Genomic DNA, 57,671 nt, shown 5'->3' with positions numbered 1-57,671 from the left:
CTGGGAGATGGACGTCGCCGACCGCCCCGGCAAGCTGGTGCCCGGGCTCGCCACCGAATGGAAGGTGGATGATGCCGACAAGACCAAATGGCGGTTTGCTTTGCGCAAGGGCGTGAAGTTTCACGACGGCAGCGAGTTCAACGCCGATGCGGTGATCTGGAATCTGGACAAGGTGCTCAACGACAAGGCGCCGCAATTCGACAAGCGGCAGAGCGCGCAGGTGAAGACCCGTCTGCCTTCGGTCGCTAGCTACGCCAAGATCGACGATTTCACGGTGGAGATCACGACCAAGACGGTCGATTCCTTCTTTCCCTACCAGATGCTGTGGTTCCTGGTCTCGAGCCCGGCGCAGTACGAGAAGCTCGGCAAGGATTGGGACAAGTTCGCGAGCCAGCCCTCCGGCACCGGTCCGTTCAAATTGACCAAGCTCGTGCCGCGCGAGCTTGCGGAGCTCACGAAGAATCCGGACTACTGGAACAAGAAGCGCATTCCAAAGGCCGACAAGATCGTGCTGGTGCCGATGCCGGAAGCGCTGACGCGCACCAATGCGCTGCTCGCAGGGCAAGTGGACCTGATCGAGACGCCGGCGCCGGACGCCGTGCCGCAGCTGAAAGCCGCCGGCATGAAGATCGTCGACAATGTCACGCCACATGTCTGGAACTATCACCTCAGCGTGCTGCCGGGCTCGCCCTGGACCGACATCCGCCTGCGCAAGGCGTTGAACCTCGCGATCAATCGTGACGAAGTCGTCGGCCTGATGAATGGCCTCGCAAAACCGGCCAAGGGCCAGGTCGACCCGTCGAGCCCGTGGTTCGGCAAACCGAGCTTTGAGCTGAAATATGATCTGGCTGCGGCCAAGAAACTGGTCGAAGAGGCAGGCTACTCCAAGGCAAAACCGCTGAAGGCCACCTTCATCATCGCCCAGGGCGGCACCGGCCAGATGCTGTCGCTGCCGATGAACGAATTTTTGCAGCAAAGCTTCAAGGAGATCGGCATCGACATCGACTTCAAGGTGGTCGAGCTCGAGACATTATATACGCATTGGCGCAAGGGCGCGGCCGACGAGATGAACGCCGGCATCACCGCCAACAACATCGCCTATGTCACCTCCGACCCGCTCTACGCCATCGTCCGCTTCTTCGCCTCCGATCAGATCGCGCCGGTCGGCGTCAACTGGGGCGGCTACAAGAACCCTGAGGTCGATGCGCTGATCAACAAGGCCAAGCAGACGTTCGACACCGCCAAGCAGGACGATCTGATCGCGCAGGCGCATGCGCTGATCGTCGATGATGCCGTGCTGGTCTGGGTCGTCCACGACACCAACCCGCACGCGCTGTCGCCGAAGATCAAGCAGTTCGTGCAGGCGCAGCACTGGTTCCAGGATCTGACGACAATCGGGACGGAGTGAAGGCGGCAAACGCCGGTGTCGTAGGGTGGGCAAAGCGTAAGCGTGCCCACCACCTCTATACGCGGAGTAAGATGGTGGGCACAGCGCTAGCGCGCCTTTGCCCACCCTACGGGAGTTGATGTTGGCGGCGAAGAGCAGACGGACGCTACCGCGTCAAACACCGCTGTCGTCCCGGGGCGCGACGTAGTCGCGAGCCCGGGACCCATAACCACAGGAGTGGTTTGGCGAAGACTCGGAGTTACCGAGTCGCGCGATAACCGCTCCCTGTGGTTATGGGTCCCTGCGTGCACAGGGACGACAGCGAGTGTGAGGCCCCGAGCGGGGGCCTCAAGCACCCCCTACTTCGTCAGCAGCGCATACGCCCCGGTCCATCCCTCCGCCGGCGGATTGATCTGGAATTCCTTGATGCGCGCCTCGTACAGCTTGAACAGCTTTTCCAGCGTGTCGGCATCCTCGCTGTTGCGGCCGCGCTCGATCGCATCCAGCGCGCCCTGCCAGTCGCGGCCGCGGTAGCAGCCGAGCATCTCGATGGTGACGTTGCGCAGACGCTGGAAGGCGCCCGAATGCATCACGTCCTCGCGGCCGGCGATGGCGTAGATCACCTCGGGTTCGGTCTTGCCCTTGACCATGATGAAGTCGAGCTCGAGGATCGCGAACTTGTCCTTGGCGGCGAGCGCGGTCCTGGAGCCGACGATGATGGGAAAGCCGTATTCCTTCGACTGGCCTTCCAGGCGCGAGGCGAGGTTCACGCTGTCGCCGAGCACCGAATAGTTCTTCTTCAGATCGGAGCCCATGTTGCCGACGACGCCGATGCCGGTGTTGAGGCCGATGCCGACATTGAGCGGGATGTAGACATGACCGCCATCGGCGGCCTCCTGCTCGCGCTCCTTGTTGACCGCGTCGATCTGCTCCAGCATCTGGATCGCGGCCTCGCAGGCGTTGACCTCGTGCTCGGCATCGTCGAGCGGCGCGTTCCAGAACGCCATGATGGCGTCGCCCATGTACTTGTCGATATAGCCCTTCTGATCGATGATGACGTCTGTCAACGGCGTCAGGAAGCGGTTCATCAGCGCGATCAGGCCTTGCGGATCCTGCTTGTAGCTCTCCGAGATCGTGGTGAAGCCGCGCACATCGGAAAACATGATCGTCATCTCGCGCTCCTCGCCGCCGAGCACCAGCTTTTCGGGCGACTGCGCGAGCTGCTCGACCAGGACGGGCGACATGTATTGCGCGAACATGCCGCGGATCTGCACGCGCTGACGCTGCTCGCGCACGAAGCTCGCGAAGATCAGTGTCAGATAGATCGCGGTGGTCGAGAGCAATGGGTAGGTGAAGTCGATGAGATAGCGATACTGCGCATAGAAGAACCAGGATACGCCGACCAGGATGGCGGCGAACATGGCACCCGCGAGCCCAAGGCGCACCGGTCCGAGATTCGGCGTGAAGATGATGACGAGCAGGCCGATCACGAGCGCGGCGATCAGCTCGACGCCGAGCGCATAGTTCGGCTGGGAGATCACCGCGCCGCTGAGCACGCTCTCCAGCACCTGGGCATGAATCTCGACACCCGGCATGGTCGATGACACCGGCGTGGTCTTGATGTCGTTCAGCCCGACCGCCGAGGTGCCGACCAGCACCAGCTTGCCGGCGATCCTGTTCGGCGGCACGGTGTTGTCGAGCACATCAGCGGCGGAGACGTAGATCGAGGGATCCTGGCGGGCATAGTGCACCCAGAGCTGGCCGTTCTTGTCGGTCGGAATCTCCACGCCCTTGAGGCGCACGGCCCTGATGCCGGTCTTGTCGGTCCGGACCAACAGCGTCGGCGTTCCCGTGACGACGCGTAAAATCTCGAGGCTGAGCGAGGGCATGATGTTGCCCTGGGCGCGCATGATCAACGGCACGCGGCGGATCAGGCCGTCGCGCTCGGTCTTGATCGAGAACAGGCCGCGGCCGGCCGCGACCTTCTCGATGACAGGCACGTTGCGCAAGAGGCCGGGGAATTCGAACAGGAAACGTTCGGCATCCGCTTCGCCGACCGTCGCGACGCCGGTGAAGGGCAGCGACTTGTCGATCTCGGACGAGATCGCCGGCTGCCCGGTTTCGCCCAGCACCACGTGCGAGCGCTTGATCGCGTCGGCGAGGACCTGGTCATTGGTCGGCAGTTCGCGCAGCCTGGCGCGGGTGGCGTCGTCGAGATCGCGCATCTGGCTCGCGACCAGATCCGGGTTGAGCCGGTCGGCTTCGGAGAACACCATGTCGAAGCCGATCGTCACCGCGCCGTTACCGGTGAGGTTCTGGATCAGGTCCGCGATCCGCGTGCGCGGCCATGGCCACTGGCCGAGCTTGGCGAGGCTCTTGTCGTCGATGTCGACGATGGTGACCGGCCGCGCCGCCTTGTGGCGCGGATCGATCAGCTGGAACATGTCGAAGGTGCGCAGCCGCAATTCCTGGATCGGCGGCGGATCCCAGACACGAGCGCCGGCGAACAAGACCAGCAGCGCAAGGCACATCAGCCGCGCGAAGCCGAGCTTCCGCGCAAACCACCGCCGCAGGATCTTCAGACGTTTCATTTTAGTCGGACTTCCTGACCTGTATCGCGCCCGGCGCCGATCATGCAGCTGCGGCGCGTAATTGGCTATTCCCCGGCGGTTCAGGATTATGGATTTTTTGCCGCGGTCAAGCTGCGAGCCGGCCGCCAGGAGGCCCCGGCGGCGATCAGGTGATGTGGAAGATGAAATCGCTGGCCTTCAGATTTGCCGCGATCACGTTCTTCAGCAGGATCGTCTCGTGGTTGTCCAGCGTGATCTGGGCGCCGCCCGATTGCGGAGCGATATTGACGTCGTCCAGCGAGCTGATGCTGCCGAACTGCCGCAGGTCGATCTTGTCGAGGCCAATCTCGAAATCGTCGACGCTGTGCTGGACCGTGGACTGCGACGACGTCGGCGCGAACACGAACTGGTCCTTGGCGCCGCCGCCGATGAGCGTGTCGCTCGACTCGGTGGCGAAGATCACGTCCTTGCCGTCGGTGCCCTCCAGGCGGACGCCCTGGCTGTTGGCGCCCTCGACGAAGATGAAGTTCACGGTGTCGGAATGGCCGGTCGAGTCGGCAACGGTCACCGTGATCTTGTCCGTTGCGGGCGGCTGCGGATACTGCTCGGTGCTGGCGCCTGTCGGGTCGTAGGTGATGCCGGCACTTTCTGCGAGGCCGGTGTTGATCTGCTCGAGCGAGCCCGTCGTCGGATATGCACTGACGCTGCTGGTATCCGGATGCGAGGTCGACACCGTGACGGTGAAAATGTCCGTCGCCGCGCCAGAATCGGTATCGGTGACCACCAGATCGGTGATGATATCGTTGCTGTTCTCGCGGATGTGCTCGACGTGGAAGCTCTCGGTGTTGATGACTGGGCCGATGGCAGGCGTCACGCTCATGCCGATGGTGGTGATGTCGTGCGAGATCGGCGTGGTGCCGCCGGTGCCCGTCGCCGTGAGATCGATCGTCGCCGTCGAGCCAGCGGTGGTGATGGCGCCTGTATAGGTGTCGTCGAGAGCGTGGACGCCCAGCGCGCCAGGCTCGCCGCTGAATCCGTCGGCAGGCACGAACCGGATCAGCGTAGCGGAGCTCAGCACGAGCGCATTCGCATCACCGACCGAGTCGACATCGACCCAGCAGCCGCCAACCTTGTACTGCCAGACGCCCTGGTCGGCGGTCGCGGCGTCCGACGTCACCGCGATGGCCTTGAAGGTCGCGCCAGTGTCGGCGTCATGGAACTTGTTCGTGAAGAGATCGCGGATCTTGCTGCCAGCCGGATCGCTGTCGTTGCCGGCGACGGCGGCCAGCGTCGCGCTGTCGAGCGTCGGCGCGTCGTTCTTGCCGGTGATCGTGATGGTGACGTCGGTCGTGGTGGTCTCGCCCCGGCCATCATCGAGCGTGATGGTGGACACGACCTTCGCCGTCTGGTCCTGGCCGAGGAAATCGAGCGCGTTGTCGGCGATCGAATAGTGCCAGGTGACGGTACCGTTGTTCTTGCCGGTCAGCTGATACGTCAGCGCGTTCTTCAACGCGGCGGTCTCGTCGGGCGTGAGCGACGCGGTGAGGTCGGTGGCGCCGTCGAGCCAGGTCACGTCCTGGTCGACCTTCGTCACCGTCGGCCGGTCGGTCAGGTCGATGTCCTTGAAGTCGATCGAGCCGGTCGCGGCCGGCGACGGGTCGATCGTCGAGGACGAACCGGTGGTATCAGGCTGCTCGGAGAAGCTTGCGGTCAGCTGCGCCACGTCCGTGGTGGTGAATGCCGGCGCATCGTCGTCCGCATGGATCGTGATCAGCGTGTGGCCACCCTCATCACTGCCCGCGAAGTGCGCGTCGCGATAGTCTCCGACCAGGGTCAGGCTGATGCTCTTGCCATCGTCGCCGGTGACCGTCAGCACGCCGCCGCTCGCGGGGTGGTCGGCATCCGGGACATAAACCGCGCTGGTGCCAGGCCCCCACTTGATCATCGTCAGGTCGATCTTGTCGTTCGCGGACAGCTCCGCGATCGAGCCGCCGAAATCCTTCGTATCGATCTCCAGCTCGGCGCCGTCACCGGCAAGCGTGATCGTTTGCGATACCGCACCCTTGACCTCGAGCGTCGCGCCGGCATCGACGACGACCGCGCCCGTGGCCGAGCCCGACAGCGAGCCAAACAGCGTCAGCGTCCCGGTGTGAACCTCGATCGAGCCAGTGCCGGTGTTGGTGATGTCGCCCGTGATCGACGCAGTGCCCCAGCTGTCGATGTCGCCATAATTTTCGATGGTCAGATCGGCCCCGGAAATGGAGGCCGCGTGCAGATCGATGTCGCCGTGGTTGACGATCGAGGACGCATCACCGAACACGCCGCTGCCGGCGACCGTCCAGGTGCCGCCTGCGTTGTTATTGAACGTGGCGGTGGCGACCGAGATGTTGCCGTTGATGTGGCCGGCGTTGTTGATCGTGATCTCGCCACCAGTCTCGACGATCGCGTAGGTCGATGAGGTCACGCTGCCGGCATCGGTTGGCCCGATGGTGCCGGAGTTGATGATAGTCGCAGTGCCGGTACCGTTCTCCTGGATGGAGATCGCAGCGACGCCATCGGCGCCGACCACGGAGCCGGTATTGGTGATGTGCGTCGAGCCGGTCGCCCCCGCATCGTCCTGGTCGACATTGATGCCGGACGAGGTCGTGCCGGTGATGTGCCCGTTGTTGGTGACGGTGACTGCGCCGTTGCCATGGGAGACGATGTCGAGACCGACCGCGCCGGAAACGCCGCCGCCGATCGTCGCCGTGATATTGCCCGCGCCGTTCGCACCGTCATGCAGCACGATGCCGTTGCCAGTCTGGCCGGTGATGTCGCCTGATGTCGTCAGCGAGATGTCGCCGATGCCGTTCTGAGTGACGACAATGCCGTTGGTCGCGCCGGTCAGCGTACCGCTCGGGGTCAGTACGATATTGCCGCGATGGCCGATCGTCCCGCCCGAAGCGGTGAAGTCGAGCGCGTCGCCCTTGCCCGAATTGATGTCGGCATCGCCGGTGACCGTGAAAGTACCGCCGGTCGTCGCCTGACCGGCGATAGTGCCGGTAAAGGCATGGCTCGTCTTGTCGAGCTCGAGCGTATTGGTGCCACCGGCGAAGGTGACGGTCTGCGCGTCCGCGCCACCAAGCTCCAGCGTCGTGTCATCGTCGATGATCAGCGTGCCCGTGCCGGTGATGCCGCCGGACAGGTTGAGCGTACCGCTCTGGACTTCGATGGTGCCGGTGTTGGTGACGCCGCCCGTGATCGTATTGAGGCCGGCGACGCTGTACAGGTTGCCGGCATTGGTCAGGCTGCCGCCGTTGATCGAGACGTCGGTCAGATAGAGCTTTGACGCGCCGTCGACCGAGATGATGCCGCCGGCGTTGGCGATGGTGGAGGCCGTGAGCTTCAGCGTGCCGCCGGTCACTGCCTCGATCAGACCGTGATTGGTGATGGCGTGAAGGATGCCGGGATCGATCGTCAGGGCGCCGCTGGTGACCGAGATCGTGCCGGTGTTGCCGACGTCGGCGTTGTCGATGGCGCTCGCGCCGGTCGATTCCAGCGTGCCGGCGATGGTGAGCGTGCCACCGGCCAGGCTCGCACCGTTCAACGTCAGCGTCTTGCTCGCATCGACATTGACAGTGCCGTGATTGACGATCGCGGTGCCCACAACGGTCGCGTTGTCCAGCGTCAGCGTGACGCCGCTCTCGACCGTCACCGCACTGACGCTGAGCGTGGCGGCGCTGTCGATCTTGCTGGCACCGGTGACGTCGATCGTGCCGGCACCCTTGATGGCGCCGCCGCTGATCGTGGCATTGTCCAGCGTCAGGACCGCATTGCCGTCGACGATGACGTCGCCGCTCGAATTGTCGACGGTCGAGCCCTGCTCGATCGCGAGCGCGCCGTTGGCGAGCACTTCGATGATGCCGGCATTGGTGACGGTCTCACCGCTGAGCGCATTGCGCGCACCGCTCACCTTGAAGACGGTATTGTTTTTCAGAATGCCGCCGCTCAGGACGGCATCGCCGGTCAGATCGATCTCACCGTTGTTGGTAATCGTGCCTGCGCCGCGAATGCCGACGTTGAGGACGGGGCCTCCCTCGTCATCACCGCCGCCGGTGTCGATCACCGCACCAGCTCCGCCGATGGTCGCATTGTTGACGATCAGCTTGCCGCTGGCATCGACCGTGATCTGACCGTCATTGATAACGCTGGAGCCCTGATGGATCGTCAGCCAGCCATTGGCCAGCACCTCGATCACACCGGCCGCGGTGTTGGACACGGTCTCGTGGGCGAACTCGACCGTGCCCTTGACGTTGACGGTGCCGGAATTGTTCAGCGTGCCGTTCTCGATCAGGCTGGTGCCGTCGAGCTCCAGCGTGCCCAAAATGCTGACGGTGCCACCATCGACCGTCGCGGTATCGACGATCAGCGTCGAGCCGGCATCGGCCCTCAGCAAGCCGCCGGCGTTGTGGATCGTGGCGAGCGTCTTCAGCGTGCCGCCGGACAGCTCGATCGTGCCGGAATTGGTGATCTTGGTGCCGCTGGCGAAATCGCCGCCGCCCGCGAGCGTCAGATAGCCGGCATTGGTGAGCACGCTCGTGCCCAGAATCTCGGCCTTGCCGCCGACCGACATCGTTCCGGTCGCGGCGGTCGTGAGGATCGAATCGGCACCCATGTTGAGCGCGCCTGATATCGTCAGCGAGCTCTGGACGATCACCTTCGGCGGCGGGCCACCGAAATCGTTCATCGTCAGCGACTTGGCGTAGGCCGCGGTGTCGATCGTCACCGGATAGGACGGCGTCAGGCCGTGCAGCTGATCGGTGATGACGATGACGTCGTCATTGATGGTCGGGACCGTACCGGTTGCCCAGTTCGCCGCGTCCTTCCAGAAGCCGCCGGAGGGAGCGCCGGCCTTGTCGGTCGCGATCCACACCACCGCGGGCGCGTCGGTGCCGGTGATCGTGACGGTGATGGTCTGCTGTGAGGTCGCGCCGTGCGAATCCGTCAGCGTCACGGTGTAGACCAGCGTCAGCACCTCACCCTTCGGGATGAAGTCGGCGAGATAGACCGGCAGATCGGCCAGCGACCAGTTGATGGTGCCGGTGCCGTCTCCGGTGCTGTCGGCGCCCGCCGCGATCGCGACCGACATCGCGCTCTGGAACGCCGCGAGCGGGCCCGGCGGAACGGTGCCATCAGGCAGGGTCGCGCTGGTCAGCGCCACCGACACCGTATGCTTGTCGGTGAGATCCACGTCGTCGAAGTTCAGCGTGCCCGTCGTCGGCACATCGCTGGTGAGCGGGCCACCCGGCACGCTGGTGCCGCCTTCAAAGATGATGACCGGAACGCTGGTGGTGATCACCGGCTTGTCGTTGGTGCCGGTGATCGTGATCGTGATGGGGATGAAGGCGGTCTCGGGGCTGACCGAGAAATTGTTGTCGACGCGGACCATGTAGGTCAGCGTCAGCGTTTCGCCGGCCGCGAGGAAGTCGAAGACGTGGTCGGGGATCGTGTAGGTCCAGACCGCCGAGCCGTTGTTGTTGTTGCCACCGTCGGCGGCGACGCTGATCTGGATCTGCGTCGCCGCGATGTCCTGCTTCTGAAGTGCAGAGAGCGTGCCGGTGACGTCCTGGCCGGCACTCTTGTAGACGTAGTTCGGCGCATCGGCGAGATTCACGCTCACCGTCGGCCTGTCGCCCAGGTTCTGGTCGACGAAGGTGATCCGGCCGGAGATCGTGTCGGAATGCGTCGTGTCGCCGGTCGTGTCCGCGCGCTCGGTCAGCGCAAACGCCGTCTTCACATTGCCGTTGAGATCAAGGCTTTGAGACAGAGGCTTGCCGGGGTAACGGTTGAAAGGCGTCGTGTGATCGCTGGGCCCCTGCGGTCCCTGCTGACCGAGGTTGGTGAAGAGCGCGGTCGCGATGTAGCCGGCCGGCGTCTTGATCACCAGGCCGTCGCTGGTCTGCGTGATCGTGTCGGTGAAGTTCGTGGTCAGCTTGGTGTTGGTGTTGTTGTCGGTGAACTTCAGCGTGAACACGTCCGTGATCAGCTTCTGCACGTCCGGCGACAGCAGCCCGTTGGTGATCGAGACATTGCCGCCGCTGATCTGGATCATCTGGCCGGCCTGGTTGACCGTCGCGATCGGCAGCAGCGTGACCTTGTCGAACAGGATGTAGGAGCCCGTCGTGCCGTTCGGCTCGACCAGCACCTGGAAGCTCGCCTGCGGCTGCGGATCGCCGCCGCCGGCAGGAACGACGAAGTTGATCTGGGTCAGAACCGCCGTGCCGCGGATGCCCATGGTGGCGACCGGCGTGTCGATCTTCATGTCGCCGTGCTTGGCGGTCTCGCCCGCGACGAAGGTGATGGTGCCCGCAACCAGGCTCAGCAGCGAGGAATTGCTCGACCCGTTGGGGTCGTAGACCATCTCGTTCAGCACCATCCGCGCATTGGAGGACAGGCCGAACACGGTGCCGTCGATGAAGGTGATGCCGAGCGTCGAATCCGCGCCGGTCGAGACCACATCGCCCTTCTCGACATTGTCGCCGTTGTTCAGCGTGACCGAGACGCCGTTGCGAACCGCGGTCGCGCTGCCGGAGAGTTTTGTGACGTGGCCGATGACCTGCGCGGCGGCGATGCCGGGCGCGGCCTGCGCAACCTGCACATGGCCCGTGAGCGCGTTGACGACGTCGCCGGTGAGATGGGCGCCATCGGGCGAGGCGATCGCTGCGCGCTTGTCGCCCTTGAAATAATCGTGAACGACGAACTCATGCCCCTCGTGGGACAGCACGAGGTCGAGACCTGCGCGCTTGAACTCGCCATTGAAGATCAGGTTAGCATCGGGAACAACGAACGTGCCGTCGGGCACGTGACCGTGCGCCTTCGCGACAAAAGGCTTGGCGATAAAAGTCTTGGCCGCAAAGGAATCGACATGAACGTCCGCGGCCGAGCGGGAACCCTCGCCATCAAGGGGAATCGTGGCGTCAAATTTGCCAGCGTAATTCAACCGGGGGGCACCGCAAAAAGAGTTAAAATCTAAGTAAGTAACGACCGCCTAAGCTTGAATAGCATTACCAAGTCCTTAGCGAAACCATCTATTGCTTGTGTGATTCCCATCACTTGGCTGGAGGAGTCTCCAATAGCGGCGCCTTCACAGAGAAGTCGAAGTAATTCTTTAAATATTCCGAGGTCGGTTTTCGGCTTATTTTCACGCATTCCCAGTCATCCAAAGTAACCAGTCGCCCATATCGAACGACGGATACTTGTGTCATCTTTTGTTCGTAGTTCCCCGCAGCATCCTGCGGCAAATACGGGGCAGAATCTGTGACCCAACTAACAGAACCCGTGAAATAGCGGGCTGTTAGCCATAAGCGGTAGAATCAGCCCTCCCGCAGCTTCAGCCCGCAATTGGTTCCATTTCGCGGCGACGGAGCCCTCCTAGCCGGCGAATCGTAAAATTTTACGCAATTTGCACAGGCCCGTTTCAGCCTGTCCCACGGTTTTGGGAGCCCTGCCGGGCGCATTAAGCAGAACAAAACGGCCCGTCTCGCACTATCTCCGCGAAAGCAACAAAGCCCGGCACGACCAGGTCGAGGGGGACCTGGCGAAGCTGGAAGGGGATGTCAGATGGAGACCGCTGCTCGCTCGCGCGCTTGGCGCGCTGTCATTGTGCTGTGCGGATTGATCCTGCTTGGATCGGCCGCCGAGCTCCGCGCCGGCACGCTGCTGTCGCCTGGGGCCGGCGTCCTCGTGCGCAAATCCGCCGAGCCGTTCGGCGTGTTCGCCTTCGCTATCTCCTCCGGCAGCCTCCAGCAGAAATGGTTCGCGCTGAAGCAGAAGCTCGACGACGACATGGTGCAGCTCGCGCTGTGCGACGGCGACCGGGACAATTGCGCGTCGCCCGCGGCGCTCAAACTGATCGCCATCGTCGACCAGGCCCGCAGCCGCGACGGCCGCGCGAAGCTGGGCGAGACCAATCGCGCCATCAATCTTGCCATCCGGGCCGCCAATGACGGCGCCGACGACGTCTGGAGCTCGCCGCTCGCGACCTTTGCGCGGGGCGCTGGCGATTGCGAAGACTATGCCATCGCCAAGCTGGCCGCGCTGCGGCTCGCCGGCGTTGCCAATGAGGACCTCCGCATCGTCGTGGTGCGTGACGTCAGGGCCGGCGAAGAGCATGCGGTCGCCGCAGCAAGGCTCGACGGCCACTGGCTGATGCTCGACAACCGCCGCATGGCGATGGTCGAGGACGACGCGGCCCAGACCTACCAGCCGCTGTTCGTGCTCTACCAGTCCGCCGTGATGAAATATGTCGACGAACCCGTGCGGTTGTCGATGGCCGCGCCCGAGGCGCACTGACGAAGAAGATGTTCACCGCGTGCGTCGCCGCCAACCGCTCGGGGTCTCGCCGGTCAGCTTCCTGAATGCCGCAGCGAAGGCGGTCTGCGAGGAATAACCAAGCGCGGCTGCGATCGACACGATCGAGTCGTCGGTGTCGCGCAGCATGTTCATGGCCTGCTCGAGCTGGTGCTGGCGTAGCCAGGCATACGGCGACAGCCCGGTGCTTCCCTTGAAGGCGCGGCAGAAATGGAAGCGCGAAAGGCCGGCATCGGATGCCAGCGCCGCGAGCGAGACGTCCGCATTGCTGTCCGAACGCAAGCGTTCGATGGCGCGACACAGCACCTTGGGCGACAACCCGCCGGTGACCGGCTGGACCGTTACAGGCGAACCTGCGTGGGCAACCAGCAGGCGCGTCGCCAGAAGATCAGTCATCTGATGCCTGAACAGGGCATCCAAGGCCGCGCTGCCTTCCAGCACATCCGCAGCACTCAGGAGCAATCGGGATGTAACGGGGTCGGGATGGACCGTTCGCTCCACGAGATCACCAGGAGCGGCCACGTCGGCTTCGTGGGCAACGCGCTGGAGCGTTGCGTGCGGCAGGTAGAGCTGAACGACATTCAGAGGCTGGTAAATGTCCCATCGTGAGCTCGAACCGGCCGGAATGACTGTCACGGTCCCGGGACGCGTCATTCCATTCACAAATGCTTTCCCGTTACGGCGCTCGAACCGCACCGACCCGGCGGGGAACGTCATGATGACGTGATCGTCCATGGGCTTGACGACGTCGTGGAGGGGATCATGCTTCCAAAGTGTGATCGCGCCGCAGGATGATGACGCCATGTGAACGGGCTTCGTCTTGAGTACGCGCGTCATTTCCGCATCGGGACACTCGCCGATCGGCAACTGGGAAGTGTCTGGATTCTGCGAAATATCTCGCAAGCGAGGTTTGCTCATGGACCTGTTCTCGCCGTTGAGAGGGTCTGGTTTGAGCGTTCGAGGCGTTCTCAGGAATACGGATCTGGGGTCTCTTCCCAAAGTGACCCTGCTGCAAGTTTAGACGAAACGCGCGTTCAGATCGACCTGCATTCTCGGATAGTGCGGGACCATGGTGCCGCAGGGCAAGGTTTCGCAGGTTCCGCGGCAGCTCGGCCAATGACCAGCTGGTTTGTGTTCTTCCGCTTTTGGCCCGAAGGCGAAGTGCCGCGATGTCCGCTCCCGCGCCGCCGTTGGGGGAGAAGCAGACATCAGGTGGCCGACTCGCAGCAACCGACTTTATGAGTACGCACCCTAACCACTAGCACCGGCCCCGGATTACGCGGAGCCTGTCATCGGGCGGCGCTTTGCGCCGACCCGTTGGCTCCATCCGGGCTACGGGTCTCGCGTAAACCGTCACGCCACAAAGCCGTTTCGCCGCGCGATCCGGGGCGCTAGCATGGCGCCTTTGCGGGGGCGTCTGGAATGCGGTTCATCTTGCTGTCTGTGCTTGCGCTGCTGGTATTGCCGGCGGCACCAGGCTCCGCGCAATCGGGCCCGTCTGACCGCTCCATCGCCGACAGGCTGCCGCTATTTGCCCGAAACAACTGCCAGCAGATCCGCGATCCCGGCAATCAATTGTTCTGCGGTGACGCCGAGCTGGCCGCCGCCGCCGAGAAGCTCGGCACGGCGATCGAGGCGCGGCTCGCCCGCCTGCCCGATCGCCTCCCCGCGATCGAGGAGAATGCGATCTGGATCCGACAGCGCAACCTCGGCTGCGGCATCGTTGGCCAGACCGCGATCCGCGCCGACGATTTCGACCGCGTGAAGGCGTGCCTTCTCAAGGTCACCGAAGAGCGCGCCGCAATAGTGCGTGATCCGGATTTCGATTGTCTCGCGGCCAACACGGCCGCGGGCGCGCTGATCTGCGCGGACCCGTCGCTGGCGCTCGCCGAAACCGAGCTCAACAGCCAGGTACTGGGCCTGATCGGCAGGCTGGACCCGACCGCGGCCCGCTTTGCCTTCGCCGAATACGGCCGATGGACGAGAGAGCGCGATCGCAAGTGCAATCTCGTCGGCAAGGAGAACGTGCCGCTTGCCGAGCTTTCGTCCGCGGAAGATTGTCTCGCCGAGCATCTGAAGCGCAAGACCGAGGAGATCGCCGCCGCCAAGGGCGATCCGAAGAAAGTGTTCGGCCGGCAGGTCGCGGCGCGCTCGCCCGACACCGACGCCGTCGATTTCTGCGCCGCACGGATTCACGCCGCCAATTCGTGCGGCAATTTCCTCCGCATCAACCGCGTCTACGCGCTCGACAGCCAGGTGACCGACCAGGAGGCGCAGGTCACGGGCGAGATCGAGATGGTCGTGCTGGCGCCCTTCACCATGTGCAGCAAGGTCGCTTCCACCTGCACCGGCACCTGCTGGGACCCCAGGACGGGCCGTCCGCAGCCCGGCCTCGGCAGCAAGGAGCGATCCGGCGAAGCCTTCAACGTCACGCGCCGCCTGAGAATCCAGCGGACCTTCGCCTTCGTCAAAGCCGCCGACGGCTGGCGCTGCCGGGAAGACGAGCTCGCGCCGGTGAATTCGGGCACGGCGGGTGGGGGATCGTAGGTTCTCCCCGTGGCGTGCTTTCTTCCTTCTCCCCTTGTGGGAGAAGGTGGCGCGCACATCGTGCGCGCCGGATGAGGGGTTCTCTCCACTCGCACGACCATTCATGAGGATAGAGACCCCTCACCCGGCTTCGCTCACGCGAAGCCACCCTCTCCCGCAAGGGGAGAGGGTGCACCGTCAGCGCCGCAAGAGCGAAGCCATCAAAACATCAGATTGTCCTTCACCAGCACCCAGCGGCCGTTCTTCACCTGCTGCACCTGGGTGACGGTGGTGGCGAGATGGTTGGTCTTCGAGAACACCGTCGGCGGCGAATTAAAGATATCCTGGAACTTGTCGCCGGACTCCAGCGCGTCGAGCATCTTCTGGCCAGTGAGATCCTTGCCGGCCTTGTTGGCATAATGCGCGAACGTCATCACCGCATTGTAGCCGATGATCGCCTGGGTGTTGGCGTCGGCGTTGAACATCTTCTTGTAATTGACGAGCCAGTCCTTCACCTTTCCCTTCGCGGTGTCTTCGTAGGGAATTTCGAAGTTCGAGGCGGAATACAAGCCTTCCACCACTTCCTTGCCGAGCGCCGGCACTTCGAGCACGTTAACGGGCGTGGCGCCGAGGAAGGTGACGTCCCATCCGAGCTTCTTCGCTTCACCCATCGTGCCGATCGGCTCACGGAGGACCGCGCCGAGCACGACGAGGTCGCAACCGTCGGACTTCATCTTGGCGACCTGCGCGCTGAAATCGGAGGCGCCGCGCTTGTAGCTCGTGATCGAGGCCGGCTGCAGCTTCATGGCGGTGAGCTGCTGGTTGAAGCCGTCGAGCACGTTTTTGCCGTACTCGTCGTCCTGATGCAGGATGCACGGCTTCTTGAAATTCTTTGCCTCTATCATGTATTTGAGCGCTGCGCGTGTGCTCTCGACATAGGGCAGGAGGTTGTTGAACTTCAGCCGCTCCTGCGGCTTGGCCGGATCGAACTTGAAGGTGAACTCGGCCGCCGTCAGCGGGAAGAGCTGAAGCACGCCGGCGTCGAGCAGGATATCCTGCGCAGCGAGCACGGTCGGCGATCCCATTGGTCCCACCATCGCGAAAATCTTGTCGCGCTCGATCAGCTTTTGCGAAGCCAGCACCGCTTTCTTCGGATCGTAGCCCGAGTCCTCGACAACCAGCTTGATCTTGCGGCCCTGGACACCGCCGGCCGCGTTGATCTCCTCGACCGCCATCTTCATGCCGTTGGAGACCGGGACGCCCCAGCCCTTGATCGGCCCCGACAGGTCCTGATGGGTGCCGATGACGATCTCGGATGCCGAGATGCCATCGTTGGTGACCTTGGTTTGCGCCGCGGCCGGCAGACAGGTGAGCACCACGGCGCTCACAGCAAGGCCGAGCGTGCTGAACGATTTCGACATTGACGTCTCCTCTCCTTTGGGCCCGTATGGTGCGAAGGGCGGGGGCCACAGCTCCTTCGCTTTCTCGAACTGGCAGGCTCGTCACGCCACCGCGCGCTGGCGATACATCGCCTCGATCTCGGCAGCGTAACGCTTGTTCACGAAGCCGCGCTTCAGCTTCATGGTCGGCGTCAGCTCCTCGTCCTCCGGGGTCAGCTGGCGCTCGATCAGGTAAAATCTCTTGATGGTCTCGACGCGGGCGAAATTGCCGTTGACGCCTTCGATCTCGCGCCAGATCAGGTCCTGGATCTCCGCCGCGCGGCACAGGCTCGCATAATTGGTGAAGGGGATGTCGTGGTCCTGGGCGAATTTCTCGACATTCTCCTGGTCGATCATCACGAGGCAGGTGAGATAAGGCCGCTTGTCGCCGATCACCACGGCATCCGAGATGTAGGGCGAGAATTTGAGCTGGTTCTCGATCTCGGACGGCGTGACGTTCTTTCCGCCGGAGGTGATGATGATGTCCTTCATCCGGTCGGTGACGCGGACAAAGCCTTCGTTATCGATGGTGCCGACGTCGCCGGTGTGCAGCCAGCCGCGATGGTCGATGGTCTCGGCGGTCTTCTCGGGCTGATTCAGATAGCCCATGAACAGGAAGTCGCCCTTGATCAGGATCTCGCCATCGGGCGACAGCGCGACCTCGCCCCAGGACACGGCAGTGCCGACCGAGCCGAACTTGATGCGTTCCGCCGGCATCATAGTCGCGACGCCGCAGTTCTCGGTCTGGCCATAGACCTCGTGCATGTCGATGCCGAGCGCGAGATACCAGCGGATCAGCTCTGGTGCGATCGGCGCAGCGCCGGTGAACGCGATGCGGCAGCGGTCGAGCCCCATCATGCGGCGGATGTTGCGGAACGCGAGCCGGTAGGCGATGCCGTTGGCGATGCGCAGCGAGAGCGGGGGCGCCCTGCCCTCGATCCGGCAATCGACCATGCGATAGCCGACCTTGATGGCGCGGCGATAGACCCATTGCTGGAGCGGCGTCGCGTCCTTCAGCGCGATCGTGACGGAGGAATAGAACTTCTCCCAGATGCGAGGCACCGCAAAGAAGACGGTCGGCTGCACCTCGCGCAGATTGTCCGGCACCGTCTCCGGGCTCTCGGCGAAATTCATCACCGAGCCGAGTGCGACCGAGATGTAGTAGCCGGCGACCCGCTCGGCGACGTGGCAGAGCGGAAGGAAGATCAGCCGGTCTTCGTCCTCCCGCGCCGAGATGAAATCGTTGGCATGCCGCATCTGGTGCGTCACGCTGCGGTTCGCGTGCATCGCGCCCTTGGGCGGACCGGTGGTGCCCGAGGTGTAGACGAGGATGACAAGGTCGTCCGCGCTGCGGCTGTCGATCATCTCCTGCCACAGCGCCTCGCGGCCGACCATGTGGTTGCGGCCGAGCGCACGGAACTCGTCGAGCGACATCACCATGTCGTCGAAGAAGCCGCTGAGGCCCTCCATGTCGAACACGATGACCTTTTGCAGGGACGGACAGCGCGCGCGGCAGGCGAGCACCTTGTCGAGTTGCTCCTCGTCCTCGGCGAAGATCACCTTGGTCCGGGAATCGTTGACCAGGTATTCGACCTGGGAGGATGCATCGGTCGGATAGATTCCAGAGGAAACACCGCCGGCGCACAAAATCCCCATGTCGGCATGAACCCATTCCGGCACGGCATTGGCGATGACGGAGGCGACGTCGCCGGGCAGAAAGCCGGAGGCGCGAAGCGCGTAGGCGATCTCCTTCGAGATCTCCAGCCACTCGCGCCAGCTGGTCGGCTGCCAGATGCCGAATTTCTTCTCGCGAATAGCCGGCCTGTCGCCCCGCGTCTCGGCGGCGCGCAAGAAGCTCTTCGCGATCGTATCAGCGACCGTCAGCACCGCCGGTCGGGCCATGCGCGTCTCCTCCTTGTCGCTCTCCCCTCCGCTGCCTGCCTTGCCGGCGGTCTGTCGTTGCGGATGGGCCAATCCATTTAACGCCTTCCCCTAGCGCCAAGTCTTCGGCGCCAAATCTTCAGCGCCAGGTCTTCTTCTTTTTCCAGCGGCGCTCGCCTCGCGCGCCCGCCTCCTTGGCGCCGAGGTAGAATTCCTGGATGTCCTGGGAATGCATCAAGCGGTCGCAGGTGTCATTCATCACGACGCGGCCGATCTCGAGCACGTAGCCGTAATGCGCCGTCTCCAGCGCCACCTTGGCGTTCTGCTCGACCAGCAGGATCGACATGCCCTGCTCCTCGTTGACGCGGCGGATGATGGTGAAAATCTCCTTCATCAGCAGCGGCGACAGGCCGAGCGAGGGCTCGTCGAGCAGCAGCAAGGTCGGCCGGTTCATCAGCGCACGCCCGATCGCGAGCATCTGCTGCTCGCCGCCGGAAAGCTGGCCGGCCGGCTGGTTGATGCGCTCCTTCAGACGCGGGAAATAGCCGTAGACGCGCTCCAGATCCTCCGCGACGCCATCACGATCCCGGCGCGGATACGCCCCCATCATCAGGTTCTCACGCACCGAGAGGAACGGGAACACCTCGCGCCCCTCCGGCACATGGCTGAGACCCAGCCGCACGATCCGGTCCGCCTCCATACGCTGGATCGACTTGCCCATGAATTCGATCGTGCCCTTCTGCGGATCCAGAATGCCCGAGATCGTCTTCAGCACCGTCGTCTTGCCGGCGCCGTTGGCGCCGAGCAGGGTGACGATGCGGCCGCGCGGCACCTCCAGCGAGATGCCGCGGATCGCCATGATCGGCCCGTAATAGCTCTCGATGTTGGAGAGCTTCAGGATGATGTCGGGCGTGACGGCGGCATCCATGCGTCAGGCTCCCAGATACGCGGCGACGACATCGGGATGCTGCTGCACCTCGGCAGGCGAGCCCATCGCCAGCACGCGGCCATAGTTCAGCGCGATGACGCGATCGGAGACGCGGTTGACCAGCGACATGTCGTGTTCGACCATCAGCACGGTGACGCCGAGCTCGTTCTTCATGTCGCGGATCCAGAAAGACATGTCGCCGGTCTCCTCGACATTCAGTCCGGAGGACGGCTCGTCGAGCAGGATCAGTTTCGGCTCCGAGCAAAGTGCGCGCGCCAGCTCGATCACCTTGCGCACGCCGTAGGGCAGGCCGGAGATCAGCTTGTCGCGATAGGGTTCGAGATCGAGGAACTCGATCACCTGCTCGACCCTGCGGCGATGCACCTTCTCGTTCGCCCGCACGCTCGGCAGGAACAGCAGCTCCTGCCAGAGCTGGGTGGTCGAGTGACGGTGGCGGCCGACCAGGAGGTTGGCGAGCACGGTCGCGTTCTCGAACAGCTCGATGTTCTGGAAGGTTCGCGCGATGCCGAGCCTGGCGATGTCGTAGGGCGGCTGCTCCGTGATGTCCTGGTCTTCGAAGAAGATGCGGCCCGTGGTCGGCCGGTAGATCCGCGAGATCAGGTTGAAGATCGAGCTCTTGCCGGCACCGTTCGGCCCGATGATCGAGAGGATCTCGCCCTTCTCGACCGCGAAGGATACCGCATCGACCGCCTTCAGCCCTCCGAAATGCAGCGACAGGTTCTCCGCGCGAAAATAGCTCATCGGTTGCGCTCCGACTTCACGTAGATCTTCTGCCGCTTGAAGGTCGCGCGCTTGTAGAGCGGGAACAGCTGGAAGAAGAGCTTGATCTTGAGCCAGCGGCCGTAGAGCCCGAGCGGCTCGAACAGCACGAACAGCACGATGATGATGCCGTAGATCGCGCCCTTCAGCCCGTTGAGCGAGGCGAAGGCCGCGACTTTCGACTGGATATTGCCCGCAGTCGCCGCGCCCGCCCCGAACGTCGCGGCAATGCCGGCGATGATGCCGGGCAAGTCGTCCTTCAGATAGGTCAGGAACGGGTCGATCATCACGATGAAGATCGCGCCCAGCACCGCGCCGTGCAGGCTGAAGGTGCCGCCGATCAGGATCACGATGATGAACTCGATCGAGAGCTGGAGCGTGAACATCTCCGGCGAGATGAAGGAGAGCTTGTGCGCGAACAGCACGCCGGCAAAGCCGGTGATCGCCGCCGAGATCGCAAAGGACTTCACCTTGTACAGCGCGACGTTGACGCCCATGCTGCGCGCCGCGGTCTCGCTGTCGCGGATCGCGACGAACGCGCGCCCTGTCGGCGAGCGCAGCAGATTGAGCGTGCCGACGATGGTCAACACCAGCACGGCCAGGCAGAGGAAATAGAAGGTCGGGCTGTCGCGCGGGACGGTGACGCCGAGCAGCGACAATGTCTTGACCCGCATGCCCTCGTTGCCGTTGGTGACGCTCTCCCAGCGCGCCAGGATCTCCTCGACGATCAGGGCAAAGGAGATGGTGGCGATGACGAGGTAGATGCCGGTCAGGCGCAGGGCGGGAAAGCCGACCATCGCGCCGATCAACCCGGTCAGGGCACCGGCGGCGAGGAAATAGACCGGGAACGGCACGTTGTATTTCTGCAAGTATGCCGCCGTGTAAGCGCCGATCGCGAGGAACGCGGCGTGGCCCAGCGAGGCTTGCCCGGTAAAACCGGTCAGGATCAGAAGGCCGACACCGACCGTCGCGTAGATGCAGACGAAGACGAGCTGGCTCATCAGATAGCTGGAGAGCACATAGGGCGCGATCAGCAGCAGCGCGAGCAGGATGCCGTAGGAGACGACGTAGCCCGAATGCGGGAACAGCTTGATGTCGTCCTCATAGTCGGTCTTGAACAGGAAGCGCATGGCGTTCAGACCTTCTTGCGGACGTGAAGGCCGAACAGGCCTTCAGGCTTGAGCAAGAGCACGGCGAGCAGCACGAGATAGGGCGCGACGTCCTTCCAGCCCTCCGCCAGATAGAAGCCGGCCATGCTCTCGATCACGCCGATCAGCACGCCGCCGACGACCGCGCCGGGGATCGAGCCGAAGCCGCCGAGGACTGCGGCGGGAAACGCCTTGAGGCCGAGCACGAGGCCGACATTGGAATGGATGAACGTGATCGGCGCCAGCAGCACGCCGGCGCAGGTCGCGACCGCCGCGCTGATCGCCCAGACCACCGACACTACGCGCTTGACCGGGATGCCCATGTAATAGGCCGCCAGCATATTCTCGGAACTGGCGCGCATCGCGGTGCCGAGCGTGGTCCTGTTGAAGAACAGCCAGAGCAGCGCGCACAGGATCATCGTCGCGGCGATCACCGAGAGCTTGTCATAGGCCAGCACCAGCGAGCCGACGCGCAGCACGCCATGGCTGAACGGCGTCTCGATCTTCAGATCGTCGGTGCCCCAGATCATCCCGGCGACCGAGCGCAAGAAATAGCCGAGGCCGATGGTGGCCATGATGATGGAGAATTGCGGATAGCCGAGGATCGGCCGCACCACCACGCGCTCTGCCAGCATGCCGAACAACGCCATGGCAGCCACCGCACCGGCAAAGCCGATCCAGTAGTTCAGTCCCATCATGCCGATGAAGGTGAAGGCGAAGAAGCCGCCCAGCATCATCAAATCGCCCTGGGCGAAATTGACGACCTCGGTGGCCTTGTAGACGAGCACGAAGCCGAGCGCGATCAGGCCGTAGACGCAGCCGAGCGCAACACCGCTGACCAGCTGCTGAACGAAATCCAGCATCGCCGCGCTTCCTCCCGATACAACCGGCGGCTCTTCGCGACCGCCTTGCTGCATCTTGTGTCCAGTCGCTACGCGGTCGTTTCGCCGCGTTAGCGCCATTTGTCCCGACGCCAATTCAGCCTGAACCGTCCAGCGCTGTCAACAAACGGTGACTTGCCATTAGTAGCAACCGGATGGCGGAATTTGTGGGCCGTAGATTCACGGTGCCGAAACATCTTGGGATCATGGTCGCGAGCGATGCAAAACCGGATGGTATGGCCGTCATGAAGCCGGACAGATCGGCGCTGGAAGTCCTGGGGTTAACGAAGCGTTTTGACCGTCTGGCGGTCGACAGCCTCGATCTCACTATTCACGCCGGCGAATTCTATGCGCTGGTCGGCCCCAACGGCGCCGGCAAGACCACCACTTTGCGCATGGTTGCGGGCCTGTTGCGGCCCGATGCCGGCGCGGTCACGATCTTCGGCATCGATGCGCTCGCAAATCCCGTCGCCGCCAAGCAGGTGATGGCGTGGGTGTCCGATGAGCCCATGATCTACGACAAGCTGACGCCGCTTGAGTACCTCGAATTCGTCGCCGGGCTCTGGGGCATCGCGCCGTCGGTCTCGGAACCGGTCGCGCAGGACCTCCTGACCTCGCTCGGGCTCGAGCCGCACCGGCACGAACGCTGCGAAGGCTTTTCCAAGGGCATGCGCCAGAAGGTCGCTCTCGCCGGCGCGCTGGTGCACGATCCCCGCCTCATCATCCTCGACGAACCGCTGACCGGCCTCGATGCCGTTTCCGCCCGCCACGTGAAGGGGCTGCTGAGCGAGCGCGTCCGCGCCGGCTGCACGGTCATCATGACCACGCATATTCTCGAGGTGGCCGAACGCATGGCCGACCGCATCGGCGTGATCGCCTCGGGCCGTCTGGTCGCCGAGGGCACGCTGACCGAGCTGCGCCAGCAGAACGGCCATGCCGACACCAGCCTGGAAGATCTCTTCATCGCGCTGGTCACGCTTCCGGAAGCCGCATGAGCTCGGCAACCGCACTGTCCTGGTTTGCCCGCCACGAGCTCCGGCTCGCCTGGCGCGAATGGTTCGCCATGATGACCGGCGGGCGGCGCAAGCGGGCGCGCGCCGCAATGATCGGCCTGCTGTTCTTCGCGGCCCTCCTACACGTACCGGCCTGGGCTGTGATCGGCCGCTTCGCCGACCTGCAGCTGCCGCTCGACAAATCCTCGCTGATCGTGATCTCGGCGACGATCTTTCTCGCCTGGACGCTGATGCTGTCGCAGGCGATCGAATCGGTGACGCGGGTGTTTTACGCCCGCGCCGATCTCGACCTGATCATGTCCTCGCCCGCGATGCTGGCCAATCTGTTCTCGGTGCGCATCGCCGCGATCGCACTGGCCGTCACCGTGATGGCGCTGCTGTTCTCGACGCCGTTCATCGACGTGCTGGTGATCGGCGGCGGCGCGCGCTGGCTCGCGGCGTTCGGCGTCGTCGTCGCCATGGGCCTCTCGGCCGCGGCGATCGCGATCGCCATCACCATCCTGCTGTTCCGCCTGATCGGCCCGGCGCGCACGCGCTTCGTCGCCCAGGTCCTCGCCGCGATGATCGGCGCCGGTTTCGTGATCGCGCTCCAGGTCGCCGCGATCATGTCCTATGGCACGCTGTCGCGCTTCACCATCCTGACCTCGGGCAGCTTCGCCGCCTACGCGCCCGACGTCGACAGCATCTGGTGGTGGCCGGCGCGGGCGGCCATGGGCGACAGCGAGGCGCTGCTGCTGCTCCTGGCGCTCGGGCTCGTGCTGCTCGGCAGCGTGATGGCGGTCTTCTCGCACCGCTTTGCCGATACCGCAATCGATGCCGCCGCTTACGGCGCCTCCGGCAGCAAGGCCGCGAAACAGCGCCCGTTCCGCGGCGGATCGCGGCAACAGGCGCTGCGGCGCAAGGAATTTTCGCTGCTCTGGCGCGATCCCTGGCTGATCTCGCAGACGCTGATGCAGCTGCTCTATTTGGTGCCGCCGGCGCTGCTGCTCTGGCGCAATTTTGCCGACAGCTCCGCGGCGCTGACGCTGATCACACCTGTCATCGTGATGGCGGCGGGACAGCTCGCGGGCGGGCTCGCCTGGCTGACGATCTCGGGCGAGGACGCGCCCGACCTGGTCGCGACCGCGCCGCTGACGCCGTCCAGCGTCATCCGCGCCAAGATCGAGGTGGTGCTGATCGCCATCGCCGCCATCTTCTGCCCGCTGATCGCGGCACTCGCTTTCGCCTCGCCGTTCCAGGCCGCGGTCAGTGCCGGTGCTGTCATCATCAGCGCGGCCTCCGCCACCGCAATCCAGCTCTGGTTCCGCGTGCAGGCCCGGCGCAGCCAATTCCGCCGCCGCCAGACCTCGTCGCGGCTCGCGACCTTCGCCGAAGCCTTCTCCTCGATCGGCTGGGCCGCCAGCGCAGCGCTGCTGCTCGCCCTCCCCATCGCCGGCCTCATCAGCGGCCTGATCACCGCGGGCCTCATCGCCATCACCTGGAAGTTCAGCCCAAGGCGCAACTAAAAGCCGGGAGTAAGGCTGCGACACTGACGCGCTGTTGATCGCTGCCTATTGGCCACGCGCTGCATTGCACGCTAGACTTCTTCCGAAGTCATCGGGGACGGATTCATGCGGCGACTGGTTTCAGCGGCTCTGGCGCTGTTCGGCGCATTCCTCTCTCCTGCTCTCGCCCAGCAGCCACCTCAGCGGAGCGAATGCCTGGCGATGGCAAACGCCATGCCCCGCGCAATGCCGGCCGCCTTCCGGCAGGCCGCAGGCTCGGCTGAAGTCCAGATCACCTATGCCGGCCATTCCACCTATTTCATCGACACGCCCGGCGGCTTGCGCATCGCGACCGACTACAGCGGCGCCTACCAGGTCGGACGTCTGCCCGATGTCGTCACCATGAACCGGGCGCACAGCACCCACTACTCTTTATTTCCCGACAAGCGCATTCCCCATGTGCTGCATGGCTGGGGCGAGGACGGCAAGCCGGCCGTCGTGTCGGAGCGCATCGGCGACACCTTCATCCGCAACGTCACGACCGACATCCGCCGCTATTTCGGTGACGATTCCGGCACCGATATGATCCGCGACGGCAATTCGATCTTCATCTTCGAGGTCGCCGGCCTCTGCATCGGCCATCTCGGCCATCTCCACCACAAGCTCGACGAAACCCATTTCGCCCAGATCGGGCGGCTCGACATCGTGATGGTGCCGATCGACGGCACCTACACCATGTCGCTCGACGGCGTCTCCGAGATCACCAAGCGGCTGCGCGCCTCTGTGGTGCTGCCGATGCACCGCTTCGCCACCCCGCTCGACGAGTTCATGCACCTCATCGGCCGCCAGTTCGAGATCGACCGGCGCAGCGAGCGCTCCTTCCGGATGTCGCGGGACGCGCTGCCGACGACGCCGACAGTGATCATCCTCGACGGCGTCTGACGCGCAATTTTCTCCAAGTCGATTGGCGTTCGTTCGTGCTGATCTCCTCACGACAGGAGATCGACATGACCGACTTTGCCAGACTTTTGCACGCGGACGGACCGAACCCCGAGCACGCGGCAGCGCTCCAGCTTTACGGCCGCTTCGTCGGCGACTGGGATGCCGGGATCACCGCTCATGGCCCCGACGGAACCAAGCACACCGCGCCCGGCGAAATCCATTTCGGCTGGGTGCTGGAAGGCCGCGCCGTTCAGGATGTCTGGATCATCCCTCGCCCAGCGGCTGCGCCGGCGTTTGCGATCGCCGGCAATTGGTACGGCACGACGCTGCGGGTCTACGACCCCTCCATTTCCGCGTGGCGGATTTCCTGGTTCGATCCCGGTCGTAGCGTGTTCCGCCAGCAGGTCGGCCACCCGCGCGGCGCGGACATCGTGCAGGAAGGCACGACCGATGCGGGCGACCTGACACGCTGGAGTTTCACGGAGATTACCGATGATTCCTTCCATTGGCTCGGCGAAGTGAAGCCGGCAGCCGCCGTCGATTGGCGGCTTGTGGTCGATGTGAGGGCGAAGCGGCGCAAGGGCTAACGACGGCGTCGCTGTGCTCGCGATGACGGGTGCGGTTGCGCAGCACGCGCAGCTGGATGCGGAGACGAGGTGCTAGGCTCCCCCCACAAAAAACATAAGGGAGCGAATGCCGATGGCTGCAAGCGGTGTGCCCGCCAACACGAGCGGGCTATTCGTCGAGCCGCGCGAGGACTGGCTCGCGCAATATCAGGAGGAGATCATCGATCCCTTGCGGCCGATCGTCGATCCTCATCACCATCTCTGGAATCGCGGGCATCGCTATCTGATCGAGGAGATGGCGGCCGATATCGCCTCCGGGCACAACATCATCGCCACCGTCTATGTCGACTGCCGTTCGATGTATCGCGCGCACGGGCCCGAGGCATTCCGGCCGGTCGGCGAAGTCGAGTTCGCCAACGGCGTCGCCGCCATGAGCGCAAGCGGCGGCTACGGCACGGCCGCGATCTGCGCCGGCATCGTCAGCCACGTGAACCTGCTGCTGGGCGATGCCGCCAAGCCGGTGCTGGAAGCCGAGATCGCGGCGGGCAACGGCCGCTTCCGCGGCATCAGGCATTCCTCGGCCTGGGACGAAGACCCTGTCGTCGCCGGCATGTATGCCAACCGGCCGAAGGGGTTGTTGCGGGATCCGACTTTCCGCAAAGGCTTTGCCTGCCTCGCACCGCTGAACCTGAGCTTCGATGCCTGGCTGTTTCACCCGCAGATCGGCGAGCTGACCGAGCTCGCGCGCGCCTTTCCCGACACCAAAATCGTGCTCGACCATTGCGGCGGCCCGGCCGGCGTCGGTCGCTTTGCCGGGCGGCGCGAAGAGGTGTTTCCGCAATGGCGCGCCTCGATCCAGGAGATCGCGAAGTGCGGGAACGTCTCGGTGAAACTCGGTGGGCTCGCGATGTGCCTGCTCGGCTATGACTTCCATCTGCGCGCGAAGCCGCCGTCATCCGAGGAGCTTGCCGCGGCCTGGCGGCCCTATGTCGAGACCTGCATCGAGGCGTTCGGCCCCAGGCGCGCGATGTTCGAGAGCAATTTCCCGCCGGACAAGGGCCAGTGCAGCTACCAGGTGATCTTCAACGCGTTCAAGCGTATCGCGGCGCCCTTGAGCGAGGCCGAGAAGACGGCGCTGTTCTCGCAGACGGCGACCGATGTCTACCGGCTCGAACTGCCGTCATGACGAGAAGAGGGGCCGGGATGTCGGTCCCGGCCCCTCTTCCGTCGTGGCCGCTGGGAAGCGTCCTTGGATATGCTTGAACTCTAGCCAGCCCCCAACAGCGAGGCGGGGCGGCGCTCGCCGGCGGAGACGAACATCCGCTTGAGCTTGTTGACGACGCGGATCAGGAATCCGATCATCACGGGATTGGTCTTGCGGCAGAAGGCGATCTTCTTGACGTGGCCTTCGACATGCCATTTGGCATGCGCGCCGTCGCGGAAGAAGATGACGTCGCCGGGCCCATAGCGCTTCGGCGGCATGCCGTCGCTTTCGAGCACGATCGATCCTTCCATGATCATGATCGTCTCGTCGATGTCGTAGTACCAGTTGAAGCGGCCTTCGGTGCACTGCCAGATGATGGTCGAGGCGGTGCCGTCTGCGCTGGTGGACAGGATGTGCGAGCGCGACACCGGATTGCCTTCGATAATCCAGGACGGCTCGATCGGCCGCAGCTCGAGATCCACGTTGCAACTGCTGATTTCAATCAATGACGGCGACATCTGCTTCCCCAGGGAATAAAATATGTATGGCCGGGTCTGGGCCCGGATTGTTTCCAAAGATGTTGGAACGCTAGTAGCCGGTTTTTAATTCTTTCTTACGCAGGCGCCGACAATCAGCCGCAAGTTGCAGTGCGAAGAGGTTAACGTCGGGATTTGCCTGCAAATTCGCGCACATGAACCCATTTTTTCCGGGGTGCGACAAAGTGCGCGAAAGTGACCAGCGAAGGAGCCCACACCGATGCCCCTCACCCCGGAGGTTCTGACAGCCCAAGGCGAGGTCGTCGCGTGGCTCGGCAGCCTCGATGTTTCCTTCGCAACCGAAGATGAGCCCTGGTTCACCATCGACGGCGTCGAAAACCCCCGGCAGATCGGCAGCGACGGCTGCGGCGGCACCTTCGTGCTGCTGCCGTCGCGGAATGTGCTCTACGTCTCATCGGAGGGCCGCGCAGGAATTATCGCCGGCACGTTCGAGGCCTTCATCCAGCTCGTTGTCGCCCGCCCCTACTGGCTGGACATCCTCAAATTCTCCGCCGGCGGCGATCTCGCGGAGATGCGGCGCGCGGCGGATGCGCTGGAGGCGACACTGGACGAGGAGGATGACGTCAACGCGGCCCGCGAGGAAATTCGCGGCGGCCTCGACCTGCCCGAGGCGGACGATCCCATCGGTGCGCGTTACGAGGCGGTCGCCACGTCCGACGCCATCGTGCGGGCCACCGACGGCAGCCCGTTCACGACGCTGTTCAACCGCTTCAGCATCGACAACAACCGGATGCTGCGCAACGCGGCGGCGTAAGAGAACGAACGGACTACTTCGCCCACTCGCCCTTGCGGAACACCGGCACCTTGCTTCCGTCGGCGAGAATGCCGTCGATGTCGGTCTCGGCAGAACCGATCATCCAGTCGATATGGATCAGGCTCTGGTTGCCGCCTTGCGCGGCGATCTGCTGCGGCGTCAGCTGCGCGCCGTTGACGAAGCATTTCGAATAGCACTGGCCGAGCGCGATGTGCGAGGCCGCGTTCTCGTCGAACAGCGTGTTGTAGAACAACAGCCCGCTCTGCGAGATCGGCGAGGAATGCGGCACCAGCGCCACCTCGCCGAGACGCCGCGCGCCTTCGTCGGTGTCGAGCACCTTGTTCAGCACCTCCGCGCCGCGCGATGCCTTTGCGTCGACGATCTTGCCGTCCTCGAAGCGCACCGCGATGTTGTCGATCAGCGTGCCCTGGTAGGACAGCGGCTTCGAGCTCACGACATGGCCAAAGACGCGCCGGCAATGCGGCGTGGTGAAAACCTCTTCGGTCGGGATATTGGCGTTGCAACTGATGCCGTTCTTGGACAGCGAGGCGCCGCCCTCCCACTCGTGTCCGTCGGCAAGCCCGATGGAGAGGTCGATGCCGGGACCTGAATATTGCAGCGCGCGAAAACGCTGGCCGTTGAGCCAGTTGGTACGCTCGCGCAACACCGCGTTGTGGCTCGCCCAATTGCCCATCGCATCCTCGCGGTCGACGCGGGAGGCCGCGAAGATCGCGTCTGCCAGCTTGCCGATCGCAACGTCCTCGGGATCATCTGGGAAGACCTGTTTGGCCCATGACGGGCTCGGATAGGCGATGATGTTCCAGTTGGTGTCGAAATTGACGATTTTTTCCAGCGCCGGCTGATAGGCTATCGAATTGGCCTTGCTGGCGCGCGCCACCTTGGAAGGATCTTCGCCGGACAGCAGCATCGGATTGTCGCCGACGATGGCGAGCCGCGCGGTGTTGTCGGAGAACGCCTTGGCCATGCCCTCATAGAGCCAGTTGGCGGCACGATCGAAGCTGTTGTCCTGGCCGTGGCGGTAGCGCGCCAGCGTCATCTCCTCATCCGACAGGATCGGCGTCACGATACCGGCGCCGGCCTTGTAGGCGTGCACGGCGATCCGCCGCACCAGCGGCAGCGCGATCGCGGGCGCCGTCAAGAGCAGATCCTGTCCCGGCCGCAAGCCCAGGCCCACCTTCACCGCCACCTCGGCCAGCCGGTCGAGTTTCACGGGATCGATGGGAACGGCGGAATTGCGGTGATCAATCATGCGGGGTCCTCTGCCGAAGCTCTCTCGTTCAATCTAAGTCTAGCATCGCAAGGCGCAAGTGCGCGAGCGCCTTGCGACACGGAGAGATACGGAGTTTCGCGCATTTTGGTTTTCAACGCGTTGCCGATTTCAGCACCCGGTCGACCATGGCAGGCGCAAGGCCGAGGTAATTTTTCGGTGAAGTCAGCGCTTCGATCGTGGCACGGTCGATCCTGACGGAGACGCGGGCGTCGGACGAGAGCGCGTCCGCCAATGTCAGACCCTTCTCATTGGCGAGCCGGCAGGCATCATAGACCACGTCATGCGCCTCCTGCCGCCCGATCTGCGGCGCCAGCCCCATCATGACCGCTTCGGCCACGATCAGGCCGCGGCTGATGGAGAGATTGTCGTTCATCTTCCTTTCATCGACGATGAGGCCTGCTAGCGCAAACTTCGCCTGGTGCAGCGCGCCGGCGGTCAGCACGAAGCTTTCCGGGATCGCCATCCATTCGGCATGCCAGGGCCCGGTGGCGCGCTCGAAATCCTGCACCATCGCATCCAGCATCAGACCGGCATGCTGGCGCACCGCCTTGGACGCCGCGAGCATCAGCTCCGAGGAGATCGGGTTGCGCTTCTGCGGCATGGTCGAGGAGGCGCCGCGGCCCTTGACGAAGGGCTCGTAGACCTCGGCGAACTCGGTCGAGGCCATGATCATGATGTCGAGTGCGATCTTGCCGAGCGAGCCTGTGACCAGCGCGAGGAAATTCACGGCCTCGGCAAAGCCGTCGCGCGCGACGTGCCAGGTCGAGGCGGGAACGCCGAGCCCGAGCTCGGCGCAGAGCGCCTCCTGCACCTCGAACCCCTTGCCGCCGAGCGAGGCCAGCGTTCCGGCGGCGCCGGCGAACTGTCCGACCAGCACGCGCGGCTTCAATTGCACGAGCCGCTCGGCGTGGCGGTCGAACATCGCGAGCCAGATCGCGGTCTTGTAGCCGAACGTCACCGGCAGCGCCTGCTGGAGATGGGTACGCCCGGCCATCGGCGTGTCGCGGTAGCGCTTCGAGAGGTCCGCGAGGATGTTTCGCAGCTCGGCGATGTCGCGCTCGACGATCCCGAGCGCGGCGCGCAATTGCAGCACCACCGCGGTATCCATGATGTCCTGCGTGGTCGCGCCCCAATGCACATAGCGGCCGGCCTCGCCGCACTGCTTCACCATCTGATGAACCAGCGGCAGGATCGGATAGCCGACGATGTCGGTCTCCTGTCGCAGCAGATCGAAATCGAATGCGGCGACGTCGGTCAGCGCCGCGATCTGGTCGGCGGCTTCCTGCGGGATCACGCCGCACTTCGCCTCCGCCTTCGCCAGCGCCACCTCGACCTCGGCATAGCGCGCCACCAGCGCGACATCGGAAAACACCTCGCGCATCTCGGGCGTGCCGAAGGCGTCGCGGAACAGCATGGAATCGAGCACGGTCGTCGAGGCGGGAAAAGCGGGCATGGGCGTTTCTTTATGGTTTGCGTTTGTGTGAGAGCAGCTTACGCGGGCCGCGCTGTTCGGCAATGGACATTCATGGCTCGCCACCCATTCGATGCCGTACGACGACATTACGACGGCGCATCGCTCCATCACCCCCGCCATCCTGAGATGCGAAGCGTGCGACGCGCGGCGGCGCACGAAGCGCCTCGAAATGATGAGCGGCCGCGATGCAGCCGGGCCGTCGCCCTTCGACGGCCGTGACAAGGCGGCCACTTCAGGGGAACGGGGATAAATTGTGCGCGCGGCAAGATCGGGCTATGTGCGCAGCCCGCGACAGTCCACCAGACCCGCCACATTCTCATTCAAGTTGCATTCCTATCCGAAAACGGCATAGCAGCCATCACGCGATCGTGGTGAACCCGGCAGGCCGCTCAGCGGACTCACAGTCTTAGAGTCGAAATCCATTCTGATTTCATCATTGCCTGATGTCATTGCGAGGGTTGAGTTTTCGACGTGCAGTTTATGTTCCGGGACCACCTTCTCGACACCGACCGGCGCGAGCTGAGCCGCGAGCAGGTTCCCGTGGCCGTGGAGCCGCAGGTCTTCGACCTCGTCGTCCACCTCATGGAGAACCGCGACCGGGTGGTCAGCAAGGATGAGCTGATCGACAAGATCTGGCACGGGCGCAGCGTCTCCGAATCCACCCTGACCAGCCGGATCAACGCGGCGCGCAAGGCGATCGGCGACAGCGGAGCCAACCAGGCGCTGATCCGCACCATCGCGCGCAAGGGCTTTCGTTTCGTCGGCGCTGTCCAGACGCAGCGCGGCGCGGCCTTGCCGGAGCTGGGCCGTGTCGCCCAGGCGCCGCAGGCGGCGCTCGCGCTGCCCGACCGTCCCGCGATCGCCGTTCTGCCCTTCACCAATATGAGCGGCGACCGCGAGCAGGACTATTTCTCCGACGGCATCAGCGAGGACATCATCACGGCGCTGTCGAAGCTGCGCTGGTTCTTCGTCGTCGCCCGTAACTCTTCCTTCGTCTACAAGGGCCGCGCCGTGCACATGCACGAAGTCGCGCGCGAGCTCGGCGTACGCTATGTGCTCGAAGGCAGCGTGCGGCGCAGCGGCGATCGCCTGCGCATCTCGGCGCAGCTCAACGACGTCTCGACCGGCAGCCATCTCTGGGCCGAGCGTTACGACCGCGAGCTTGCCGACATCTTCGCCGTGCAGGACGAGATCACCGAGGCGATCGTCGCCGCGATCGAGCCGCAGCTCTATACCGCCGAAAGCTTTCGTGCCCAGCAGAAGCCACCGGGCAGCCTCGACGCCTGGGACCTCGTGATGCGTGCGCTGTCGCATTACTGGCGCATCACGCGCGAGGACAACGCCGCCGCGCAAGGACTGCTGGAACAGGCGACCGCGATCGATCCCGCCTATGGCAAGGCGCTGGGCCTGCTCGCGACCAGCCATATCTTCGGCGCGCATATGGGTTGGGCCGACATGGCCATGACCGTGCCGGTCGCCGAACGCGCGGCGCTCGCGGCGGTGGAAGCCGATCGCGAGGACGCCTGGGCCCATCACGGTCTGGCTTACACTTATTTGTTCCGCCGCCGCTTCGACGACGCGCTGGCTGAGTTCGAGCTGACGCTGCAACTCAATCCGAATTTTGCGATGGCGCACGCTTTCTACGGCGTGACGCTGTGCTACGCCGGGAGATGGCGAGACGGCGATGCCGCCGCACGCCGCGCGCTGCGGCTGAGCCCGCGCGATCCGCTCGCGGCGATCTATTGCGGCGTAGCCGCCTATGCCCAGTTCATCGGCCGCAACTATGAGGGAGCCGTGCAGATGGCGCGGGAATCGATGCGACAGCGCGCCGATTTCGTCGGCGCCCATCGCGTGCTGACGGCAGCCGCCGGCATGTTGGGCGATCCTCAGCTCGCGGCGTACGCGTTGCGGGGCCTGCAACGCACCCAGCCCGGCATCTCGCTGGCCTGGCTCACGCGCGAGCTTCCGATGCGGCGGGCAGAGGATCGCGAGCACTATCTGCAGGGGTTTCGGCGCGCGGGAATGAGGTGATGCTGTTTACCCTCCCCTGGAGGGGTCCGGGACGAGCGTAGCTCGCCCGTGGGTCGGCTCGCATCTGAGCGCAGCGAAGATGAGAGACGGGGTGGGGTGACGGTCTCTCCACAACGAACACTGCCTGCGTGGAGAGATCACCCCACCCCGCTCGCGCTTCGCGCGATCGACCCTCCCCCTCCAAGGGAGGGTAAGAGCACCTCTACTCCTGCATCATCTCGCCGCTGCCGCCGAACTCGGCCGGAAAGTCCTTCAGCTTCGGCAGGCCGTCGCGCATCGGCAGCACCGTCTCCGAATAGTTGACGTGGACGCCGGGCGTGAAGGCGAGCGTGGGGATGGTGGCGGTGAAGACGTCGATCAAGTCGAGCGGCGGGTGGTTGGTCATGAGATGACCGCCGCACTTCTTGCAATATTTGCGCTGGCTGAGCGGCGTCTTGGCAAAGGTCTCGACGTTCTGGGCGCCTTCGGTGATGCGCACGGCTTCCGGCTTCCACAGGCTGAAGGCATTCACCGGTCCGCCCGACCACGAGCGGCAGGAGCGGCAATGGCAATAGCCCATCGCCGCCGGCTCGCCTGTGACCTCGATTGTGACCGCGCCACAGAAGCAGTTTCCGACATGTTTCATTGGGTCGTCTCCGTTGGATGAAGGTTGAAATTCCTCTCCCCGCTCCGGCTCGCCGATAAACCGGCAAAGGCGGATGCGGGGAGAGGCGTCGGAGCGGAGGGAATCACCCCGAGGGACGTTGAAGGCTGGAGGCCGGCAACGTCCGTTACGCGCTTCGGTTCCGCCGCGCGTCCTCCTTTCGGTGGACGCGGCGGAAAGATGCTACGGCTATACCGATCTGCGCCAGGGAATAAGCATCGACACCCGTTGTTTGTACTGCCGGTATTCGTCGCCGAAGAGATCGACGAGGTCGTGCTCCTCCAGCGCGATGCCGACGAAGATGTAGAGCGTGGTCACGGCCGCGAACAGCAGATGGCCCGCCGTCATGACCGGCGCCGCCCAGAACGCGATGATGAAGCCGAGATAGATCGGATGACGAACGAACTTGTAGAACAACGGCGTCTTGAAGCGCGGCGGCGCCGCCTCATTGCCCACGAGATGGTTGGTCACCTGGTGCAACCCGAACAATTCGAAGTGATTGATGATGAAGGTCGAGGCGAACACCAGCACCCAGCCCGCGAGGGACAGCGTGACCAGCGTCACGGCGAGATCCGGGTTTCCGACATCCCATACGACCGTAGGCATCGGACGCCACTGCCAGAACAGGAGCAGCAATGACAGGCTCGCGAACAGCACGTAGGTCGAGCGCTCGACCGGCTTGGGGACGAACTGCGTCCACCACGCCTTGAACTGCTTGCGCGCCATCACGCTGTGCTGAAGGGCGAACAGCGTCATCAGCAGTAGATTGATGATGACGGCTTCGGCCGTCGGCGTGTCGGTTCCGGTGTCGATGGTCTTCGGCACCACCAGCCCCATGACGAAGCCGATGGCATAGAGAATGGTGACGAAAAACACGAGATATGCCGCAATTCCGTACAGAAAGCCGATGAATTTGAAAATGCGTGAGCCCGCAACCTCCGGGCCGATGGAATGAAGCTGGTGATCAAGTTGGGTCATAGAACGCTCCGTTGTGCCGAGGCATCGGCACTGTTTAGTGTTCGCACCATGCCGGATCGGACACCCCCTGACTTTCGCGGACGGTTGATTTTCGCCTGAGACCACTTTGATTTTTGCTTGAGACGACAGAAACGTGCGATTTCTCTTTGAAAACAACGTGCTCGACGGCGACCTGCGGGAACTGACCTGCAGCGGCGCGGCCGTGCCGCTGCAGCCGCAGGTGTTCGATCTGCTGCTCTATCTGGTCGCGCAACGCGCCCGTGTGGTCAGCAAGGATGACCTGATCAGCCAGATCTGGAGCGACCGCATCGTCTCGGATTCCGCCCTGAACAGCCGAATCAATGCCGCACGCAAGGCGCTTGGCGACGACGGCGCGACGCAGCGGCTGATCAAGACGATCCCGCGCAAAGGCTTTCGCTTCGTCGGCGACGTCCGGGAAGATGTGGCAGCGACGCTTGCGCCGGTGGAATCCGGCCCTGCCCCGGTGCGCGCCGTGACGGACCGCCCGGCGATCGCGGTGCTCGCCTTCGAGAACATGAGCGGCGATCCCGCGCAGGAATATTTCGGCGACGGGATCAGCGAGGACATTCTCACCGCGCTGTCGAAGCAGCGCTGGTTCATGGTGATCGCCCGCAATTCGTCCTTCACCTACAAGGGGCGCTCGGTTCATATCAGGCAGATCGCCGAAGAGCTCGGCGTCCGCTACATCGTCGAAGGCAGCGTGCGCAAGGTCGACAACCGTGTGCGCATCACCGCGCAGCTCAACGACGCCACCACCGGCAGCCATCTCTGGGCCGAGCGCTACGACCGCGAGCTTGTCGACGTCTTCGCCGTGCAGGACGACATCACCAACGCGATCGTCGCGGCGATCGAGCCGCAGATCCATGCGGCAGAGAATTTTCGCGCCGACCGCAAGCCGCCCGCGAGCCTCGATGCCTGGGACCTGTTGATGCGCGCGCTGTCGCATTACTGGCGGGTGACGCAGCAGGACCACAAGGCTGCGCAGGCGTTGCTCGAACGCGCCATTTCGATCGACTCGAACTACGGTCAGGCGCTGTCGGTGCTCGCGGCAAGCCACATGTTCGGCGTCCATCTCGGCTGGGCGGAGCTTGCCACGACGGTGCCGATCGCGGAGGCCGCCGCGCTCGCCGCGGTGCGCCATGACCACGAGGATGCCTGGGCGCATGCCGCGCTCGGCAGCGTCTTCTTCTCGACGCGCAGGCTTTCCGACGCGCTGTCCGAGTTCGAGCAGGCGCTCGCGCTCAACCCGAACTTCTCGCTGGCGCAGGGTTATTACGCGCTGGCGCTGTCCTACGCCGGCCGCTCCGGGGAATCGTTCGATGCGGCGCAGAGGGCGATCCGGCTCTCGCCGCGCGATCCGTCACTGGCGATCTATTACGGCATTGCCGGCTATGCGCGCTTCACCGAACGGCATTACGACGAGGCGATCGCGCTGGCGCGCGAGGCGATCCGCCATCGCGGCGACCTCACCGGCGCCTACCGCGTGCTCGCGGTGTCCGCCGGCATGACCGGCGACGGCGCGCTCGCCGAGATGGCGCTGGGTGAACTCCGACGTACCCAGCCCAACATCTCGCTGCACTGGATCGCGACGCAGCTGCCTTGGGCCAGTGACGCCGATCGCGAGCACTATCTGGAGGGATTCCGGCGCGCGGGGTTGGGGTAGAGACTCCCTCTCCCCGCAAATGCGCAAAGGGCGGATGCAGATACGACGCGTCGTCTCAGGCTCCTCCGCACGCGGTCAGTGGATCGTAATCGGGCCGCATCAGCATCGCGTGGAGCTGGCGCCGCCGAACGCCCATGTTGCCACCGTCGAAGATCGGCAGCGCCAACGCGTCCTGCAACAAGCGGCCGAACGGCGCCGCGTGATCATAGCTGTCGATGCCGACCACGCGCATCAGGTCGGTGATGACCCGCACCGCGGCTTCGGAGCCGAAAATCTTGGCCTGGACCGCGAGCTCGTCGGCGCCCGGTGATTGCGTATCGAGCGCGTGGCAGGCCCGCCAGCTCAGGTAACGCGCGGCTTCGATAGTGGTCTTGGCATCGGCGAGTGCATAGCCGACCGCCTGATGCTCGATGATCGCCTGTACCCCGCCGCGTTTCTCGGTGCGGGCAAAATGCAGTGCGAAGTCGAAGGCGGCCCGCATCAGGGCGACACCGAAGATGCCGACCAGCGCCGCCGTGCCGGTGAAGGCGGCGGACGCCAGCATCAAGCCGCCCCCCTCCTGCCCGAGCAGATTGCCGTGCGGCGCGGTGACGGCACGCAGGCTGAATTCCGGCACGAGGTGAGCGCGGTGGCCGATCGAATCAATGGCGCGTTCGAACACGATGCCATGCACCGGGCCTTCGACCGCAATGATGGAGACACCCTGCTCCGGTGGCGCGGCGGGATTGGTCCGGCACACCACGCACAACACGTCGGCGCCATTGCGGTCCCACCCGGTGGCGGACGACACCCATTTCTTGCGGCCGTTGATGATCCAATTGCCGAGCTCGCGTTTTGCGGTGGTGCGCACGCCCTCGCCCGGCGGCGGTGCGGCAGCATTGGCGCTGCCGCCGGGTTCCGAGGAGCAGAAGCCCGCAAGCGGAGCGCCGCTCGTCTTCAGGAACGGTGCAAGCAGGCGGGCGCATTGCTCCGCGGTGCCACCAAGCAGAATTGGCAGCAGACCGAGCACCGTGCCGAGCATGGTCAGCGTCACGCTCGGATTCACAGCGTAGAATTCTTCCGCCAGGATCGCCATGTCGATGAGTCCGGCATTGTCGCCGCCCGCCGGCGCCGGAATGCATTTGCGCAGATAACCAGCAGCGACCATCGCCTCATAGGTCGGCTTCGTCGCGAGGAAGCGCTCTTCCGGCGTCGCCAGCAACTCGGCCTTGCCGGCGCCGGCCAAGACCTCCGCCGCGAATTTTCGCGATTGAAGCTGCAACGCGCGCTGCGCAGGTGAAAGCGTGAAATCAATCGCCATCGAACATCTCCCTCGCTCCGGCAGGTCACCAGGGTGAGCCGAGCGAGGGCGGAAAATCTTGGTCGGCAGCGACCTAATTCTTGGCTGGAGGTGAACTACTCGCCCTTCCCCTTCGTCCTCCGAAATTCGCGCGGGGCGAGGCCGTGACTGCGCTTGAAGAGGCGGTTGAAGTGCGAGATGTCGGAAAAGCCGGCCTCATACGCGATCGTGGAGATGGCCTTGTGACGATGCTGCGCGTCGAGCAGGTCGCGGGCGCAGATCAGGATCCGCCGATCGCTGACATGCTCGCCGACGGAGCGGCCGGTCGCGACGAACAACCGGTGCACATAGCGCTCCGAGCAGCGGAACTTCCGGGCAAGCAATTCGGCATCGAGACCGGGATCGTCGCTGTGGCGGTCGATATGGTCGAGCATCATCGACAGCAGCACGGGCGCATTCACGCGCGCAACCGGCATTTCACCCAGCATCTCCGGTGCATGCGCGATCAGCTCGACCACATGCGTGCCGCTGCTTGCCGCAACGGCGGGTGCTGCCAGGCAAAGCTCGGCATAGCCTGCGAGCGTGCGCGACAACGCGCGGCCATTTTCCGTCCTCGACAACGCAAGCCGCGGAGAATCCGCAAAGCTCTTTGGCAGGTGCCGCCGCGGCACGGCAAAGCAAAAGAGGCGGAAGTCGCGGCCGTTGGCAATCTCGAACGGCTCGGTCGTATCGGCGACCGCGAGGTCGCCGGGCGCACAGACCTGCTCGTGTCCCCGCTGCGTCGTGCGGCCCAGACCCTCGAGCTGGAGATTGACGAAGCAGAGATCGTCCGTGCTTCGCGCAATATGGGGCCGCAGCCGGAGAACGCAGTGCCCTGTGGCTTTCACCAGCGAAATCTGGACCGACGCAGCGTCGGTACGCGCGATCGAACCTTCGAAGGGACGGTCGGCGATTTTACGCGGCTCGAGCCGGACAAAGGCCGCAGCGAGATCGTCGGCCCAACTGCCGAAGGGCTGATCGGCGCGAGATGGCTTGGCTGACCATTCCATAGGTGCGCCCCCGGAACGAGGAATTCGCGCGTGCAAATTCAGATTGGACGACCCAGCGGGACGGAAGGATAGCTTTTGGCGAACAACCGGTCAAATCTCGAAGGCGCGCAATATGCGACCGTCATCACGTCGTCATTGCGAGCGCAGCCGTCGGCGCACCGGAAACCAAGTGAGTGGTTAGAGGAGCAATCCGCTACCTGGCTTTCGCCTGCATCGGCTTCGGTGCCGGCACGGCGGCCCATTCCTTGTCGGCGCGGGGGCCGTTGAGATCGCCGGTGAGGCCGACGAGCTGGCCGGGCAGCACGTCGAGGGTCTGTTGCCAGGTCTGGGTCTGGCACAGGAACTTGATCAGGCAACCCCTGAGCTTGAGGCGATCGGCGGAGTCGCGCCACAGCGAGACCGAATAGGATTTGCCGTCCTCGGCATTGTAGATCTCGCCGGCGAACTGTCCCTCCGGCGTCGCCTGCAAACCCATGATGAGCTGATGGCCGAGCAGCGCGCGGGCGCGCTTGTCGGGATCGGGATTCTCCTTGTCGCGATAGGGCTGGCCGCGCTTGTCGGCCGGCTCCTTCATCCAGATGATGAAGCCGCAGATGCGGTCGCGCGACGGCCCGCAACGCTCGAGCCTGATGCGCGCGCGGCCGTCCTGGACGAGCCAGGTGCCGCTGGGATCGGGCGGCGCCGCGGCGCCGGCGCGGCCGCCAAACACCATCATCAGGATCGTGATCGCAACGCGCAACACGAAGCGAAGGACAATGTTCATCAGCGGCACCTTTCGTTGGATGGGTCGCGGCGTCAGTTCAATTGCGCCATCAAGGCGTCGGCGCCCTTGTCGAGGCCGGCGGTGGCGGCGGCGAGCGCGCCGGCGGTGGCCTTGATGTCGTAGGCAGCCGGGTATTGCTTGGTGACGTAAGCGGAGAGCAGGCGCGCGGTCGCGGCGTCGAAGATCTCGACGCCGTAGATCACCGAGCCGGTCATGGTGCCCTCGCCGTCGCGCGCGGCCTGCACGCCGTTGTAGACGGCGCCGGCGACGTCGAAGCGGGAGAGCGTGCCGAGCACCGGCGTGTTGGCGACGGCGCCGGTGAGTGTCAGCCTGATCCGCAGTGTCTCCGGCCCACGCTCGCGCACCAGCGCGAAGCGGCCGCGCAGACCCTCGGCGAAACGGGTCTGCATGTAGGCGGCAAGCGTCGCCTTGTCCTTGTCGGACATGTCGCCGAACTGGTGATCCCTGCCGCGATAGACCACGACCGGTTCGAGGATGACTCTATTATAAGCGCGCCAGTCGACCGGCGTGGAATAGCGGTAGGGCACGCGGCCGGAGGCGTCCGACTTGTCCGGAGCCATGTAGGCTGAGGACGCCATCCCGGAATACGGCACGGGCGCGACGGTGGCGCAGCCCGCGACGGCTGCGCCGAGCAGGAGCGTTCCCAGACCGCGCAGGGCGATCGAGCGATTCATTCCAGACTCCTCTAGCGGCTTGCTGCCCAGGCAGTGGCGACCGCAGCCGCGTACGGGACCAGACGCGGCTGCGGCGCTCACCAGTGCCAACCCGAGGCTTCGTCCGGGGCCATCTCGGAAGCCTTGGGCCGTCTCAGTGTGTCCATTTGTAAAACCGACTAGGCGGTTTGTAACGTTCAAAAACACGGGCCTGGCGCATTTGGCCGCAGGCGCGGCTTTGGGCAGCTATCGGCGGGAAATCGTTAACGATGAATCAGGCGCGCTTGCGCGGCGTTGCGGCCTTCGTAGCCGATGGCGCGCGGGATTTGGCGGTGCCTTTGGCGGCCGGCCGTTCGAGGCCGGTCCACTGCGCGTCGTCGAGCAGACGCGCGAACAGCCGCTGATGCTCGTCCTTGCTGAGCGGCGACATGCCGAACAACGAGCTCAACAACAGCCCCATCGCGCCGGCCCAGCGCAGCATCGCGAGATCGGGATCAGTGGCCTCTTCCCTGATCGCCGCCATCCTCTCCATCTCGCGCTCGCGCGGCAGCGCCATCAGGCTGGGATTCTCGACCATGGCCGCAACCAGCGCCAGCGCGGCAGAATTCGGCGAGGTGGCCGCTTCGCGCACGGTCGCGAGCTGGGTCGCCAGGTTGGGATTCGCGGAGGTCGCGCTCACCTTTGCCATGGTGCTGGTGGCGAACTCCTCGAAATGCGCCATCTGCCGGTCGAGCAACGCCTTCAGCACCGCTTCCTTGGTGCGGAACTGATGCATCACGCCGCCCTTGCTGAGTCCGCTCTCGCGCGCGATCGCATCCAGCGTCAGCCGGCCCGGCCCGTCGCGCGCGATGATCGCGATGGCCGCTTCGAGTGCGGCGTTACGGGATCGTTCGGAGCGGCTGGCATTGTCCATGGCCGACTTGTCTCCGTGACAAGACAATGAATCAAGTGAAAACAGGACGCGCTGTACATTTTTTGTGCGAACACTGTCGAGACTTTCATCTTGCGGCCCCGAATGAGACTGTGTGAGCCTCGATATCGGATGGGGACTGGGATGGGCCGGCCGGAGCTTCGCGCGCCATGACGTGCGAAGCGTTTTCGGCCGGTCTCGCTTGAGAAAGATACGACATGCCAAAACGAGTGTTGCTTGGTGCCCTCCTGGCTTGCGGCCTCACGGCCTCGGCGCTGGCGCAAGAGCCGAGGACGGGGGGCGTGATCAACGCCGTGATCCAGCCCGAGCCGCCCGGCCTGATGCTTGCGCAGGTCCAGAACGGCCCGACTCAAATGGTCTCGGGCAACATCTTCGAGGGCCTGCTGCGCTACAGCCCCAAGCTCGAGCCGCTGCCGGAGCTTGCCGAAAGCTGGAGCGTCAGCGAGGACGCCAAGACCTACACCTTCAAGCTCAAGAAGGGCGTGACCTGGCATGACGGCAAGCCCTTCACCGCCGCCGACGTCCTGTTCTCGATGGAGATGCTGAAGCAGACGCATGCGCGTGCCCGCACCAATCTGGCGCAGGTCGACAAGATCGAGACGCCGGACGACTATACGGTGGTGTTCACGCTGAAGCAGCCGTTCGGACCGTTCCTCGGCATCTTCGAGGTCGGCTCGATGCCGATGGTGCCGAAGCATCTCTATGAAGGCACCGACTGGAAGACCAACCCCTACAACAACGCGCCGGTCGGCACCGGCCCCTTCATGTTCAAGGAGTGGCAGAAGGGCTCGTTCATCCGCCTGGTCAAGAACCCGAACTACCACGAAAAGGGCAAGCCCTATCTCGACGAGATCTACTGGCAGATCATTCCCGACGCCGCCGCGCGCTCGGTGGCGTACGAGACCGGCAAGGTCGACGTGCTGCCCGGCGGCTCGGTCGAGAATTTCGACGTGCCGCGGCTGTCCAAGCTGAAGGACACCTGCGTCACCGGCGCCGGCTGGGAGTTCTTCTCGCCGCTGGCCTGGCTGTGGCTCAACAACCGCCAGGGTCCGCTCGCCGACAAGCGGGTGCGGCAGGCGATCATGTTCGCGATCGACCGCGACTTCGCCAAGGACGTGATCTGGAACGGGCTCGGCAAGGTCGCGACCGGCCCGTCCGCCTCGACCATCAAGTACTACACCGACGACGTGCCGAAATACCCTTACGATCCTGCCAAGGCCAAGGCGCTGCTGAAGGAAGCCGGCTACAAGGGCGAGAAGATCCGCCTGCTGCCGCTCGCCTATGGCGAGACCTGGCAGCGCTGGGGTGAAGCCGTGAAGCAGAACCTCCAGGACGTCGGCATGAACATCGAGACGATCGCCACCGACGTTGCCGGCGGCAACCAGAAGATCGGCGACTGGGACTACGACATCGCCTTCACCTATCTCTACCAGTATGGCGATCCCGCGCTCGGCGTCGGCCGCAATTATATCTCCAGCAACATCGCCAAGGGGCAGGTCTTCAACAACGTCGAGGGCTACTCCAACCCGGAGATCGACAAGCTCTTCGCCGACGGCGCGACCGCGACGCCGGACTCGAAGCGCAAGGAGATCTACGAGAAGGCGCAAAAAATCCTGGTCGAGGACGTGCCGGTGGCCTGGATGCTGGAATTGCAATTCCCGACCATCACCCGCTGCAAGGTCAAGAACCTGATCACCACGGGCATCGGGGTCAATGACGGCTTCAAGGACGCATGGCTGGACAAGTGATGGCTGCCCTCTTCACCTCTCCCCGCTCGCGGGGAGAGGTCGAATGTGCGCATAGCGCACATTCGGGTGAGGGGGAGTCTCCGCGAGCCCAACTATCACCGTCCCCGCGGAGAGTCCCCCTCACCCCAACCCTCTCCCCGCATCCGCCTTCGCCGAGGCTTCGGCGGACAAGAGCGGGGCGAGGGAGCCCACTGTCTCCGTGGCTCCAGGTCACGCTACAAGAGATGACTCTCTAATATGCTCTCCTTCGTCGCTCAGCGTGTCCTGAAGGGCGTGATCGTCCTGCTCGCGATCGTCGTCCTCAATTTCTTCCTGATCCGGCTTGCGCCCGGCGACCCCGCGGTCGTGATGGCGGGCGAGGCCGGCGCCAGTGACCAGGTCTTCGTCAAGCAGCTCCGGGAAAAGTTCGGCCTCGACAAGCCGCTGCCCGAGCAGCTCTTCATCTACGTCAAGGGCGTCGTCACGCTCGACCTCGGCTTCTCCTTCCGCCAGCAGGCGCCGGTCGTGAAGCTGATCGGCGAGCGGCTGCCGGCGACGCTGCTGCTGACACTGACCGCATTCGCGATCTCGCTCATGCTCGGCGTTCTCTTCGGCACCTTCGCCGCGCGCTTTGCCGGAACCTTCCTCGACACGGCCATCACCGTGTTCGCGCTGATCTTCTACGCCATGCCGATCTTCTGGGTGGCGCTGATGGGAATCCTCCTGTTCTCGGTCACCATGGATTGGCTGCCGAGCTTCGGTTACGAGACGGTCGGCGCCAACCTCACCGGCCTTGCCCACGCAGTCGACGTCGCAAAGCACCTGATCATGCCGGCGATGACGCTCGGCCTGTTCTTCATGGCGACCTACACCCGCATGACGCGCGCTTCGATGCTGGAAGTGAAACGCCTCGACTTCGTCAAGACCGCGCGCGCAAAGGGCCTCTCCGACGCCGTGATCCAGCGCCGCCACGTGCTGCGCAACGCGCTGCTGCCGGTCGTGACGCTGGCCGGTGTGCATTCCGGCACGCTGATCGGCGGCGCCGTCATCACCGAGACCGTGTTCGCATGGCCCGGCATCGGGCGTCTGATGTACGACGCGCTGCTCCAGCGCGATTACAACCTCCTGCTCGGCGTCTTCGTGATCTGCTCCGCCATGGTGCTGATCTTCAACCTCATCACCGACCTCGTCTACCGACTGGTCGACCCGCGCATCGAATTCGCCTCATGAAACAGTTCTGGAAATCGATGCTGAAGAGCCCGAGCGGCGTCGTCGGGCTCGTCATCCTTGTCCTTGCGATCTCGATCGCGGTGTTCGGGCCGATGCTGTTCCCGAATTCACCCTGGCGCATGGTGCAGCGGCCGTTCCTGCCACCCTTCACGCTCTCGACCGTGCCGCTCGGCACCGACGCGCTCGGCCGCGACGTGTTCGCCGGCATGATCTTTGGCGCGCGCGTCTCGCTGCTGGTGGGTCTCGTCTCCACGCTGGTCGCGCTGGTCGTCGGCGTTCCCATTGGCGCCATGGCCGGCTATTTCGGCGGCAAGGTCGACGACGCCCTGATGCGCTTCACCGAGTTCTTCCAGACCATTCCGAGCTTCGCGCTCGCGATCGTGCTGGTCGCGATCCTGCAGCCCTCGATCTACTCGATCGTGGCCTCGATCGCGGTGGTGAGCTGGCCGCCGGTCGCCCGCCTCGTGCGTGGCGAGGTGCTGTCGCTGCGCACGCGCGAATATGTCCAGGCCGCCGTCGTCACCGGCCAGAGCAACACCTGGATCATCCTGCGCGAGATCCTGCCGAACGCGCTGTCGCCGGTGATCGTGCTGGCTTCGCTGATGGTGGCGACCGCCATCCTGTTGGAATCCTCGCTAGCATTCCTCGGGCTCGGCGATCCCAATCTGATCTCCTGGGGCTACATGGTCGGCGCCGGCCGTACCGTGATCCGCCAGGCCTGGTGGATCACCGTGTTTCCCGGCGTCGCCATCCTGATCTCGGTGCTCGGGCTGAACCTGATCGGCGAAGGCCTCAACGACGCGCTCAATCCGCGCCTGTCGCGGGAGGGCCGGTGATGATGACCGCCCCGCCCGCCGTCTCGATCAAGAATCTGCGGATCGCGCTGCCCAAGGGCGCCGAGCGTCCGTTCGCCGTCGACGGCGTCTCGCTGGATTTGCGGCCCGGCAAGATCGTCTGCGTCGTCGGCGAATCCGGTTCCGGCAAGTCGATGTGCGCGCATGCGCTGATGGGGCTTCTGCCTGATACGGTCACCGTCACCTCCGGCGAGATCCAGTTCGAAGGCCGCGACCTGCTCGAGCTCGATGACGACGGCTGGCGCGATTTGCGCGGCCGCCGGCTCGCGATGATTTTTCAGGAGCCGATGACCGCGCTCAATCCGTTGATGCGGATCGGCGACCAGATGGCGGAGATGTTCGAGGCCCACGGCCTGCTGACGCCGAAGGAGCGGCGCGCCAAGGCCCTGTCGCTGGCGCGCGAGGTCGGCCTGCCCGACCCCGAGCGCATTGTCCGCGCCTATCCGCACCAGCTCTCCGGCGGCCAGCGCCAGCGCGCCATGATCGCGATGGCGCTCGCGCTCGAGCCTGCGGTGCTGGTCGCGGACGAGCCCACCACCGCGCTCGACGTCACCACGCAGGCGCAGATCCTGAAACTGATCCGCAACCTCCAGCGCAACCGCAACATGGCGGTGATGTTCATCACCCATGATTTCGGCGTGGTCGCCGACATCGCCGACCAGGTCGTGGTGCTCAGGCATGGCAAGGTCGTCGAGGAAGGCCCCGCTAGCTCCGTCTTCAAAAATCCGCAGCGCGACTACACCAAGGCGCTGCTCGCCGCCGTGCCGTCGATGGATCCGCCGGCGCGCGAGCCGCTCGATGACCAGGCCAGGGCCGTCGAGGTGATTGGGCTGGACAAGACCTATGTCACATCAGGCGGCTGGTTTCGCGAGGACCGCCGCGTCGATGCCGCGCGCGAAGTCAACTTCAACATTCTCAAGGGCGAGACGCTCGGCCTCGTCGGCGAATCCGGCTCCGGCAAATCGTCGGTGGCGCGTCTGGTGATGCGACTGATCGAAGCCGACCGCGGCACGGTGCGGATCGGCGAGACCGATCTCACGCAGCTCTCGGGCAAGGCGCTCCGCGCCGAGCGCCATCGCATCCAGATGATCTTTCAGGATCCGTTCGCCTCGCTCAATCCGCGCCGCAAGGTCGGGCACATCATCGCCGACGGTCCGATCGCAGCCGGCATCGATCCGAAAGTGGCGTTCGACCGCGCCCGCGATCTCCTCAGGATGGTCGGGCTGGACGCCGGCGCGCTCGACCGCTACCCGCATGAATTCTCCGGCGGCCAGCGTCAGCGCATCGGCATCGCGCGCGCGCTCGCGCTCGAACCGGAGATCATCGTCGCCGACGAAGCCGTCTCCGCGCTCGACGTCTCCGTGCAGGCGCAGGTGTTGCGACTGCTCGAAGACCTCAAGGCGCGCCTTGGCCTCTCGATGCTGTTCATCACCCACGATTTGCGCGTCGCGGCGCAAATCTGCGACCGCATCGCGGTGATGCAGCGCGGCGCCATCGTCGAGTTGAAGCCGACCGCGCAACTGTTCGCCGCGCCAGAGCACGCCTATACGCGCGAACTGTTGGCGGCGGTGCCGGGCCGGAAGGAGCGCGCGCCGGCGGCGTGAGGCGGCCGATCGCGGTTGCTACTTGGCCGGAGGGTTGGTGTTCCTCCAGGTGGGGACTGAGTTGGTCACGCCGACCGATGGTTGATTAGACGTTCCGATCGACGGCGCAGTGACGGTCCCGACGGTCTGTCCGGAGCTTCCATAAGTTGTGCCTTGCGTTGCTGGCGCTCCGGAAAGACCGCCCGTGTTGCCTTGGGTGCCCGCCGCAGACGTCTGCGCGCCTGCAGCGAATGGCGATGCCGCAAATCCGACCGCGATAAGTACCGCAATCGAGCGTCTCGTTCTTGTCATGGCTAATCCTTTCGGGCGCGGTGTCTCAGTCGCGTCGGCCATTCGCTCGTCGAACCACTCGTGCACTGAGCAATCTTACAACTCCACGCGCGCGAAAATGTGCCGCAACACGACCACACTGCAGGGCCTTACGCTCCATCACGATGGCGCGACGAGCAGCTCCAGCCGAACGCGGGCGATCCCGGGACACGAGGAGCGGGCGCCGGCAACGTCAGGCCAGCTCATGGCTAAGGTATTCCGCTCCTCTTCACGCAACGGAACACTCACGGGCTTTTTATCCCTCGTGACCGTCCGCACAGATGCGAAACAGAGGCCGACACCCCAGATTCGCATGGAATGATTTCCATCATCTGATGATGGATGTCCGATCCATTGGAGCCGATATGGGCCAGGTTATTCAGTTTGTCTCGAAATCCGAACGCGAGCGCGTTCGCCTCATTCAGGAGGCACGCGCGATCTACGACAGCATTTTTCCGCCGGCTGATCCGAGCGGCGAGCCGCAGGGCAAGGCGACGATCGGCCGCGCGGCCAACGGCGACGCAGGAAATCTGGCGTGATCAAGATCATCGGGGTGCTGTGCAGCCTCTCCTCTCCGGCAAATTGTCACGAGTAGATCGTCACCACCTCGGACTTCGCCAACGTCTCGATGCAGTCCTGCCTGATGGGCGCGCCGCAGCTCGCCGAATGGATGAACCAGCATCCGGCCGAACGCCTGGCTGGATGGCGCTGCGTGTTCGGTCAACAGACCGGCAGGGGCGCCTGAGGCCACCGGCCGTCTGGTCGAGGGCGGCGCCATCCAGTTGAACCGTGACGAGCATGCATCGCCAGGCTAGAATGGCGGCGCTGCTTGGCAGAGGGGGACGCCGGATGGAGGTCGCCAGCCTCGTTCTTCCCGTGTTCGCAATCATCGTCACCGGCTGGTTTGCCGGTGTATCAGGTTATCTCTCCCGCTCGCTTGCGGACGCGCTGGTGCATTTTGCCTACAACGTGGCGATGCCGGCGCTGCTGATCGTCACGATCGCCCAGGAGCCGGCGCGCAACCTGCTGGAATGGCGCTTCCTGCTCGCGTTCGGCGGCGGCTCCCTCCTCTGCTTCGCGCTGGTCTTCCTGGCGGTCCGCGCGGGCGGCAAGCACGACCTCGCCAGCAGCACGATCCATGGCATGGCGGCGGCCATGACCAATACCGGCTTCGTGGCGCTCCCGATCCTGCACGCGATCTACGGCCAGCCCGCCGTCTTGCCTGCCGCGGTGGCGACGGTGTTCGTCGCCGGCGTGATGTTTCCGCTCACGGTCATCCTGCTGGAAAGGGACGTGCGCGGCCCTTCGCATTCCGCCGGGCTGGTGAAGCAGATCCTGCTCAATCCGATGGTGCTGTCGACGCTGATCGGTCTCGTCTGGGCGATCACGGGCTTGCCGATTCCGGCGCCGGTCGCGGCCTATCTGAACATCATTGCCGCTGCGCTTACGCCCTGCGCACTGTTTGCCATCGGGCTTGGCCTGTCGGTCGACGGTCTGCGATCCAACCTGAAGGCCTCGTTCGCGCTCGCGACCGTCAAGCTGGTGGTGATGCCGCTGATCGTCTACGGGCTTTGCGTGGTCACCGGCCTCAATCCGCTCTACACGGTTGCCGCCGTCATATGCGCGGCCGTGCCGACGGCGAAGACCGTCTATGTGCTGGCACACGAGCACAAGGTCGAGGAGAAGCTGGTCGCGGCCACCGTCTCGGTCACGACGATGCTGTCGGTCGCGACATTGCTGGTCGCGCTCTACCTGCTCTCCGGCCTCGCGCCCGGCACGCGTTGACGATCACCGGCGCGCCTGGCGAGGTGTTCTCTATCTCGTGGTGTTGCTCCAGGTCGGCACCGAATTGGTCACGCCGACCGACGGCCAATTGTACGAGCCGATCGAGGGCGCCGTGACCGTCCCGACCGTCTGCCCGGACGACCCGTAGGAGGTCCTGGGCTGCGCGACCGGCAATGCGGCGGCGCCATAGGTCGGGGCCACCACGCCCGTGCTGTAGTGATGCCGGCTCGGCCGGGCCTTCTTCGCTTCGGCTGCAAAGGGCGCGGCCAGCAGTCCGACAGTGATGAGTGCGGCAATGGCGGGTTTGATGCTTGTCATGGCGGTTCCCTTCATTGGCTGCGAGCCCACTGTGCCATGTGTTCATTCAACACGGAATTTCCATGGGCACCCGTTCATAACTTCGTGCACGCCCGAATGTGCCTGACCCAGACACCGCTGCCGTGGTCATCGTCGCTTCGGACGACATGCCTTGCGGCCATGTCGCTCCTTGACTGTCGCGACAGAGTGCATCAGCGCCTTGAAGGCGACGATCGCCGGATCGTCAGCGAGCGCGTGGTCGGGCCGCGACTCCAGATGCTCGACCACGGCCAGCAGCGCGTCCGCGATCTGTCCGATCTGCTTGCCGTAACCGGCGACATCCGACAGCACGTCCTTCTCGACATCTGGCGCCGAGGATTGCCCCACCGTGATGTTGACGAGACCGAACTGGCCGCCGGTGGGACTGAAGAACGACGGATAAATGGACTGGACGACATCCCCCGACAGGGGCAGCTTGAACACAGGCATGCGATTTCGCCTCGCTGATGCTCGACCGGCATGGACACACTATCACGACCACCGGCCTTCGGATGGACCCGAATCAGCGCTAGTGCATCGCCTTCAGTGACTTCCCTGGACGCAAGCAGCATGACCGGCCCCGAACTGAAGCAGCTCCGCAACGACCTTTCCGATGCGCTCGAGCGCAAGCTCACCGCGGCCGACATGGCCAAGCTTTGCGGACTGCCGGAGAAGGGCGGCGCCGATACCATCCGGCGCTGGGAGGTCAGTGGCCCGACGCCGTCCGCGACCAAGGTGCTGCGCGTGCTCGCGATGGCGAGCGAGCGCTATCCGATCATGGAGAAGTTCGACGTCTTCGATCGCCACGACGTACGCGAGGAAGACCGGCCTGCAAGGCGCGCGGCCTTCCGCCAGCAGATGCGCGATGAGGCGCGGCGGCGTCTTGGTTAACGAGAGACGCGCGCAAGTTACCCGAGACTTGCGACGTTAAGCCTTCCTTCACCACTTCTTAAGCCGCCATTAAGCACGAAAATCATTTACAGCCCAATAAGTTAGGTTGGCTGTCGCTGTGCCACGGATGTGACAGCATTTTCGTCAAAAGCGAGCTATCTGCAAAACCAACGACGGCGCGGACAGCGCGCCTGCCGGGGACCAAAGTGCTGGAGTTCAAGACGATGAAGAAGATTTTGTTTGCAACCGTTGCGCTGCTCGTGGTGAGCGCTGCCGCGCCGGCCGTCGGCGCCGATCTCGGCAACCGCAACTATTACAAGGCGCCCGCGCCGGCCTATGCCGCGCCGATCTACAACTGGACGGGCTTCTATGTCGGCGGCCATGTCGGCGGCGCGTTCTCCAGCGACAACAATTTCAACGGCCTCTCCACCGGCAACAACGGCAACGGCCGTTTCCTCGGCGGCGTGCAGGTCGGTGCGGACTGGCAGTTCAACCCGAACTTCCTGGTCGGCGTCGAAGGCCAGTATTCCTGGCTCTCCGGCAGCGTCGGCGCGGCGTTCCCGGGCGGCGTCGCCTACAGCAACGACCAGCGTGGCCTCGGCTCCATCACCGGCCGCGTCGGCTACACCTGGGGTCCCGGCCTGCTCTACGTGAAGGGCGGCTACGCCTATTCGGACAACAACGAGAAGGTGACGATTGGCGGCGTGCCGACCGGCTTCATCATCGATGGCGATCACCGCAACGGCTACACCGTCGGCGCCGGCCTCGAATACATGTTCGCCCCGAACTGGTCGGCCAAGGCCGAGTACCAGTACTACAATTTCGGCGACGCCCACTTCACCGCGGGCCCGCTGGTGGGCACCGGCAACTTCACGACCGACGACCACACCTTCAAGGCGGGCGTCAACTACCGCTTCAACTGGGCCAACTCGGCGGTCGCGCGCTACTGATCGCGCCTCCAAAAAATCTCTTCGCAATCAAGGGCCGGCAACTCTGCCGGCCCTTTCTTTTTCGCTGTGCGGAACAGGCGCAACCGATTGTGCAACTTGCGATTTTTTAACCCGACCCAGGGATACTCCGCGGCGAAAATATAAAGATCACGCGTGGGGGAATTTCGATGGCGATCCGTCTGGGTGCTGGCCGTGTCCTTGGCCGTCTCAAGCCTCGTTTCAAGATGCCAAGGTGGGGCGTGCGCGGCAGCCTGTTCGCCGCCTTCGCATTGATCGCGGGCATGGGCCTCGTCATCGCAGCCGGCGCCGGCTTCGTCTTCAATCACCTCGGCGCGACCATGATGGATCTGAGCGGCCGCGACATCCCGCGCCTCTCCGCCAGCCTGCAGCTCGCCTCGCAGAGCGCGACGCTCGCCGCGCAAGGCCCGGGCCTGCTGGCATCGCCCTCCGACGAGGCGCTGAAGGAACGCACCAAGAGCGTGAAGGACATCCAGCAGCTCGCCATGGCCAAGCTCGGCGAGATCATCGAGCTCGGCGCCGACAAGCAGATCGCAACCGCGCTGCGCGACACCGCCAAGAGCATCGACGAGGCGACCCAGAGCCTGGTGTCGGCCGCGCGTGAGCGGCTCGAGACCGGCGCGCTGCATGACAAGCAGTATGAGGCGCTGCGCAAGGCGCAGCTCACCTTCGTCGGCGCGGCCGGTCCTGCGATGCTGGACGCACAGACACGCTTGAACGCGATCCTCGGTGCGGCGGAAGTTTCCGCCGATGATGCGACTGAGGCCGCCCGCACCGTCTCCCAGGTCGCGACAATCTCCGCCAACGGCAATCTCATGGCCGCCGACATGATGGCGGCGCTGTCGGCCAACAACAGCGACACGCTGGAGGCGATCGAGAAGGAGTTCAAGGCGACGCGCGACCGCGTCAAGTCGAACCTCGAGGACCTCCCGAACATGCCCTCGATGCAGACGGTGCGCGACGCCGTGCAGAAGCTGTTCGCCTTCGGCGAGGGCAAGACCGGCGTGTTCAAGATCCGCCAGAAGGAGCTCGACGCCATCGACTACGGCCAGACTATCCTGGACGAGACCCGCAAGCTCAATGTCGGTCTCGGCATCAGCGTGCAGCAGCTCGTCGACGGCGTGCAGAAGGAGACCAACGCGTCGACGTTCCAGGCGCGCCAGGAGATCTCGCTCGCCACCACCGCGATGCTGGCGCTGGGCGCGCTGATGCTGGTCGGCTCGGCGCTGTTCGTCTGGCTCTATGTCGGCCGCAACATCCTGCGGCGGATCGGCGCGCTGCATCAGTCGATGCAGCTGCTCGCGAACGGCGACCTCGAGACGGAGATCTACCGCTCGAAGCACCACAACGACGAAATCTCGGTGATGGCGAGCACGCTGCAGGTGTTCCGCGAGAGCATGATCGAGGCCCGCGCGATGTCGAGCGAGCAGGACAAGGACCGTGTCGCCAAGGCCGAGCGTGCCGCGCGCATGGAAGCGAAGATCGCCGAGTTCGAGGGCGCGGTACGCAACGCGCTCGACAATCTCGCGCAATCGGCCAATTCGATGCAGTCCACCGCGCAGAGCATGTCGAACACCGCCGACCAGTCCAACGCGCTGGTGAACGCGGTTGCATCCGCCGCGGAGGAGACCTCGGTCAACGTGCAGACCGTGTCATCAGGCACCGAGCAGCTGTCGTCCTCGATCGAGGAGATCAGCAAGCAGGTCGTCACCTCGGCCGCGATCGCAAGGAAGGCGGTCGACGAGGCCGGCGCCACCGACACCACGGTGCAGAGCCTTGCCGACAGTGCGAGCCGCATCAGCGTCGTGGTTGACCTGATCCAGACCATCGCCTCGCAAACCAACCTGCTCGCGCTCAACGCCACCATCGAGGCGGCGCGCGCGGGCGAAGCCGGCCGCGGCTTCGCAGTGGTCGCCTCCGAGGTGAAGAGCCTCGCGAGCCAGACCGCCAAGGCGACGGAAGAGATCCGCACCCAGATCGCCAGCATGCAGTCGGTCACGACCTCCGCGGTCGGCGCCATCCAGGGCATCGGCCGGATCATCGGCGAGATCAACGACGTGACGACGACGATCGCCGCCGCGGTCGAGGAACAGGGCGCGGCCACCCGCGAAATCGCCCGCAACATCCAGCATGCCGCCGGCGGCACCAGCGAGGTCTCCAGCAACATCATCGGCGTCTCCACGGCGTCCGCGGAAGCCGGCGCGGCGGCGAGCGAAGTGCTGGGCGCCTCCGACGCGCTCCGCCGCGAAGCCGACATGCTGCGCGGAGAGATCGACGCATTCCTCAACAACATGCGGGCGGCGTAAGCCGCCGGCCCGTAGCCCGGATGGAGCGCCGCGTAATCCGGGCTACGGAAAACTGCAGGTATGACCGCCATGCGGAGACCACGGCCCGGCCTTTTTCGGCTGGCGCCCCGCGCCCGGCGGGTTTAAGCCGGTAGCATGAACCCGAAAACCGACACCGTGCAGTCCTCGGCCGAGGCCCTGCGCTATCCCTGGGAACAGCATCCCGGCCCCGAAGAGATCGTCGAGGTGCGTCCCGGCGTGTTGTGGGCGCGGCTGAAACTGCCGTTCCGCCTCAACCACGTGAACATCTACCTGCTCGCCGACGGCGACGGCTATGCCATGATCGATGCCGGCTTCGGCAACGAGGAAACGATCGAGGCCTGGACCAGACTGTTCGAGGGGCCGCTGAAGGGCGTCAACATCACGCGCCTGATCGTCACGCATTCGCACCCCGATCACGTCGGCCTCGCGGGCTGGATCGTCGAGCGGTTCAACTGCCCGCTGGTGATGACGCAGGTCGAATATCTGCAATCTGTCTACCACCAGAACCGCGGCACCGAGGAGCGGCGCGAAGCCCAGCGGCTGTTCTTCCGCCGCCACGGCATGGACGAGTCGCTCACCGAAAAGCTGCTCGGCCGCGGCCAGGATTATCTCAAGCGCGTCTCGGTGCTGCCGCCGTCCTACCGCCGCATCTCGCATGGCGACGAGGTCGTGATCGGCACGCGCCGCTTCAAGGTGATCACCGGCGGCGGGCACGCGCTCGACCAGGTGATGCTGTATTGCGCCGACGACAAGCTGTTCCTCTCCGCCGACCAGGTGCTGAGCAAGATCTCGCCCAATGTCAGCGTGTGGGCGGTCGAACCCGACCAGAACTCGCTCGGCGAATATCTGGCCTCGCTCGCGAGCCTGACCACCACCCTGCCCTACGATCTGCTGGTGCTGCCCGGCCACGGCGTGCCGTTCTATGGTCTGAAGACCCGCATCAAGCAGCTCGCCGATCACCACGAGGAGCGCTGCCGCCTGATCGCGGAAGCCTGCAGCGAGGTGCCGCAGACCTCGCGCGCCCTGGTGCCTGTCGTGTTCAACAAGCACGTGCTTGACGAGCACCAGATGGGCTTTGCCGCCGGCGAACTCGTTGCCCACGTCAATTACATGATCGTCGAGGGCCGGCTGACGGCGGAGACGAAAGACGGCGTGCTCCAGTTCAGGACAACGTGAGCTTTTCGCCTCTCCCCGCCTGCGGGGAGAGGGAGCAGACCTCCGCCGCGGCTACCAGCTCACTTCATATTCGCGATCGCGTGCAGCGCCGCGACGTAGCCGAACGGGCCCAGCCCGCAGATCACACCGGTGGCCACGAACGAGATCTTGGAGTGGCGGTGATATTCGTCGCGGGCGTGGATGTTGGAGATGTGGACCTCCAGCACCGGGCCTTCGAAGGTCTTGATCGCGTCCATGATCGAGACCGAGGTGAAGGAGAGGCCGGCCGGATTGATGACGATCGCATCGGCGTCCTGCCGCGCCGACTGGATCAGATCGACCAGCACGCCTTCATGGTTGGACTGGTGGAAGGCCAACTTGAGCCCGAGCTTGCCGGCCGCTTCCTCGCAGCTTGCATTGACCTCCGCGAGCGTGGTCGTGCCGTAGATGTGCGGCTCGCGGATACCGAGCATGTTGAGGTTGGGACCGTTGAGGATCATCACGCGTTTCATGGACAGGTCCTTCTGGAAGTTAGCCACCGAACCACTTGGCCGGACCGGTGACGAGAACGGGAAACAGCGTCAGCAAGGCTAGCACGACGAGCTGCGCGATCAGGAAGGGCCAGACGCCGCGGATCAGATCATCCATCGAGACGCGGGCAACGCCACAGACGACGTTGAGCACGACGCCGACCGGCGGCGTGATCAGCCCGATCGCATTGTTGATGATGAAGAGCACGCCGAAATAGACGGGGTCGATGCCGGCCTGCTTGACGATCGGCATCAGGATCGGCGTCAGGATCAGGATCGTCGGCGTCATGTCCAGCGCGGTGCCGACGATGACGACGATGATCATCAGAACGAAGGTGAGGAGGGTCTTGTTGCCCGCGAACGGTTGCACGAGCGCCACGATCTGGTCGGAGATCTCGGCAACCGTGATCAGCCAGGACGATACCAGCGCCGCGGCGACGAGGAACATCACGACAGCCGTGGTCTGCGCGGTCGAGACCAGCAGCGCCGGCAATTGTGCCGGCCTGAGCTCGCGATAGACGCCCATCGCCACCACCAGCGAGTAGACGGCGACGACGACGGCCGCTTCCGTCGGCGTGAAGATGCCGAAGCGCAGGCCGAAAATGATGATCATCGGCAGCATCAGGGCCCAGAAGCCGTCGATCAGCGCGCACCAGATCTCGGCGATGCTCTTGCGCGGCAGGCGCGCCGGGTTCTCCTTGCGCACCACCCACCACCAGGCAAAGCACAGGCCGACGCCGAGCAGCAGGCCCGGCACGATGCCGGCCAGAAACAGCTTCGAGATCGAGACATTGGCGGCGACGCCGAAAATGACGAAACCGATCGACGGAGGAATGACGGGCGCGATGATCCCGCCGGCAGCGACGAGGCCAGCCGCGCTGGCGCGATTGTGGCCAGCGGCGGCCATCATCGGCACCAGGAGCGCACCGAGCGCCGCGGCGTCCGCGACCGCCGAGCCCGACAGCGAGGCCAGGATGCATGACGTCAGGATCGCGACATAGCCGAGCCCGCCGCGGAAATGGCCGACCAGCGCGATCGCGAAGTTGAGGATGCGACGCGCCAGGCCGCCGGTGTTCATGACCTCGCCGGCGAGGATGAAGAACGGCACTGCCATCAACGGAAAGGAATCGACGCCGTTGATGACGTTCTGCGCGATGATCTGGGAATCGAACATCGCGAGATAGGTCATCAACGCGATGCCGCAGATGATCAGCGCAAACGCGATCGGCATGCCGATCGCCATGGCGCCGAGCAGCGAGAAGGTGAAGACGGCGACAGTCATGCCTGCTGCTTTCCGCTCGCGGCGCCAGGAGAATGCGGGAGCTCCTCGGACTCGCTGATGGCGATCAGATCGGCATCGGCGACCTGCCCGGTCACGAGCCGATAAAGCTCGTGCACGATGATCACGCAGGAGGAGGCGCCGAACACGATCCCGGCAGCGTAGAACAGGCCGACCGAGAGCCCCGAGGCGGGCGCCACCGTATCCCAGTTCAACACCGTCTGCTTCCAGGAGCCTTCCGTCAGCAGCACGGAGGCATAGAGCATCAGCGCGTGGCTGAGGCCGTAGCAGACCTTGCGGCCGAACGGCGACAGCACCTTGACGAGGCTGTCGACGCCGAGATGGGCATGCTCCTTCAGGCCGATGATCGCGCCCAGAAACACCATCCACACGAACAGCCAGCGCGACAGCTCTTCCGAGATCGCAATCCCGGAATTGAAGCCGTAGCGCAGCACGACGTTGCCGAACACCAGCACCACCATGGCGGCAAGCAGCACCGCGATCACCGCGCGGAGCAGCCAGAAATAGGCGTTGACCACTGTCTTCATCAGGTCCGTCCTGCTGCGCGTCGGCTTACGGCTTCAGCGCGTGCACGCGGTCGAGCTCACTGTTGAACAGCTTGACGATGGCTGGGTCGTAGTCGGCCGAGAATTTTTCCGCGATCGGCTTTGTCTTCTCGCGCATGCGATCGAGCTCGGCGGGTGCGATCTCGTTGACGGCCATGCCCTTGGCCTTGAGCTCGTCGATCGCGGCAGCGGCCTGCTCGCGGCTGACCTTGCGCTGGTAGTCGCGTGCCTCGATCGCCGCGTCCTGCAAAATCTTCTGCTCGTCGGGCGAAAGCCCGTCCCAGAATTTCTTGCTGATCAGGATGATGTTGGTCGAGTAGGTATGATTGGTGACGCTGAGATACTTTTGCACCTCGAAGAACTTGTTCGACAGGATCACGGAGAACGGGTTCTCCTGGCCGTCGACGGTGCCCGTCTCCAACGCGCTATAGAGCTCCGAGAAACTCATCGGCACCGGGTTGGCGTTGAAGGCCTTGAAGGTCTCCAGATAGACCGGGTTCGGGATCACACGGATCTTGATGCCGCCGAGGTCCTCGCCCTTGGTGATGGCACGCTTGCTGTTGGTGACGTTGCGGAAGCCGAGATCCCAATAAGCGAGACCAACCAGCCCCTTCTCAGGCAGCTTTGCCAGCAGCGCTGCGCCGAGCGGACCATCGAGCAAGGCGTCGGCCTGCTGCGGCGTCGAGACGATGAAGGGGAAATCGATCAGGCCGTAATCCTTGACGATGCCGACCAGCGACGTCGTCGCCGGCGACTGCATCTCCTGGGTGCCGGCGCGCAGCGCCGATTGCTGCTGCATCTCGCTGCCCAGCTGATTGGCCGGATATTCGCGCACCCTAATCTTGCCGCCGCTCTTCGCCGCGACGATCTCGGCGAATTTCTGCACGCCTTTGCTGACGGGATG

At 64.4% G+C, this 57,671-nt stretch carries 47 protein-coding genes and 1 pseudogene (2 of these 48 cut by a window edge); 22 read left to right on the top strand and 26 right to left on the bottom strand.

Translation table 11 applies throughout. From position 1 onward, the window contains the following. Positions 1–1,408, top strand: partial view of an ABC transporter substrate-binding protein gene (locus AB7290_RS04490; RefSeq protein WP_085398861.1) — the 3' portion only. It extends 188 nt beyond the left edge of the window; only the last 1,408 of its 1,596 coding nucleotides appear in the window; the start codon falls outside the window, past its left edge; it ends in the stop codon at positions 1,406–1,408. A gap of 338 nt (positions 1,409–1,746) precedes the next feature. On the opposite strand, the gene AB7290_RS04485 is transcribed toward AB7290_RS04490, so the two are convergent. Both AB7290_RS04485 and AB7290_RS04480 read right to left on the bottom strand, forming a co-directional pair. Further along, complete coding sequence (locus AB7290_RS04485) at positions 1,747–3,978, bottom strand: CHASE2 domain-containing protein (RefSeq protein ID WP_085398860.1); 2,232 nt, start codon at positions 3,976–3,978, stop codon at positions 1,747–1,749. Between the two features lie 145 nt (positions 3,979–4,123). Continuing rightward, positions 4,124–10,936: a VCBS domain-containing protein gene (locus tag AB7290_RS04480; RefSeq protein ID WP_085398859.1), complete on the bottom strand. Its 6,813-nt coding sequence runs from the start codon at positions 10,934–10,936 to the stop codon at positions 4,124–4,126. A 620-nt stretch (positions 10,937–11,556) separates the two neighbouring features. On the opposite strand from AB7290_RS04480, the gene AB7290_RS04475 reads away from it, so the two are divergent. Beyond that, positions 11,557–12,288 carry a transglutaminase-like cysteine peptidase gene (locus AB7290_RS04475; protein WP_085398858.1) on the top strand — a complete coding sequence of 244 codons (732 nt, stop codon included), beginning with the start codon at positions 11,557–11,559 and terminating at the stop codon, positions 12,286–12,288. A 12-nt stretch (positions 12,289–12,300) separates the two neighbouring features. Here the strand turns inward: AB7290_RS04475 and AB7290_RS04470 are convergent, their stop codons facing one another. Continuing rightward, the gene (locus AB7290_RS04470) at positions 12,301–13,224 is read right to left on the bottom strand and encodes a helix-turn-helix domain-containing protein (protein ID WP_085398857.1); all 924 of its coding nucleotides are present in this window, start codon (positions 13,222–13,224) and stop codon (positions 12,301–12,303) included. Between the two features lie 504 nt (positions 13,225–13,728). Here AB7290_RS04470 and AB7290_RS04465 point away from each other — a divergent pair. Further along, the gene (locus AB7290_RS04465; RefSeq protein WP_085398856.1) at positions 13,729–14,853 is read left to right on the top strand and encodes a lysozyme inhibitor LprI family protein; all 1,125 of its coding nucleotides are present in this window, start codon (positions 13,729–13,731) and stop codon (positions 14,851–14,853) included. Positions 14,854–15,053: 200 nt separating this feature from the next. Here AB7290_RS04465 and AB7290_RS04460 read toward each other — a convergent pair whose 3' ends face one another. The 6 genes from AB7290_RS04460 to AB7290_RS04435 all read right to left on the bottom strand — a co-directional run bounded on the left by AB7290_RS04460 (position 15,054) and on the right by AB7290_RS04435 (position 21,871). Further along, positions 15,054–16,253 (bottom strand): ABC transporter substrate-binding protein, encoded by a 1,200-nt coding sequence (locus AB7290_RS04460; protein ID WP_085398855.1) that lies wholly within the window; start codon positions 16,251–16,253, stop codon positions 15,054–15,056. An 81-nt stretch (positions 16,254–16,334) separates the two neighbouring features. Then, positions 16,335–18,173, bottom strand: a complete 1,839-nt coding sequence (locus AB7290_RS04455) for an AMP-dependent synthetase/ligase (protein ID WP_085398865.1) — start codon at positions 18,171–18,173, stop codon at positions 16,335–16,337. A 118-nt stretch (positions 18,174–18,291) separates the two neighbouring features. Further along, the gene (locus AB7290_RS04450; RefSeq protein WP_085398854.1) at positions 18,292–19,080 is read right to left on the bottom strand and encodes an ABC transporter ATP-binding protein; all 789 of its coding nucleotides are present in this window, start codon (positions 19,078–19,080) and stop codon (positions 18,292–18,294) included. A gap of 3 nt (positions 19,081–19,083) precedes the next feature. After that, positions 19,084–19,842, bottom strand: a complete 759-nt coding sequence (locus AB7290_RS04445; protein WP_085398853.1) for an ABC transporter ATP-binding protein — start codon at positions 19,840–19,842, stop codon at positions 19,084–19,086. Continuing rightward, positions 19,839–20,990, bottom strand: a complete 1,152-nt coding sequence (locus AB7290_RS04440) for a branched-chain amino acid ABC transporter permease (protein ID WP_085398852.1) — start codon at positions 20,988–20,990, stop codon at positions 19,839–19,841. Before AB7290_RS04440 ends, AB7290_RS04445 begins: the two co-directional genes overlap by 4 nt. 5 nt (positions 20,991–20,995) lie before the next feature. Then, on the bottom strand, positions 20,996–21,871 hold the full coding sequence (locus tag AB7290_RS04435) for a branched-chain amino acid ABC transporter permease (protein WP_085398851.1): 876 nt from the start codon (positions 21,869–21,871) through the stop codon (positions 20,996–20,998). A 263-nt stretch (positions 21,872–22,134) separates the two neighbouring features. Here AB7290_RS04435 and AB7290_RS04430 point away from each other — a divergent pair, with 263 nt between their 5' ends. The 5 genes from AB7290_RS04430 (at position 22,135) to AB7290_RS04410 (ending at position 27,080) form a co-directional block, all read left to right on the top strand. Beyond that, positions 22,135–22,884: an ABC transporter ATP-binding protein gene (locus AB7290_RS04430; protein WP_085398864.1), complete on the top strand. Its 750-nt coding sequence runs from the start codon at positions 22,135–22,137 to the stop codon at positions 22,882–22,884. Beyond that, a complete protein-coding gene (locus AB7290_RS04425) occupies positions 22,881–24,407 on the top strand; it encodes a permease (protein WP_085398850.1) in 1,527 nt (508 codons plus the stop codon). Before AB7290_RS04430 ends, AB7290_RS04425 begins: the two co-directional genes overlap by 4 nt. A 105-nt stretch (positions 24,408–24,512) precedes the next feature. After that, positions 24,513–25,328, top strand: a complete 816-nt coding sequence (locus AB7290_RS04420; protein ID WP_071916860.1) for an MBL fold metallo-hydrolase — start codon at positions 24,513–24,515, stop codon at positions 25,326–25,328. Between the two features lie 65 nt (positions 25,329–25,393). Next, complete coding sequence (locus tag AB7290_RS04415) at positions 25,394–25,915, top strand: hypothetical protein (RefSeq protein WP_085398863.1); 522 nt, start codon at positions 25,394–25,396, stop codon at positions 25,913–25,915. A gap of 112 nt (positions 25,916–26,027) precedes the next feature. Beyond that, positions 26,028–27,080 (top strand): amidohydrolase family protein, encoded by a 1,053-nt coding sequence (locus tag AB7290_RS04410; protein ID WP_085398848.1) that lies wholly within the window; start codon positions 26,028–26,030, stop codon positions 27,078–27,080. An 80-nt stretch (positions 27,081–27,160) separates the two neighbouring features. Here the strand turns inward: AB7290_RS04410 and AB7290_RS04405 are convergent, their stop codons facing one another. Continuing rightward, entirely contained in the window at positions 27,161–27,616 is a 456-nt protein-coding gene (locus tag AB7290_RS04405; protein ID WP_028157215.1) for a cupin domain-containing protein, read from the bottom strand. 238 nt (positions 27,617–27,854) lie between these two features. Here AB7290_RS04405 and AB7290_RS04400 point away from each other — a divergent pair, with 238 nt between their 5' ends. Next, positions 27,855–28,409 carry a hypothetical protein gene (locus AB7290_RS04400; protein ID WP_085398847.1) on the top strand — a complete coding sequence of 185 codons (555 nt, stop codon included), beginning with the start codon at positions 27,855–27,857 and terminating at the stop codon, positions 28,407–28,409. Positions 28,410–28,422: 13 nt separating this feature from the next. On the opposite strand, the gene AB7290_RS04395 is transcribed toward AB7290_RS04400, so the two are convergent. Further along, positions 28,423–29,679 (bottom strand): aminopeptidase, encoded by a 1,257-nt coding sequence (locus AB7290_RS04395; protein ID WP_085398846.1) that lies wholly within the window; start codon positions 29,677–29,679, stop codon positions 28,423–28,425. 112 nt (positions 29,680–29,791) lie between these two features. Then, a complete protein-coding gene (gene pcaB / locus AB7290_RS04390; protein ID WP_085398845.1) occupies positions 29,792–31,153 on the bottom strand; it encodes a 3-carboxy-cis,cis-muconate cycloisomerase in 1,362 nt (453 codons plus the stop codon). Between the two features lie 492 nt (positions 31,154–31,645). Between pcaB and AB7290_RS04385 the strand changes: the two genes are divergently transcribed. Continuing rightward, positions 31,646–33,205, top strand: coding sequence for a winged helix-turn-helix domain-containing protein (locus tag AB7290_RS04385; protein WP_085398843.1), 1,560 nt, complete (start codon positions 31,646–31,648; stop codon positions 33,203–33,205). A 202-nt stretch (positions 33,206–33,407) separates the two neighbouring features. Here the strand turns inward: AB7290_RS04385 and AB7290_RS04380 are convergent, their stop codons facing one another. Together AB7290_RS04380 and mddA are read right to left on the bottom strand one after the other, a co-directional pair. Further along, complete coding sequence (locus AB7290_RS04380; protein ID WP_085398345.1) at positions 33,408–33,830, bottom strand: GFA family protein; 423 nt, start codon at positions 33,828–33,830, stop codon at positions 33,408–33,410. A 207-nt stretch (positions 33,831–34,037) separates the two neighbouring features. Next, a complete protein-coding gene (mddA, locus tag AB7290_RS04375) occupies positions 34,038–34,826 on the bottom strand; it encodes a methanethiol S-methyltransferase (protein ID WP_085398346.1) in 789 nt (262 codons plus the stop codon). A 133-nt stretch (positions 34,827–34,959) separates the two neighbouring features. Here mddA and AB7290_RS04370 point away from each other — a divergent pair, with 133 nt between their 5' ends. Continuing rightward, positions 34,960–36,510: a winged helix-turn-helix domain-containing protein gene (locus tag AB7290_RS04370; RefSeq protein ID WP_441253357.1), complete on the top strand. Its 1,551-nt coding sequence runs from the start codon at positions 34,960–34,962 to the stop codon at positions 36,508–36,510. A 55-nt stretch (positions 36,511–36,565) separates the two neighbouring features. Here AB7290_RS04370 and AB7290_RS04365 read toward each other — a convergent pair whose 3' ends face one another. The 5 genes from AB7290_RS04365 to AB7290_RS04345 form a co-directional block, all read right to left on the bottom strand. Further along, complete coding sequence (locus AB7290_RS04365; protein WP_085398347.1) at positions 36,566–37,810, bottom strand: acyl-CoA dehydrogenase family protein; 1,245 nt, start codon at positions 37,808–37,810, stop codon at positions 36,566–36,568. Positions 37,811–37,905: 95 nt separating this feature from the next. Further along, the gene (locus tag AB7290_RS04360) at positions 37,906–38,838 is read right to left on the bottom strand and encodes a helix-turn-helix domain-containing protein (RefSeq protein WP_085398348.1); all 933 of its coding nucleotides are present in this window, start codon (positions 38,836–38,838) and stop codon (positions 37,906–37,908) included. Between the two features lie 193 nt (positions 38,839–39,031). Then, a complete protein-coding gene (locus AB7290_RS04355) occupies positions 39,032–39,601 on the bottom strand; it encodes a DUF2147 domain-containing protein (RefSeq protein ID WP_085398352.1) in 570 nt (189 codons plus the stop codon). 32 nt (positions 39,602–39,633) lie between these two features. Next, the gene (locus tag AB7290_RS04350; RefSeq protein WP_354077903.1) at positions 39,634–40,296 is read right to left on the bottom strand and encodes a DUF3313 domain-containing protein; all 663 of its coding nucleotides are present in this window, start codon (positions 40,294–40,296) and stop codon (positions 39,634–39,636) included. Positions 40,297–40,549: 253 nt separating this feature from the next. Beyond that, positions 40,550–41,188 (bottom strand): TetR/AcrR family transcriptional regulator, encoded by a 639-nt coding sequence (locus AB7290_RS04345; protein WP_085398350.1) that lies wholly within the window; start codon positions 41,186–41,188, stop codon positions 40,550–40,552. 215 nt (positions 41,189–41,403) lie between these two features. On the opposite strand from AB7290_RS04345, the gene AB7290_RS04340 reads away from it, so the two are divergent. The 4 genes from AB7290_RS04340 to AB7290_RS04325 all read left to right on the top strand — a co-directional run bounded on the left by AB7290_RS04340 (position 41,404) and on the right by AB7290_RS04325 (position 46,621). After that, the gene (locus AB7290_RS04340) at positions 41,404–42,954 is read left to right on the top strand and encodes an ABC transporter substrate-binding protein (RefSeq protein WP_085398351.1); all 1,551 of its coding nucleotides are present in this window, start codon (positions 41,404–41,406) and stop codon (positions 42,952–42,954) included. Between the two features lie 237 nt (positions 42,955–43,191). Continuing rightward, positions 43,192–44,163 (top strand): ABC transporter permease, encoded by a 972-nt coding sequence (locus AB7290_RS04335; protein ID WP_085402596.1) that lies wholly within the window; start codon positions 43,192–43,194, stop codon positions 44,161–44,163. Beyond that, on the top strand, positions 44,160–44,999 hold the full coding sequence (locus AB7290_RS04330) for an ABC transporter permease (protein WP_028148686.1): 840 nt from the start codon (positions 44,160–44,162) through the stop codon (positions 44,997–44,999). The genes AB7290_RS04335 and AB7290_RS04330 overlap by 4 nt, the downstream gene beginning before the upstream one ends. Before the next feature lie 2 nt (positions 45,000–45,001). Then, on the top strand, positions 45,002–46,621 hold the full coding sequence (locus AB7290_RS04325; RefSeq protein ID WP_085402680.1) for an ABC transporter ATP-binding protein: 1,620 nt from the start codon (positions 45,002–45,004) through the stop codon (positions 46,619–46,621). A gap of 18 nt (positions 46,622–46,639) precedes the next feature. On the opposite strand, the gene AB7290_RS04320 is transcribed toward AB7290_RS04325, so the two are convergent. Further along, positions 46,640–46,912 carry a hypothetical protein gene (locus AB7290_RS04320; protein WP_085402681.1) on the bottom strand — a complete coding sequence of 91 codons (273 nt, stop codon included), beginning with the start codon at positions 46,910–46,912 and terminating at the stop codon, positions 46,640–46,642. 383 nt (positions 46,913–47,295) lie between these two features. Here AB7290_RS04320 and AB7290_RS04315 point away from each other — a divergent pair, with 383 nt between their 5' ends. The 3 genes and pseudogenes from AB7290_RS04315 (at position 47,296) to AB7290_RS04305 (ending at position 48,715) form a co-directional block, all read left to right on the top strand. After that, positions 47,296–47,469 (top strand): hypothetical protein, encoded by a 174-nt coding sequence (locus tag AB7290_RS04315; protein WP_167768152.1) that lies wholly within the window; start codon positions 47,296–47,298, stop codon positions 47,467–47,469. Next, positions 47,466–47,675, top strand: a pseudogene (locus AB7290_RS04310) (hypothetical protein). Before AB7290_RS04315 ends, AB7290_RS04310 begins: the two are co-directional and overlap by 4 nt. 104 nt (positions 47,676–47,779) lie before the next feature. Continuing rightward, entirely contained in the window at positions 47,780–48,715 is a 936-nt protein-coding gene (locus AB7290_RS04305) for an AEC family transporter (RefSeq protein WP_085402599.1), read from the top strand. 30 nt (positions 48,716–48,745) lie between these two features. On the opposite strand, the gene AB7290_RS04300 is transcribed toward AB7290_RS04305, so the two are convergent. After that, positions 48,746–49,033, bottom strand: coding sequence for a hypothetical protein (locus AB7290_RS04300; RefSeq protein ID WP_071917770.1), 288 nt, complete (start codon positions 49,031–49,033; stop codon positions 48,746–48,748). 126 nt (positions 49,034–49,159) lie between these two features. Next, the gene (locus AB7290_RS04295; protein ID WP_063980791.1) at positions 49,160–49,501 is read right to left on the bottom strand and encodes a hypothetical protein; all 342 of its coding nucleotides are present in this window, start codon (positions 49,499–49,501) and stop codon (positions 49,160–49,162) included. Between the two features lie 120 nt (positions 49,502–49,621). Here AB7290_RS04295 and AB7290_RS04290 point away from each other — a divergent pair, with 120 nt between their 5' ends. The 4 genes from AB7290_RS04290 to AB7290_RS04275 all read left to right on the top strand — a co-directional run bounded on the left by AB7290_RS04290 (position 49,622) and on the right by AB7290_RS04275 (position 54,413). After that, the gene (locus AB7290_RS04290; RefSeq protein ID WP_085402600.1) at positions 49,622–49,942 is read left to right on the top strand and encodes a hypothetical protein; all 321 of its coding nucleotides are present in this window, start codon (positions 49,622–49,624) and stop codon (positions 49,940–49,942) included. A 224-nt stretch (positions 49,943–50,166) separates the two neighbouring features. Further along, positions 50,167–50,892 (top strand): outer membrane protein, encoded by a 726-nt coding sequence (locus tag AB7290_RS04285; RefSeq protein WP_085402682.1) that lies wholly within the window; start codon positions 50,167–50,169, stop codon positions 50,890–50,892. A 167-nt stretch (positions 50,893–51,059) separates the two neighbouring features. Beyond that, positions 51,060–53,216: a methyl-accepting chemotaxis protein gene (locus tag AB7290_RS04280; protein WP_085402601.1), complete on the top strand. Its 2,157-nt coding sequence runs from the start codon at positions 51,060–51,062 to the stop codon at positions 53,214–53,216. Between the two features lie 135 nt (positions 53,217–53,351). Continuing rightward, positions 53,352–54,413 (top strand): MBL fold metallo-hydrolase, encoded by a 1,062-nt coding sequence (locus AB7290_RS04275; protein ID WP_085402602.1) that lies wholly within the window; start codon positions 53,352–53,354, stop codon positions 54,411–54,413. Positions 54,414–54,472: 59 nt separating this feature from the next. Here the strand turns inward: AB7290_RS04275 and aroQ are convergent, their stop codons facing one another. The 4 genes in view from aroQ to AB7290_RS04255 are tightly spaced (at most 25 nt apart) and all read right to left on the bottom strand, a layout consistent with a single transcriptional unit that may run on beyond the window. Further along, on the bottom strand, positions 54,473–54,904 hold the full coding sequence (aroQ, locus tag AB7290_RS04270; RefSeq protein WP_085402603.1) for a type II 3-dehydroquinate dehydratase: 432 nt from the start codon (positions 54,902–54,904) through the stop codon (positions 54,473–54,475). Positions 54,905–54,923: 19 nt separating this feature from the next. Next, positions 54,924–56,204, bottom strand: coding sequence for a TRAP transporter large permease (locus AB7290_RS04265; protein ID WP_085402604.1), 1,281 nt, complete (start codon positions 56,202–56,204; stop codon positions 54,924–54,926). Then, a complete protein-coding gene (locus tag AB7290_RS04260; protein WP_085402605.1) occupies positions 56,201–56,749 on the bottom strand; it encodes a TRAP transporter small permease in 549 nt (182 codons plus the stop codon). The genes AB7290_RS04265 and AB7290_RS04260 overlap by 4 nt, the downstream gene beginning before the upstream one ends. A gap of 25 nt (positions 56,750–56,774) precedes the next feature. Next, a protein-coding gene (locus AB7290_RS04255; protein ID WP_085402606.1) for a TRAP transporter substrate-binding protein crosses the window boundary here: on the bottom strand, positions 56,775–57,671 show its 3' portion. It continues 132 nt past the right edge of the window; only the last 897 of its 1,029 coding nucleotides appear in the window; its start codon lies off the right edge, out of view; the stop codon is at positions 56,775–56,777.

Origin of the sequence: Bradyrhizobium sp. 613_E4_N2_2 (genome assembly GCF_052075995.1) — a bacterium.
Lineage (GTDB): Bacteria > Pseudomonadota > Alphaproteobacteria > Rhizobiales > Xanthobacteraceae > Bradyrhizobium > Bradyrhizobium barranii.
The sequence above is the reverse complement of the archived record's forward strand: the minus strand, read 5'-3'. Positions and strand labels throughout refer to the sequence as shown.

Coding starts and splice junctions, on each gene's coding strand:
- AB7290_RS04445 (WP_085398853.1), bottom strand. CDS start 19,842: ATGAGCTATTTTCGCGCGGAGAACCTGTCGCTGCATTTCGGAGGGCTG.
- aroQ (WP_085402603.1), bottom strand. CDS start 54,904: ATGAAACGCGTGATGATCCTCAACGGTCCCAACCTCAACATGCTCGGT.
- AB7290_RS04395 (WP_085398846.1), bottom strand. CDS start 29,679: ATGATTGATCACCGCAATTCCGCCGTTCCCATCGATCCCGTGAAACTC.
- AB7290_RS04425 (WP_085398850.1), top strand. CDS start 22,881: ATGAGCTCGGCAACCGCACTGTCCTGGTTTGCCCGCCACGAGCTCCGG.
- mddA (WP_085398346.1), bottom strand. CDS start 34,826: ATGACCCAACTTGATCACCAGCTTCATTCCATCGGCCCGGAGGTTGCG.
- AB7290_RS04290 (WP_085402600.1), top strand. CDS start 49,622: ATGACCGGCCCCGAACTGAAGCAGCTCCGCAACGACCTTTCCGATGCG.
- AB7290_RS04345 (WP_085398350.1), bottom strand. CDS start 41,188: ATGGACAATGCCAGCCGCTCCGAACGATCCCGTAACGCCGCACTCGAA.
- AB7290_RS04400 (WP_085398847.1), top strand. CDS start 27,855: ATGCCCCTCACCCCGGAGGTTCTGACAGCCCAAGGCGAGGTCGTCGCG.
- AB7290_RS04335 (WP_085402596.1), top strand. CDS start 43,192: ATGCTCTCCTTCGTCGCTCAGCGTGTCCTGAAGGGCGTGATCGTCCTG.
- AB7290_RS04475 (WP_085398858.1), top strand. CDS start 11,557: ATGGAGACCGCTGCTCGCTCGCGCGCTTGGCGCGCTGTCATTGTGCTG.
- AB7290_RS04320 (WP_085402681.1), bottom strand. CDS start 46,912: ATGACAAGAACGAGACGCTCGATTGCGGTACTTATCGCGGTCGGATTT.
- AB7290_RS04325 (WP_085402680.1), top strand. CDS start 45,002: ATGACCGCCCCGCCCGCCGTCTCGATCAAGAATCTGCGGATCGCGCTG.
- AB7290_RS04300 (WP_071917770.1), bottom strand. CDS start 49,033: ATGACAAGCATCAAACCCGCCATTGCCGCACTCATCACTGTCGGACTG.
- AB7290_RS04265 (WP_085402604.1), bottom strand. CDS start 56,204: ATGACTGTCGCCGTCTTCACCTTCTCGCTGCTCGGCGCCATGGCGATC.
- AB7290_RS04260 (WP_085402605.1), bottom strand. CDS start 56,749: ATGAAGACAGTGGTCAACGCCTATTTCTGGCTGCTCCGCGCGGTGATC.
- AB7290_RS04460 (WP_085398855.1), bottom strand. CDS start 16,253: ATGTCGAAATCGTTCAGCACGCTCGGCCTTGCTGTGAGCGCCGTGGTG.
- AB7290_RS04285 (WP_085402682.1), top strand. CDS start 50,167: ATGAAGAAGATTTTGTTTGCAACCGTTGCGCTGCTCGTGGTGAGCGCT.
- AB7290_RS04415 (WP_085398863.1), top strand. CDS start 25,394: ATGACCGACTTTGCCAGACTTTTGCACGCGGACGGACCGAACCCCGAG.
- AB7290_RS04440 (WP_085398852.1), bottom strand. CDS start 20,990: ATGCGCTTCCTGTTCAAGACCGACTATGAGGACGACATCAAGCTGTTC.
- AB7290_RS04355 (WP_085398352.1), bottom strand. CDS start 39,601: ATGAACATTGTCCTTCGCTTCGTGTTGCGCGTTGCGATCACGATCCTG.
- AB7290_RS04275 (WP_085402602.1), top strand. CDS start 53,352: ATGAACCCGAAAACCGACACCGTGCAGTCCTCGGCCGAGGCCCTGCGC.
- pcaB (WP_085398845.1), bottom strand. CDS start 31,153: ATGCCCGCTTTTCCCGCCTCGACGACCGTGCTCGATTCCATGCTGTTC.
- AB7290_RS04330 (WP_028148686.1), top strand. CDS start 44,160: ATGAAACAGTTCTGGAAATCGATGCTGAAGAGCCCGAGCGGCGTCGTC.
- AB7290_RS04305 (WP_085402599.1), top strand. CDS start 47,780: ATGGAGGTCGCCAGCCTCGTTCTTCCCGTGTTCGCAATCATCGTCACC.
- AB7290_RS04450 (WP_085398854.1), bottom strand. CDS start 19,080: ATGGATGCCGCCGTCACGCCCGACATCATCCTGAAGCTCTCCAACATC.
- AB7290_RS04340 (WP_085398351.1), top strand. CDS start 41,404: ATGCCAAAACGAGTGTTGCTTGGTGCCCTCCTGGCTTGCGGCCTCACG.
- AB7290_RS04465 (WP_085398856.1), top strand. CDS start 13,729: ATGCGGTTCATCTTGCTGTCTGTGCTTGCGCTGCTGGTATTGCCGGCG.
- AB7290_RS04315 (WP_167768152.1), top strand. CDS start 47,296: ATGGGCCAGGTTATTCAGTTTGTCTCGAAATCCGAACGCGAGCGCGTT.
- AB7290_RS04410 (WP_085398848.1), top strand. CDS start 26,028: ATGGCTGCAAGCGGTGTGCCCGCCAACACGAGCGGGCTATTCGTCGAG.
- AB7290_RS04405 (WP_028157215.1), bottom strand. CDS start 27,616: ATGTCGCCGTCATTGATTGAAATCAGCAGTTGCAACGTGGATCTCGAG.
- AB7290_RS04350 (WP_354077903.1), bottom strand. CDS start 40,296: ATGAATCGCTCGATCGCCCTGCGCGGTCTGGGAACGCTCCTGCTCGGC.
- AB7290_RS04485 (WP_085398860.1), bottom strand. CDS start 3,978: ATGAAACGTCTGAAGATCCTGCGGCGGTGGTTTGCGCGGAAGCTCGGC.
- AB7290_RS04435 (WP_085398851.1), bottom strand. CDS start 21,871: ATGCTGGATTTCGTTCAGCAGCTGGTCAGCGGTGTTGCGCTCGGCTGC.
- AB7290_RS04420 (WP_071916860.1), top strand. CDS start 24,513: ATGCGGCGACTGGTTTCAGCGGCTCTGGCGCTGTTCGGCGCATTCCTC.
- AB7290_RS04455 (WP_085398865.1), bottom strand. CDS start 18,173: ATGGCCCGACCGGCGGTGCTGACGGTCGCTGATACGATCGCGAAGAGC.
- AB7290_RS04380 (WP_085398345.1), bottom strand. CDS start 33,830: ATGAAACATGTCGGAAACTGCTTCTGTGGCGCGGTCACAATCGAGGTC.
- AB7290_RS04430 (WP_085398864.1), top strand. CDS start 22,135: ATGAAGCCGGACAGATCGGCGCTGGAAGTCCTGGGGTTAACGAAGCGT.
- AB7290_RS04470 (WP_085398857.1), bottom strand. CDS start 13,224: ATGAGCAAACCTCGCTTGCGAGATATTTCGCAGAATCCAGACACTTCC.
- AB7290_RS04295 (WP_063980791.1), bottom strand. CDS start 49,501: ATGCCTGTGTTCAAGCTGCCCCTGTCGGGGGATGTCGTCCAGTCCATT.
- AB7290_RS04365 (WP_085398347.1), bottom strand. CDS start 37,810: ATGGCGATTGATTTCACGCTTTCACCTGCGCAGCGCGCGTTGCAGCTT.
- AB7290_RS04280 (WP_085402601.1), top strand. CDS start 51,060: ATGGCGATCCGTCTGGGTGCTGGCCGTGTCCTTGGCCGTCTCAAGCCT.
- AB7290_RS04360 (WP_085398348.1), bottom strand. CDS start 38,838: ATGGAATGGTCAGCCAAGCCATCTCGCGCCGATCAGCCCTTCGGCAGT.